Source organism: Lentzea roselyniae, from assembly GCF_039537795.1.
Lineage (GTDB): Bacteria > Actinomycetota > Actinomycetes > Mycobacteriales > Pseudonocardiaceae > Lentzea > Lentzea atacamensis.
Map to the genome: position 1 here is coordinate 109,968 of NZ_BAABBE010000012.1, position 57,135 is coordinate 167,102.

Consider the following 57,135-nt stretch of genomic DNA (forward strand, 5'->3'; position numbering starts at 1 on the left):
CCGCGGGGCGACTTCCTGGAGTCGTTTGAGCGCGACCATCAGCCGCATCACGACAGTGCTGGTGGTGCGGGCCAGGCCGTGCAACGCGGGGTTCACGTTGTTGGTCAGGTACACGACAGCCGCCAGCACCGCGCCGGTGGTCAGCTGCCCCGACGCGACGAGCGGGGGAGCGAACGCCACCAGCAGCACGACGGGTGTGAAACCGCCGAGCGCGATCACCGTGGCGCGCAACGAGTTCGCCCACGCGACGGTGACGGTCGCCTTGGCCTGCCGGTTCACCTCGGTCGCGATGTCGGCGAAAGCTTCCTCCGCGGCCTTGCACGCGGCGACGTCCCGCAGACCGGTCAGCACCGCACCGGAAGCCTCGGCGGTGCGTTCGTCGGCGATCACGGCGTCGCGCTGGCGTTTGGCCAGTGAGGGCAGCAGCAGGGCGAACAACACCAGTGAGGCCACGATCGGCAGCACCACCAGCCAGATCAGCGCGGCCGCCGTCGTGGCGAGACCGATGAGGGCGGCGACCGTGGTGACGAGGAGCGCGCGGGCCTGCACCAGGACTCCCGCGGTGGCGTCGCGGACCACCTCGACGTGCCGGGTGATCATGGCGACGGCGCTGGCGTCCGGGGTCCGCCGGTGCGTCGGGTCGTCGAGCACGCCCTGGACGATCCGGGTGACCAGCGCGTCGCGCATGGGCTCGACGACGGCGCCGAGCCGCGCGAACACCTGCCGCTGGCCGAGTGCGCCCGCGACCGCCAGTGCCGCGAAGGCCAGGAGCCAGAGGACGCCGCTTCGCGGGTCACCCGCGGCGAACCCCTTGTCGACGGCGGTGCCGACGAGCCGTCCGCCGAAGAACGCCGGGACGCCTTCGAGCACCGACCAGCCGAGCAGGATCAGGACGCCGCGGCGGTGCCCTGCCAGCGTGGAGAGGTAGAAACGCATCACTCGCCTCCGGTGAACACGGCTCGGTAGTCCTCGTTCTCCCACAGCTCCTGGTGGGTGCCGGTGCCGCGCACCCGGCCGTTCTCCAGCCACACCACGAGGTCCGCCCGAGCCGCTGTCGCCGCCCGGTGCGTCACCACCACACGTGTCCGGCCGGGCAGCGCTGTCGTGAGAGCCGCGTCCACTTTGGCCTCGGTGACGGTGTCGAGGCTCGCGGTCGCGTCGTCCAGGACGAGCAGAGCGGGATCGCGCACGATCGCACGCGCCAAGCCGATCCGCTGCACCTCACCACCGGACAGCGGGGCTTCGGCGACCGGTGTGTCGTAGCCCTGCGGCAGGCGGATCAGGACGTCGTGCACCTGGGCGGCGACGGCGGCATCGCGCACCTCGGCCTCGCCGGCGACGGTTCCATAGCCGATCGAACGGCCGATCGTCCTGCCCAGCAGCGCGGGACGTTCGAACGCGTACCCGACCTCGCCGTCGCGCAGGACCTCGCCGGAATCCACAGCGGACAGTCCGCCGAGGACCGCGGCCAGCGTCGACTTGCCCGCGCCGGAGCTGCCGACCACGGCGGTGAACGCACCGGCGGGGATCGTGAGGTTCACGTCGTGCAGTACGCCGGTGACGCCGGCACCGCGCAGTTCGATCGCGCCGGACTCCGGGGCCACGGGTGCAGCACGGCCGGGCGGTGGGGTGTCCAGCACCTCGGCGATCCTGCTGGCGGAGGCTCGCGTGCGCTCCAGGGCGGTGAGCTGCGGAATCTGGCCGACGATGCCCATGCCCAGCGCGGCGTAGCCGAGGGCGGCGAGCACGTCACCGGGGCTCAGCCTGCCCTCCATCACGCCGAAACCGGCGGTGATCAGAACGACGACCTCGACGGCCGGCAACAGCAGGCCCGCACGCCACATCATCTTCGCCTGAGTGCGCCACATGCCCGCACCGGCCGCCGCCAGCCGGGGCAGCGGCTGCAGCACCCGGTCGGCTTCGCGCCCGGCGATGCCCGCAGCGGCGATCGTGCGCTTGCCCGACACGGCGTCGAGCAGCCGCGCCGACACGTCGCCGGAAACCTCCTGGTAGGCCAGCACGTCGTCGGCGGTGAGCTGCATGTGCGTGCGGACCAGGAACATCGCCAGCGGCACGCTCACCACGAACACGGCGGCCAGTCGCCAGTCCATCAACGCCAGCGCCACGACGGAGCCCACCGAGGACGCCGCGGCGATGGCCAGCGAGATCAGCGTGACCACGATGCCGCCCGCGTTGCCGCAGTCGCCGGTCACGCGGCTGACCGCGTCACCGGCGGCGAACGGCGAGGGGTGCCCGAGCGCCAGCAGGTGGCGGGACAGGCGGTGCCGGAGCCAGGCCGTGGCCCGGCTGGTGATGCTCGCGGCCAGCACGATGCCGATCGCGTCACCGATGATCTCGGTTGCCGCCATTCCGAGCAGCCACAGCAGCGTGAACAGCACGAACGTGCCGCCGAGCGCCATGTCGACGGCATCGGCGAGAGCCGAGGGGATCAGCAGCCCGCCGGTCGTGGCGACAGCGGCGTTGAGCAGCAGCAGCCACGGACGGTGGTCGCGGCGCACCACGGAGAACAGCAGGGCGTCACCGGGTTTGGCCATCGGCTGTTCCTCCGGAAGTCATGAGGGCGCATCATGAGCGAGGGCCCGACAGCTGGCCGGCTGCCGGGCCCTGCAGAGGGTGGGTGAGCGGCATACTTCGCCTATGCCGCTCATCTACCGCGGTGTTTCAGTTGGAGCTCAGCTCAGCAGGCCAGCAGGCTGACGGTGCTGTGCGAGCAGGGGAGCAGCAGCGACGCGTTCGACGCGGTGGTGGAGCCACCGCCGCCGCCACCCGAGCCACCGGAGGCCATCACGCTCGTGGTCTCGGGCGTCTCGAGGTCCTGCATGTCAAGGATGAAACCCATGACAACTCTCCTTGTTCGAGGAATCTTTCGGGGGTTACTGCTACCGGTTCGCTAGAACCGGGGCCTGTGTCCTGCCCAGGAAGGGCAGTGGTGGACGTCCGTCCACTGTGGAGGCGATGGCGAGCAGGACGCCCGCACCGCCGGTGTTGAGATCCATGGAAAGCCGGCGCAGCTGCACGCCGGGGAACGCGAGCCCGCCGCCGTACCGCACGGCGTGCCAGCCGAGTGCCCGCAGGTGCTGCTGGATCGCGCGGTCGAGCCGTTCGTCCGGCTTGTGCGCGGCCGCTTGGGCGAGCGTGGCCATCAGTCCGGCCCTGCCGAGCGCGAACGCCGGCTGGATCACGAACTCGCCGGTGCAGCCGGTGAGCAGCTCGGGCAGCTTCTCCACGCACGGACGTTCCGGCGCCACCGCGGCGAACTCGGTGAGCACCAGCGCGATGCCCGCGCCGCCGATGCCCACGTACGGCAGCGACCGGAACGTGCCGTCCCGCACCTGCAGAGAGCCGTCCAGCGCGACCATCGTCTCGGCCAGGTCGCGTTCCAGCGCCTGTTCCGACAGTCTGAGCCAGCGCCGTTCGCCAGTGCGTTCGAACATCCGCAGGAAGAACAGCGCGGGACCCGACCAGCCGTGCAGCAGGCCGGCCTTCGCCTTGTCACCGGGTCCCGGTGCGCCGGCCAGCTGCTCCGCGAGTCGTTCGGCCAGCTCCTCGGCCCGCGCCGCGAAGCCGTGGTCCTCACGGACGTCCGCGAAGTGCAGCAAGTTGAGGCCGATGCCGGACAGTCCAGCGCTCAGCCCGTGGTCCCGTGTGGTGGCGACGAGCTGCGTGTAGCCCTCGACGAGCTCGGTCGCCAGGTCGTGGTGGCCGAAGTTCTCCAGCACGTGCGCGATGCCGTGCGCGCCGACGAAGAAGCCGGGCTGCTTCGGAGGATCCTTCCTGACCGCCTTGATCAGCCAGTCCTCGTGCTCGGGGTAGCGACCTTCGCCGCTGACGTCGAGCGCGTGCAGCACACCCGCCGCGCCGTAGCCGAAGCACGTGCCGCCGACCTCGAACTGCTCGATGTCGCCGGGGAACAGGCGGTCTTGGCGTTGCGGTGTCGCGCTGTGCAGGATCGCCGTCGCGATGGACTTCCTGACGACGGTCCAGTCCGGTTCCGGGTCGTCGAACGCGGTGAACGCGGGCTCCTCCGGCGGGTCCACGCGCGGCGTGAGCACGTCGACGATCGACCGGCAGTACTCGTCGCCGAGACCGAAGCGCTGCTGGATGACGTGCACGTGCTGCTTCAGCTTCGCCGGCGAGAGCTCCAGCACCGCGTTGAGCGGCAGGAAGATCCACAGCTTGAGCGCCGCGAGCGGGTACTCGTCGATCTCGAAGCCCTCGCGGTCGCTCGGGGCCTGGAACCCCGGTGCGCCGAGCGTCGGCCTCTTGACGTCCTCGATCGTCGACGACAGCTCGAAGTCGATCAGCGAGACCTCATCGTCGTCGTCCACCAGGATGTTGAGCGTGTGCAGGTCACCGAACACGACACCGCGTTCGTGCACCCGTGCCATCAGGTCTTCGACCTTGGTGACGAGTTTCAGCGCTCGTTCCCGGTACTCGGCGAGCTGCTCATCGGTGGTGTCCTTGTGCGTCAACGGGTAGTTGTGACCGAGCCACTGCCCGAGCGAGCGCCCCGGCATGAACTCCATGGCGACGAAGAGGTGCTCCCACTCGGTGAAGCGGTCGTACACCTCGGGCACGCCTGGGACTTTCTCCAGCTTCGTGAGGATCGTGTGCTCGAGCTCCAGCCGTGCCACGGCGTCGCGGCCCTCGCGGTCGAGCCCGGCGTGCGGCCGCGCCTCCTTGAGCACGACCTCCTTGCCGTCGCTCTTGCGCGTCGCCAGGTAGACACCGCCGCCGTTGGAGAAGTGCAGCGAACTCTTGATCTGGTACGGGAACTTCGCGGGATCACCCGCGTTGCGCTCGGCCAGGTGCGGCGCCAGGAACTCCGGCAGCTCGACCCACTCGGGCACGCTGAAGACGGGCTTGCGCTTGTCGGGGATGAGCGTGCCGTCCGGCCCCTCGATGGCGAGGACCTGCTGGCCGTCGACCTCCAGCCACTGCTCGGAGAACCCGCCGTAGCGCACGTAGAGCGGACCCTTGCCGTACCTCAGGTCGCTGAGGATGTAGGCGCCGTGCTCGCCCTGCAGCGTGGCTCCGAGCTCGGTGAGGATGCTCTGGAGCTGCTCGGTGCCGGCGGGGTAGATCGTGATCAGCTTGCCGCTGCCCTCACGGGGCGCGTACTTCGAGTTGCGGGCCAGCACGATCGAGATCGTCGGCAGGTACTTGAACGGAATTCGCCGTTCTACGCAGTAGTCGAAAGTGGCCTTCAGAACCCTGCTCGCGTTGTCGAGACCAGCGGAGACGTGGATCTTCCAGCCCTGCTTCGGCAGCGTGACCCCCTGCGGGTGCAGATGCCGCCACACGTTCCGCTCGGCCTGTACCCAGCCGACCGGCAGTTCGGGCAGGTCACGCGAAAAGCCGTCTCCTGGGAGGTCGCTTTCGGTGCTGCTCTGCAGATCGTAGAACCGCCGATCTGCGAAGCAGAACGCCTCGTATCTGAGGTCCACCGAATTCCCTCCCCGACGGTTTTTGCGATTTCGTTTACGCGGCATATTCCCGCACAATTCAGCGGCTATGGCCAATCCGCCATTAGGGGCGTATGGGTGGGCCGTTCGTGTCCGAAAGGTGATCGGTTACCGGTGCGTATGCCACGCTCTGTGATGAGGTTTGGGACCGTCTCACCCGCCTGCGAGGTTTGCTGATTGGCGAGTCAGCGCACGCGTCCTGGGGTTTTGCTAAACGGAACTGTATCGTTGCGGATGGGTGCAGCTCTCTGAGCTGCGGTATTCCACATGGATCTCCACGTATAGTTGGGGGTGTGCAACCGTCGTGCACGCGCTGTGTTCCGTACTCTTTTCGGGTGAAGCTGTAAGTGGGTTCCGATGCGTGTTTAGTGCGGCTGATCGGCGGCATCGGGTCGCCTGAAGGGACCCATTCGGAGGATTACATTGCTTTATCACGTTTTATGTAGCACTCATTGTCTCGCTACATGCAACTTGCATCTAGGGTGAATGTAATCTTTCGGGTGAAGTTTATGTTTTGATGTAACGGACCGGTGTTTTTGTGAGTGGCGCTCTGGTGGCTTGAAGCTGGGGCCGGCCGGGTACACGCGCGTGGGGTGTGTCCTCGCTGCTGGAGTCGGGTGGGGCCACCGGGTCGTGGGTGCCGACGGGTGGGCTGTGGGCGCGGACGGGGCGCCTGGCCACGGGTGTCGGCGAGGCCGGCGACGTGTCAGCGGGCAGTCGGGCCGCAGGTCGTGGGCGGGCGGCTACGCTGTTTGTGTGGGGAGCGTGGCTAGCCGCTGGCTGGTGCCGGCCGTGGTGGTGATCACCGGTGCCTCGGTGGCGGCCGGGATGGTGGGGCGGACGGTCTACTCGCGTCCTGCCGAGGCCAAGGGTGAGCCGGTGGTGCCGTCTTCTTCGGTGTCCGGGGCGGCGTTGCCCGGGGGCTCTGAGGTTCGCTTGAGTCCCGACTCGTTCACGCATCCTGATCGGACGTCTGTCCAGAAGGTGCTGCAGAAGTACTTCGACGCCATCAACGAGCGGGACTTCGCCGGGTGGCGTGGGGTGGTGTCTGCTCGGAGGGCCTCGCAGGCTGTTGAGAAGACCTGGCTGGCTGCTTATGAGACCACTCAGGATGGTGGAGTGGTGGTGCAGCGGGTCGAGTCCGATGTGGTGGCTCGGCGGTTGCGGGTGTTGATCAGCTTTGTGTCCACACAGGATGTTTCGAAGGCTCCGGTTGCCATGCCTGAGCCCTGCATCCGGTGGAGAGTTGTGTACGTGATGGTTTGGGAGGGTGGGGAGCTCAAGGTGGATGAGGCTCCTGAGAACCGGACCCCTCAGATGGAGAAGTGTTGATGGGGATCTTGGCTGGCGCGTCGGTCACGCAGGTGGTTGCGATGCGTGGGGCAGGCCCGTCACGAGCTGTCCCGGAGCGGCCAACGATCGGGCACGACTCGTGACCGGACCCACCCCACGGCGGCCCGCGCGTGGCTCAAAGCAGCTCGGCTTCGCCGTCGCCATTGCTCGGCTTCGCCTTCGCGAGATGCCTGTGTGCTGGCGGCTGGGTGTGCGTGTGGCGTCTGCAAGTACTGCCAACGCATGATCGAAACGCCTGTAACTACCGCCAACACGTCGAACGCCCCGGTCCGCTTGGCGAGCCGGGGCGTGTCGAGGTGTGCTCAGGCCGGGGTGAAGGCCAGCGCCACGTTGTGGCCGCCGAAGCCGAACGAGTCGTTCACCGCGGCGTCCAGCTTGATCTTGCGGGGCTCGCCTGCCACCACGTCCAGCGTGACGGCCGGGTCCAGGTTCTCCAGGTTCAGCGTTTGGGGAACCACGCCGTCGCGGATCGACAGGACGGTCACGATGGCCTCGACCGCGCCTGCTGCGCCCAGGAGGTGGCCCAGGGCGCCCTTCGGGGCGGTCAGGACCGGGTGGTCGCCGATCGCCTTGCGGATTGCCACGGTTTCTGCGACGTCGCCCACCGGGGTGGAGGTGGCGTGGCAGTTCACGTGGCCCACGTCGGACGGGTCGATGCCGCCGGACCGCAGGGACGCGGCGATGGCACGGGACTGGCCGACGCCCTCGGGGTCCGGGGCCGTGATGTGGTAGCCGTCGGCCGAGGTGCCGATGCCTGCCAGGCGGCCGTAGATCTTGGCGCCACGGGCCTCGGCGAACTCGCGGCGTTCCAGGACCATGACGCCCGCGCCCTCACCGAGGACGAAGCCGTCGCGGGCCGTGTCGAACGGGCGCGAGGCCTTTTCCGGCTCGTCGTTGCGGGTGCTCATGGTGCGGGCCTGCGAGAAGCCCGCTACCGGGATTGCCGTGATGCACGCTTCGGCGCCGCCTGCCACGACCACGTCGGCTTCGCCGGCCTTGATCATGCGGTAGGCCCACGCGATGGCCTCTGCGCCTGACGCGCAGGCGGAGACCGGGGCGTGGACGCCGGCCTGGGCCTTGAGTTCCAGGCCCACGTGGGCGGCCGGGCCGTTCGGCATCAGCATCGGGACGGTCAGCGGGGACACCTTGCGCAGGCCCTGCTGTTCCAGGAGGTCGTCCTGGGCCAGGAGGGTGATCGCGCCGCCGATGCCCGTGCCGATGATGACGGCGAGGCGCTGGCGGTCGACGGTGTCGTCGCTGTGGCCGGCGTCTTGCCACGCCTGGCGGGACGCCACGATGGCGACCTGCTCGGAGCGGTCCAGGCGCCTCGCCTCGACGCGGGGGAGCACCTCGGTGGGGTCGACGACCAGCTGCGAGGCGATTTTCACCGGCAGCTCGTACTTCTCCACCCAGTCGTGGGTGAGGGGGCGGACCCCGCTCTTGCCCGCGAGCAGTGCGTCCCAGGTGGACGTGACGTCACCACCGAGCGGGGTGGTGGCACCCAGCCCGGTGATGACGACGTCGATGTCCGAACTCACTTGTTGCTGGTGATGTAGTTCACCGCGTCACCAACGGTCTTGAGGTTCGCCAGCTCGTCGTCCGGGATCTTCACGCCGAACTTGTCCTCCGCCTGGACGGCGATCTCGACCATCGACAGCGAGTCGATGTCGAGGTCGTCCACGAAGGACTTCTCAGCGGTGACGTCGTCGGCGGCCACACCGGCGACCTCTTCGACGATCTCGGCAAGACCGGACAGGACGTTGTCGCTCACTGAAGTTCCCTTTCGATTGAAACGATGGAAAAACCGGGGGTACTCATGGGCACCGGACCACCTGTCCCGCGTAGGACAGACCAGCGCCGAAACCGACCATCAGCACCACGTCTCCGCTGGAGATCTCGCCCGCGGCCCGCATGTGGTCCAGTGCCATGGGGATCGAGGCCGACGAGGTGTTGCCGGATTCGACGATGTCACGAGCGACCTTCAAGTCCTCGCGCGCACCCTTGGCACGCAGGCGCTTGGCGATCGCTTCGATGATCCGCAAGTTTGCCTGGTGCGGGGCGAAGACGTCTACTTCGGACAGCTCGACGCCCGCGAGTTCGGCGGCGCGGATCGCCACGGGCGCGATCTGGGTCGTCGCCCAGCGGAAGACCGACTGGCCTTCCTGGTGGATGAAGGAGTCGCGGTCGGTGATGGTGATCGTCTCGGCGAGGTCACCGGCCGAGCCCCACGCCACGGGGCCGATCTGGTTCTCCTCGCTGGCACCGATGACGACGGCGCCCGCGCCGTCCGCGAAGATGATCGCGGTCGAGCGGTCGTCCTGGTCGGTCCAGTCGGTGAGCTTCTCCGCGCCGATCACCAGCACGTTGCGGGCCGTGCCCGCGCGGACGAGGTCCGCGCCGGTCGCGACGGCGTAGCAGAAGCCCGCGCACGCGGCGTTGAGGTCGAACGCCGGCGCCGCCTTCACGCCGAGGCGGTCGGCGATCTGCGCGGCGGCGTTCGGGATGGTCGACGGCATGGTGCACGTCGCCACGATGACGGCGCCGATGTCGGCCGGGTCGACTCCCGCGTCCTCGATCGCCTTCCCGCCCGCGATGACCGCCATGTCGACGACGCCCTCGTCCTTGGCGGCGAACCGGCGGTTCACGATGCCGACGCGGTCGCGGATCCACTCGTCCGAGGTGTCCATGCGCGCGGCGAAGTCGTGGTTGCTCACCACCGTCTCGGGCTGGTAGCTGCCGAGGCCGATGATGCGGCTACCCGCGGACGTCCGCGGGGCCTGGAAGGTCGTCACTGAGTTGCTCCAACGGTGTCGAAGAGCTCCGCCACCTTCTCCAGCTGGTCGGGCGTCTTCAGGGCGAGGGTGGCGGTGCCCTTCATCGCACGCTTGGCGAGGCCCGTGAGAGCGCCGGCGGGCGGCAGCTCGACCGAGCCGGACACGCCCTTCTCGACGAGCGTCGCCTGGCAGACGTCCCAGCGCACCGGGCTGGTGACCTGGGAGACCAGGCGGCGCAGCACCTCGGTGCCCTCGGTGACGGCCTGACCGTCCTTGTTGGACAGCAGCGGCATCAACGGGTCGTGCGTGGTGACTTCGGCGGCACGCGCGCGCACAGCGTCTTCTGCGGGCGCCATGTACTTCGTGTGGAACGCGCCCGCGACGGCCAGCTTGCGGACCTTCGCCATGCCCGGCGGGGTCTCCGCGAGCTCGTCGAGTGCGGGACGCGGACCGGCCGCGACGATCTGGCCGGCGCCGTTGCGGTTGGCCGGCACGAGGCCGAGCTCCTCGAGACGCGCGAGCACCTCCTGCTCGTCGCCGCCGAGCACCGCGGCCATGCCGGTCGGCTCGAGCGCGCAAGCCTCGGCCATCGCGGCACCGCGCACGGCGGCCAGTGCGACCGCGTCGTCGGCGCTGATGACGCCCGCGATCGACGCGGCGGCCAGCTCGCCGACCGAGTGGCCCGCGACGATCACGCCGGCGGGCAGCTCGACGCGGCGGCGCAGCTCACCGAACGCGAGCAGCGCGAGGGCCACGACCAGCGGCTGGGTGATGGCGGTGTCGACGATCTCCTCGGCCTCGGCGGTCGTGCCGAGGCGCACCAGGTCGAGGCCCGTGATCTCCGACCACGTGCGCACCTGCTTCTCGGTCCCCTCCAGTTCGAGCCAGGGGGCGAGCATGCCGGGCGTCTGGGACCCTTGTCCGGGCGCGAGGAGTGCGATCACGTGGATTACTAAAGCTGGTGAACCCGCCGGTACCCCATGCTGTAAAGAACGAAGTCCGGCGATGGTATTTGTAGAGACCCTACAAAGGTGTCGGCCAGGTGAACGCTGCGCGGCGTATGCCCAGCTCAGCACACCGGCAGGTCGTTTGGCCATCACCCTAACGGATGTGTGCGAAGTCGGTCACAGATCGTTCGCTACCACAGGCCCCGTGCGCGGGCAAGGCGTCCTACAGACAAAGCGACGCGAAGCACAAGTGCATCTCGAGCGTCATGTGCATTTCTTCCGGTCATTTCCTGAACGCGCCGAAGGCGATATCTGACCGTGTTCGGGTGCACGAACAGTCTTTTCGCGCACGTCTCCAGCACGCCGCCGACCTCCAGGAACGCGTCCACGGTCTCCAGCAGGGCGCCGCCGGCGTCCTCCAGAGGCCGGGCAACCCTGTCGACGAGCTGCCACTCGGCCTCCGGGTCGCCCGCGAGCGCCCGTTCCGGCAGCAGGTCGAGCGAGCGGACAGGCCTGGGCGCAGCGGGCCAGCCCACGACCGCGCGCAGCCCGCTCAACGCGTCGCTGGCGCTGCGATGGGCCTCCGCGAGCGAGGCGACCGTGGGCCCCGCCACCACGGGCCCCTCGCCGAAGCCCTCGGCGATGCGGCCCAGCACGTCCTCACCGGTCTCCGTCGGCCCGCCGAGCACGACGACCAGCCGTGAGCCCTGCACGGACAGCAGCACCGGCCGGCCGGCGCGGGCGGCCTTGCTGCGCACCGAGTAGATGATCGCCGGTGGATCCTCGCCGCCCGGATTGCCGACCAGCACCGTCGCCTCCAGCGCCGGATCCCAGCCGAGCGCGGCGGCCCTGCTCAGCAACGACTCCTCGGGGTCGCCACGCACGACGCCGTCCACGACCAGCGCTTCCAGCCTGGCGTCCCACGCACCGCGCGCCTCGGCGGCCGCGGCGTACGAGGTGGCGGCGGAGAAGGCGATCTCCCGCCCGTACCGCAGCACGCCCTCCATCAGCAGCGCGCGTTCGGCCTCCGTACCGGCCATCGCCGGCATCTGCTCCTCGAAGTGCTCCAGCGCTATCCGGACCAGCTCGACGGTCTGGCGCAGGCTCACCCAGCGGGAGATGTCCTTCGGCGCCGACCGGAACGCGTCCGCGGTGAGCCGGATCGCCTGCTGCCGGTCGTGCAGCCACTCGACGAAGCCCGCCACGCCGTTCTGGATCAGCAGCAGCACGCTGGCGCGCTGGTCCGCGGGCATCCGGGCGAACCACGGCAGCCGCTGCTCCATCTCGGCCACGCTCGCGGTGGCGAGCGCTCCGGACGCGCGTTCGATCTTGCGCATCGTGCGGGCGGAGAGGGTCGGCGGGTGCTCCTCCTTCGCCTCGGCTGCCTTGGTCATACCCGCAGCTTAAGGCCCTGGGGGTGACATCACCGGGACGGGTGACAGATCCCTCGCCTTCCTTTCAACGGCCATACCTTCGGATAGCAGAGGTCATTCGTTCGGCGCGGAGGTTTCGTCTTGCGTAGGTTCCCGGCTTTCGTCCTCGGCATGGTGGCACTCACCGCCACGGGCGTGACTGCCTCCGCCGATCCTCCCGATCCCCTCGCGGAGTACCACGCCCAGCCGGTCAAGTGGGCGGCGTGCAGCGGCAAGCTCAGCGGGCTGGAGTGCGCCACGCTCGTCGCGCCGCTCGACCACACCGAACCGGCCGGCGACCGGATCAACCTGACGATCAGCCGCAAGAAGGCGGCGGCGCAGGACCGCAGACGCGGTGTGCTGTTCACCAATCCGGGTGGTCCTGGTGGCTCGGGGCTCAGCCTGCCGCTGTTCCTCGCGAAGTCCAAGCTCTCCCAGGTCTACGACGTGATCGGCATCGACCCGCGCGGCGTCGGTGGTTCGACGGCGCTGAACTGCCGCGCGGCGCCCGCGATCGCCGCGCCGGACTCGCGGCCGGCGGACGGCGAGTTCGGCAAGTGGGCGGCCGAGGCGCGCGAGGCCGAGGAGTCCTGCCAGAGGTCGGCCGGCGGGATCCGGCAGTTCATCAGCACCGCGAACACCGCGCGGGACATGGACATCGTCCGTGCGGTGCTCGGCGAGGCGAAGATCAACTACCTGGGTTACTCCTACGGCACGTACCTGGGCGCGGTGTACGGGACGCTGTTCCCGAACCGCCTGGACCGCAGCGTGCTCGACTCGGCCGTGCACCCGGAGTGGATCTGGCACGAGCAGTTCCGCCAGCAGGCCGTGGCCTACCGGCGCAGTGTCGAGGCGTGGGCCGCGTGGGTGGGGGAGCGCAACCAGAAGTTCGCGCTGGGCAAGTCGCGGGACGAGGTCCTGGCCGAGGTGGAGAAGGTCGCGGCGAAGCTGCACACCGCGCCGATCGGTGAGCACGACCGGTCTTCCTTCGACGGCGCGGTCGGTGTGGGCTCCCGCTACCGTCCACTGTGGTCGGACCTGGCGTCGATCGTGATCAAGCTGCGGTCTGGCGAGAAACCGGAGAACACCGAGGGTGCCAAGGCGGGGCAGGTGCTCGCGAAGACCGGTCTGCAGGAGTTGCGGTCCGGCGTGTTCGACACGGTCACCTGCGAGTCGGACTGGCCGACCGACCTGCACGTCTACTACGAGGACATGCGGACGTTCCGCGAGCGCTACCCGTTCGGCTTCGGCATCGTCAGGGCCGCGCCGATGACGTGCACGTTCCGGTCGTTCACCCCGCCGGAGCAGCCGGTCAGGATCGGTCGCAGCGGCTACCCGGTCGGCGTGGTCGTGCAGTCCGAGGGCGACACGCAGACCCAGTACGCGAGCGGCCCGGCGATGGCGGCGCGGCTCAGGCACAACCTGATCACCGTCATCGACGAGGGCAGGCACGGCATCTACAACGGCGGCAACAAGTGCGTCGACGAGAAGGTCAACCGGTACCTGATCGACGGGGCGCTGCCGGGCAGCAGCTCCGAGTGCACGGGTGACCCGCGGCCGGACGTGCCGAAGGACGGTCAGGGAGGTGCCGCGCCGGCGTTGTCGCCGAACCGCATCCAGGGCTACCTGGAAGGGCGCGGACTCTCCGCCCGGCCGTAGAAATGTGGAAGCGCCCACCACGGAGCGTGGCGGGCGCTTCCCTCTCCCCGGTCCCCACCGGTAGCTCCACTCTGGACTGTGTTGAGACAAAAATCCACGTCAGCCACCCTTTCGTGTCACAGTGTCGAAGTTGCTGAGCGGTGTGATCCACGAAACGATCAACTGGTCGGATCTTCACTCACCGCAACTTCGTTCTAGGAGGGCCCGTGGGCTCGCAAATCACCGAGGGCCTGGGCCAGGCGTGGGCGATGATCGCCACGTTCGTGCCGAAGCTGCTCGGCTTCCTGCTCGTTCTGGTGATCGGCTGGTTCATCGCCAAGGCTCTCGCCAAGGGCGTCCAGTTCCTGCTCAAGCGCCTCGGCTTCGAGAAGCTCGTCGACAAGTCGGGCCTGAACAGCGCCATGAGGCAGTCGTCGATGGACGCGACCGGCCTGATCGCCAAGATCGTGTACTACTTCGTGCTGCTCATCGCGCTGCAGCTGGCGTTCGGCGTGTTCGGCGCGTCCAACCCGGTCAGCACGCTGCTGAACGAGGTGATCGCGTACCTGCCGCGCATCGTCGTGGCGATGGTGCTCGTGATCGTCGCGTCGGCCATCGGCACCGCGTTGAAGGGCCTCGTGACCGGTGCGCTGGGACAGCGTTCCTACACCCGGATCATGGGCAACATCACGTACGGCTTCGTGATGGCGCTGGGCGTCATCGCGGCGCTCAACCAGCTCGGCATCGCGATCTCGGTGACCATGCCGGTGCTGATCGCCGTCCTCGCCACGGTCGCCGGCGTGATCGTCATCGGTGTGGGTGGCGGCCTGGTCCGCCCGATGCAGCAGCGCTGGGAGGGCTGGCTGAACCGCATGCAGGACGAGGCGCAGGCCATGTCGCCGATGCCGCGTGCGTCGCAGGAGATGCCGGCCACGGTCGGCGTCCGTCCGGGTGACGCCCCGACGCCGCCCGCGGGCACGCCGATGCCTGAGAAGTAGTTCTCACCTCGGAGAAGGGGCCTCGCGCGGCGGGGCCCCCTTTTCGTTGTTTGGCGGTTCTCCAGCTTCCGTCCAGCGCGCGCACGGAGTCTCGTGTCCACCCGAACTGTCCGCTGTCGCGGTGGAGGACCCATGAAAGCCCTTGTGCTGTCCAGAGGAGCGGGAACACGACTGCGTCCGGCCGGGTACACCCTGCCGAGGCAGCTCGTCCCCGTCGCGAACAAGCCGGTGGTCGAGCACGTCGTGGAGAACCTGCGGGACATCGGGATCACCGAGATCGGCATCGTGGTCGGCGAGGGTGAGCACGAGGTGCCCGAACTGTTCGGCGACGGGTCGTACCTCGGTGTCTCGATCACCTACCTCCGGCAGGACGCGCCGCTCGGTCTCGCGCACTGCGTGCGGATCGCCCGGCCGTTCCTCGGTGCGGACGACTTCGTGATGTACCTGTGCGACAACGTGCTGGCCGAGGGGATCGGGCAGATCGCCGACGAGTTCGCGCGGCTGCGGCCGTCCGCGCACGTGCTCGTGGACAAGGTGGAGGACCCGCGCCTCTACGGCGTTGCCGAGGTGGACGAGAACTCGCGCGTGACGCGGTTGATCGAGCAGCCGCAAGAGCCGCGCAGCGACCTCGCGATGATCGGTGTCTACTTCTTCACGCCCGCGATCCACTCCGCCGTCGACGCGATCGAACCGTCGTGGCGCGGCGAGTTCGAGATCACCGACGCGTTGCAGTGGCTGGTGACGCACGAGCGCGATGTCCGGGCGCGGGTCTACTCCGGGTTCTGGAAGGACACCGGGACCGTCGAGGACGTGCTGGAGTGCAACCGCGAGCTGCTGATGGGGCTGCGGACGGACATCCAGGGGATCGTGGACTCGGAGTCGCGGCTGATCGGCGAGGTCGTGGTCGAGGAGGGCGCGCGCGTGGTGCGGTCGTGCATCGTCGGGCCCGCGATCATCGGCCCCGGCACGCTCGTCGAGGAGTCGATCGTCGGGCCGTACACGTCCATCGGCGCGGACTGCCGGATCACCGAGTCCGGGGTGGCCGACTCGATCGTGCTGAACGAGGCCTCGGTGCACAACGTGTCCGGCATCGAGACGTCGTTGATCGGCCGCAGGGCCCGCGTCGGCTCCGCGCGCCAGCACCGGTTGGTCGTCGGCGACGGCGCGCACGTCGAGGTCGCGGCCTAGCCGATCCAGTCCCGAAGGCGGTCGCACTCCTCGGCGACCGCCTTCTGCCTGCTCCTGGGCAGCTGGTCGATGTAGTCGACGGTGATGGTGCGCTCCTTGGTGATCGACCAGGTGGCGACGACGTAGCCGTCGACGAGGACGGTGGGCTTGCCGCCGATGACGACGCCGAGCCGGTCGTCTGAGATGACCCGCCGGCGGTCGGCGTGGGCGAGCAGGATGTTGTCGAACTCGGGCAGCAGCCGGACCGGGACGGGGGTTTCCGGGTCCGGGCGCGGGGCGTCCGGGAGGTCGAACAGCTCCTTGCCCGCCTCGGTGCGGAAGGTCACCAGCTCCGGCCGGAGTTTCTCGAAGACCTCGGTGAGCCTGGTGAGGCCGGACCACTGCTGGGCGTCCATCACGGTCGACGGGCCGAACGCCTTGAGGTAGCGCAGAACCAGCGTTTCGCGGCTCATGGGGTGTTGTTCCTGGTCGAGCCAGGCCTCCAGGGTCGTGCAGACCGCTCTTCCGCTCCTGTGCCACAGACCCCGCGGCGGGATCTGGACGAGCGCGAGCTTGTTGCGCAGCGCGTTGCCGAGCACGGTGTGCTCGCGGTCGGGCCACCGTTCGAGGAGCTGCCTGCCGGCGTCCGCGGTGCCCTGCGGTGCGTCCTCGAGGATCTTGCGGCCGGCTTCGGCGACGGCGTCGAGGTCGAGGCCCCGCAGCCTCTTCGCGAAGGGGCCGCTCTGCAGTTCGCGGTCGAGCTTGAGCTGGGTGTGGGGCCTGAGACCCAGGGCGTCCTGCGCGCTGACCAGGTGGATCGTGCCGCGCATCAGCAGGATGCGGACGGCCTGCCTGCTGACGAGGAGGTCTTCGAGCTCCTGCGGCTGGAAGTTCTTCAACCGTGTCCACAGGCCGATGTACGGCGACTTCGGTTCCTGCGCCTGGATGCCGAAGAGGTGGTTGATGGTGGCGAGCGCGCTCTTGTCGGCGCGCTCGCGCAGCATCTGGCGTTCGATCAGCGCCCGGTTGAGGGCGTCCTGGCTCAGCGTGGTCCCCATCGGGACAGGTTAGAACCTGATGAACGCGAATCCCGTGCCATTGGGGCGTTCGCCGTCGTGGACGACGAGCAGGTTGAGCGTGCCGAGGACGATGTCGGCGCCGTCGGAATGCTCAACGTCCTTGATGCGGAAGTCCTTCAACGGCTTCATGTCGGCCTTGCGGTAGGCGACGAACCGCGAGTCGCCCTGGCTGGACGCGAGCAGCACGTCGTCCGCGATCGTCAGACCCTCGGCGTCGGCTTCGAGCCACTTGCCGCCGAAGCCGGGGTTCGGGCCGTCGGGCTCGCACTCCTCGGTGTCCGGGTTGTACTTCTGCGGGGCGCCGAACGTGCGGACCTTGTCGACCAGTCGCGGCTTGCCGAAGTCGTTGGCGCGCAACGGGATGCGCCAGATACCGACGTCCTCCTGCGCCGCGTACAGGGTGTTCGTGCGTTCGTCGATCACCATGCCCTCGACCTGCGGGCCCTCGCCGGGTTCACCGCACACCGTCCAGCTCCGGCCGTCGGGCAGGGTGAAGGTGCGCGGAAGGTCCAGAGTGGACACCTTCTTGGTGTCGTAGGTGGTGCCCTTGTGGAGGTGGAGGAGCGCGATGCTGGTCTCGCTGCGCCGGCTCGTGACGACGACGTCCTTGCCGCTGATGCGCCCGGCGGCCAGGCCGTAGACGGTGTGCTGCTCGTCGACCTCCTGCTCGGTCGCCGAGAACACCGGCTTGGTGGCGGGGTTCGTGACGTCCTTCACGCCGCGTTCGTCCACTTGGAACACCCGGATGCGGTCACGGCCGCGGTCGCTGACGAACGCCAGGTCACCGAGGACGTCGACGTTGTTGTAGCGCCCCGGCTTGGCGTCCGGCGTGGGTGGCAGCGGCGCCGGGTGGACGCCGATCGTGCGGCCGTTCAGGTCGAACGCCGCCAGACCGCCTTCCTTGAGGGTGCCCAGGACCACACTGCGTTCGGCGTTGCGCGGGTTCACCCAGATGGCCGGGTCGTCGGCGTCCGCGGGCTCCTCGAACGTCTGCGTGATCACCGTCGGTGTGATGACGGGCGTCGCAGGTGCGGCGAGGAACAAAGGCACGAGCGTCAGCGCTAAGGAAGATGACATGGTGGGACCGTAGGAAACACCGGTATACGGCGACTGAACCCCGGGGGAACAAGCCGTGTGGTACGAGCTGGGACTGACGATCTTCGGGCAGAAGATCGCGTACACGGAGCTGGTCGGGCAGGTCCTGGCGCTGGCGGTGGTCTTCCTCGCGCAGCGCCGTTCACTCTTGACCTGGCCCGTTCAGCTGCTGTCGGTGGCTCTGCTGTTCACCGTCTACGTCTCCGCTCACCTCGGCGGTCTCGCGACCCGCCAGGTCGTGGTCGGGCTGATCGCCGTCTACGGCTGGTACGCGTGGGTGCGCCGCCGCGACCCGGTGTTCGGCGTGGTGGTGCGCGCGGGCTCCTGGCTGGAACGCGGTGTGGTGGCCGGGGTTTTCGTGGCGGGCACGGTGGCGTTCGCGCTGGTGCTCGACTGGTTCGACGCCTCCTGGGCGCCGTGGCCGGACGCCGCGATCTTCGTCGGCACCGTGCTGGCGTTCGCGCTGCAGGGCCTGGGCCTGGTCGAGTTCTGGCTGGTCTGGCTGGTGGTCGACGCCGTGGGCGTGCCGTTGCAGATCCAGTCCGGCCTGTACTTCAGCGCTCTGGTGTACCTCGTCTTCGCGGGCCTGGTGATCCACGGCTACATCGACTGGAACCGCACCGCCCGCCGGTTGACACAGGCGGCAAAGTCTCCCCTATGAGGGGACTGATCGCTTTACTGGCTGCTGCTTCGTTGCTGGTTCCCGCTCCGGCCCTGGCCGCCCCCGAGCCGCGAACGGGTTTCGAGAAGACCGGCAACTGGACCACCGAGGCCGAGGAACAGGCCTACCTGCGCGCCCTGAACCTTCCACTCACCCAGATCGGCACCACGGCCCAGGGCCGCCCGATCCAACTCGTCCGCGTGGGCTCTCGTTCCGCCCGCACGGTCGTCGTGTTCATCTGCTCCCAGCACGGTGACGAGCCCGCGGGCCGCGAGGCGTGCCTGATCCGCATGCGCTCGCTGCCGCGTTCGTCCGACGTGACCTACCTGTTCGTGCCGAACGCCAACCCCGACGGCCGCGCGGCGAACACCCGCGGCAACTCGTCCGGCATCGACATCAACCGCGACCACCTGCTGCTGCGCACCGCCGAGGCCCGCGCGATGGCCGCCGTCTTCCGCGACTGGAAGCCCGACGTCATCCACGACCTCCACGAGTTCGGGCCTTCCGCGCCCTACTACGTGAAGGACTTCCTGTGGCTGTGGCCGCGGAACCTGAACGTCGCCGACGGCGTTCATGATCTGTCGGAGACGTTGTCCCGCTCGTACATCCGGCCGTCCGTCGAGGCCGGTGGCCGGACCTCCGGCGTCTACGGCATCTATGTGGACCCGGTGACCGGTGAGCCGATCCGCCAGGTGGCCGGCGACCACCAGGAACGGATCCTCCGCAACACGAGCGGCCTCAAGCACTCCACGGGGCTGCTGGTGGAGACCAACGCCGACGGCACGTCCGCCTACCGCGTGGAGTCCCAGTTGCTCGGCCTCGACGGCACTCAGTCGTTCGTGCGCGACCGGCGTGCCGAGATCGAAGCCGCCACCGCCGCGTCGCGTGCGGTTCGTACCGGCCCCGTGTACTTCGGTGGTGCCGACAACCAGGCTCCGGCTCCCGAGGACGTGCTGTCGACGCCTCCGTGCGGCTACGTGCTGACCGGTGCCCAGTACGTCGAGGCGCGTGACGAGCTCGCTCTGCACGGCATCAAGTCGCAGTACCTGCGCGGCGGTGACCGCATCGTGCCGCTGAAGCAGGAGGCCCGGCCGTTGATCCCGCTGCTGCTCGACGCCCGCGCCGACGAGCCGCTGCTGAAGGCCCAGCCCGTCGCCCAGTGCTAGCCAACTAATATATCGGTAGCTCTGACCAGCGCCTTAGCAATGAAACTTTGGACTTCGTCCGCAAACGTCTCATTGCTAAGGTGTTTTCAACGGCCCGCAATCCAGGCTGGCTGAGTCGCCCTCAACTGATATATCGGTGCTGATATATCGGTGGCGGACGATCTCTGGGACGTGCTCCGATGGCCTGATGCGGGTCGAGCAGTACAGCTACTTCGTTCTCCTCAGCGAGACGACGTCCGCGGCCGACATGACACGCCGGCTCGGCGTGGAACCCGACGAGGTGCACGATCTGCCGCGCACGCATGCGTGGAAGGTCGTCCGGAGTGGCGACGAACGCCTCGACGAGCAGGTCCAGCACATCGTCGACAGGCTGAAGCCCGTCCGTGACGAACTCGTCTCGCTCACCGCCGACCCCGCGATCACCGCTCGTCTGGTCGTGGTGCGGTACTTCCGCGACAGCGACGACAAAGTGGGCCTCGGCTGGTGGATGACGGCCGAGTCGGTCGAGTTCCTCAGTGCGGTCGGCGCGTCGCTGGACGTCGACGAGTACGACCTGGTCGAGTTCCGCGACGAAAGCCTGCGCCAGATCAACACCGGCCTCCTGGCCGGCATTGAGCAGAACCTCGCCGAACACGCCTGTCATCTGCACCGGCACCTCCCGCACGCGACGGTGGTGCGGACGGACGACCTCCTGATCGCCGACAGCGGCCTGGCCGACGACACGTTCAACATCGTCGCCGCGGCCCGATTCACCGCAGACGACGTCAGTGCCCGTGTCGCGGAGACGGTGAGTGCGCTCAAGGCGACAGGCCGCCCGTTCTCCTGGTGGGTCGGGCCCGCCTCCGCTCCGGCCGACCTCGGCCCGGTGCTGCTGCAGGCCGGCATCGCGCCGGCCGGGACCGAGGCGGCGATGTGGCTGGACCTCGCCGATGCGGCCCTACCCGAACCGCACGCCGACGGCCTCGACATCCGCCGCGTCACGACCGAAGCAGAGCTCACGGACCACGCGGCGGTGCTGGCCGCGATCTGGGACCCGCCCGCCGCGACGGTTCGCCGCTTCTACGCCGACGCGGCGCCGCACGCGTTGGGCAGTCAGGCGCGTTACCTCGTGGGGTACGTGGACGGCCGTGCCGTGTGCACGGCGGAGGTGTTCCTGCACGCGGGTGTCGCCGGGATCTACAACATCGCGACCCTCGCCGAAGATCGGCGTCGCGGCTACGGCAGCGCGATGACGCTGGCCGCGTTGCGCACTGCACGGGCCGAGGGTTACCGCATCGCGGTCCTGCAGGCCTCTGAGGACGGCGAGAAGGTCTACCGGCGTCTCGGGTTCACCATCGCCGGTCAGTTCACGGAATACGCGCTCAGGCCGTGAAAAGGGCCGCCCCGCGTGTGCGGAGCGGCCCTTCTGGTCGAACGACTACGCGAGGCCCGCGTCCGACGTGGACGGACCGGCGGCCTGCACGTCGTCGATGCGGTACTTGCGAGCGGCCTCGATGACCTTGTCCTGGCCGACCTCACCGCGGCGGGCCAGCGCGGCCAGCGTGGCGACGACGACGGACTCCGCGTCCACCAGGAAGTGGCGGCGGGCGGCCGGGCGGGTGTCGGAGAAGCCGAAGCCGTCCGTGCCCAGGGTCGTCATGTCGGTCGGGACGTACGGGCGGATCAGGTCCGGGATCGCCGACATCCAGTCGGAGACCGCGACGACCGGGCCCTGGACGTCCTGCAGCACCTGCGTCACGTACGGCACGCGCGGCTCGGCGTCCGGGTGCAGCAGGTTGTGGCGGTCGGTGTCGACGGCGTCGCGGCGCAGCTCCGAGTACGACGTGGCGGACCACACGTCCGCGGAGACGCCCCACTCGTCGGCGAGCAGCCGCTGGGCCTTCAGCGCCCACGGCAGGCCCACGCCGGAGCCGAGGATCTGGGCACGCGGGCCACCGGTCTGCGGGCCGTCCTGGTACTTGTAGAGGCCCCGCAGGAGGCCTTCCACGTCCAGGTTCTCGGGCTCGGCCGGCTGCACGTACGGCTCGTTGTAGACCGTCATGTAGTAGAAGACGTTCTCGGCGTTCTCGCCGTACATCCTCCGCAGACCGTCCTTGACGATGTGCGCCACCTCGAACGACCACGCCGGGTCGTACGCGACCACGGCCGGGTTCGTGTGCGCCAGCAGCAGCGAGTGGCCGTCGGCGTGCTGCAGGCCCTCACCGGTCAGCGTCGTGCGGCCCGCGGTGGCACCGAGCACGAAGCCGCGCGCCATCTGGTCCGCCGCCGCCCACAGGCCGTCGCCCGTGCGCTGGAAGCCGAACATCGAGTAGAAGATGTAGATCGGGATCATCGGCTCGCCCTGCGTCGCGTAGGACGTGCCGACCGCCGTGAACGACGCCGTGGAACCCGCCTCGTTGATGCCCTCGTGCAGGATCTGGCCCTGCTCGCTCTCCTTGTAGGCGAGCATCAGGTTGGCGTCCACCGAGGTGTAGGCCTGGCCGTTCGGGTTGTAGATCTTCTGCGTCGGGAACATGGAGTCCATGCCGAACGTGCGCGCCTCGTCCGGGATGATCGGGACGATGCGCGGGCCGATCTCCGGGTCCTTCGCGAGGTCGCGGACGAGGCGGACGAACGCCATGGTCGTGGCGACCTCCTGCTTGCCCGAGCCGCGGCGGATGCCGTCGTAGACCTTGTCGCCCGGCAGCACGAGAGCCTTCGACTTCGTGCGGCGCTCCGGCACGAAACCACCCAGCTGACGGCGGCGCTCCAGCATGTACTGGATCTCCTGGCTGTCCTGGCCGGGGTGGTAGTACGGCGGCAGGTACGGGTCGGCCTCGAGCTGCGCGTCCGAGATCGGGATGCGCAGGCTGTCCCGGAAGCCCTTGAGGTCCTCCAGGGTCATCTTCTTCATCTGGTGCGTCGCGTTGCGGGCCGCGAAGTGCGGGCCGAGCGAGTAGCCCTTGATGGTCTTGGCGAGGATGACGGTCGGCTGGCCGACGGTCTCGGTCGCCGCCTTGTAGGCAGCGTAGACCTTGCGGTAGTCGTGGCCGCCGCGCTTGAGGTTCCACACCTCGTCGTCGCTCATGGCCTCGACGAGCGCCTTCGTCCGCGGGTCGCGGCCGAAGAAGTGCTCCTTGATGTACGCGCCGTCGTTCGCCTTGTAGGTCTGGTAGTCGCCGTCGGGCGTGGCGTTCATGAGGTTCACCAGCGCGCCGTCGCGGTCGGCGTGCAGCAGGGCGTCCCACTCACGGCCCCAGACGACCTTGATGACGTTCCAACCGGCACCCCGGAAGAACGACTCCAGCTCCTGGATGATCTTGCCGTTGCCGCGCACCGGGCCGTCGAGGCGCTGCAGGTTGCAGTTGACGACGAACGTCAGGTTGTCGAGGTGCTCGTTCGCGGCGAGCTGCAGCAGGCCGCGCGACTCCGGCTCGTCCATCTCGCCGTCGCCGAGGAACGCCCACACGTGCTGGTCGGACGTGTCCTTGAAGCCGCGGTCGTGCAGGTAGCGGTTGAACCGCGCCTGGTAGATCGCGTTCATCGGGCCGATGCCCATGGAGACCGTGGGGAACTCCCAGAAGTCCGGCATCAGGCGCGGGTGCGGGTACGACGGCAGGCCGCCACCCGGTCCGGCGTGCGAGTACTCCTGGCGGAAGCCGTCGAGCTGGTGCTCGCTCAACCGGCCCTCGAGGAACGCGCGCGCGTACACACCGGGGGAGGCGTGGCCCTGGATGAAGACCTGGTCGCCGCCGCCGGGGTGGTTCTTGCCGCGGAAGAAGTGGTTGAAGCCGACCTCGTAGAGCGACGCGCTGGACGCGTACGTCGAGATGTGGCCACCGACACCCACGCCGGGCCGCTGCGCGCGGTGCACCGTCATCGCGGCGTTCCACCGGATCCACGCGCGGTAACGGCGCTCCACCTCCTCGTCACCGGGGAACCACGGCTCCCGCTCGGTGGGGATGGTGTTGACGTAGTCCGTGCTGGTCAGCGCGGGCATGCCGACGTGGTTCTCACGCGCACGCTCCAGCAGACGCAGCATCAGGTAGCGGGCCCGCTGCTGACCGCCACCCTTGAGCACCTCGTCGAACGACTCGAGCCACTCGGACGTCTCTTCGGGGTCGATGTCCGGCAGGTGTGCGGCCAGACCGTCACGAATGACACGCACCCGCTCGGGGCCGGTGTTCTGCGGGCTCAAGGTGTCTCCTCGGCTTCGTTGGCGGTTCCTGCGTGGGCCCGGAAACCGTGCCACGCGGTCCTATCGTTGTCCTTGCGCGTCGACTTCGTCACCGCTACTGATCGGTAGTTCTGGATCGTGTTTCTCACGCGCGCGCGATAAGAGGTATGTAGAGCGTGCCTCATGCCAGTGTAGGGATCTCCACAGGGGTCCCTGTTACGGCGTGTCACGTGGTCAACAGTTGCGCCGGAGGTAGCCGACAGTGTTCGCTAGCGCGAGTAACGGACTCTGGCGGCAGTCTTAGGGCTGTCGCTCTTGCGTAGTTGGAGGAGTGAAAACCGTGGTCGCCGCGGAAGACGCCGGCAGGATCGGCGTCGCCGAGAAGCTCGGGATCGAATCGGGCATGGTCGTCCAGGAGCTCGGCTGGGACGAGGACGTCGACGACAACCTCCGTGCCGCCGTCGAAGAGCAGATCGGCGGCGACCTCCTCGACGAGGATGCCGACGAGACGGTGAGCGTGGTCCTGCTCTGGTGGCGGGAGGACGACGGCGACCTGGTGGATGCTCTCCTCGAGGCCACCGGCGTGCTCGCCGAAGACGGTGTGATCTGGGTTCTCACCCCGAAGACGGGCCGCCCCGGCCACGTCGAGCCGAGCGACATCGCCGAAGCAGTGCCGACCGCGGGCCTGTCGCAGACGTCGAACATCAGCGTCGCCGACGACTGGGCGGGCACCCGCCTGGTGTGGCCAAAATCCACCAAGGCCAAGCGCTGAGCCAAGTCCGGCTGACATAGGGTTGATCCACGCGCGCTGTGACGCCCGTGGTTCGTCTTCGTCAACCGGAGGGTTTTCATGGCGGTGGAAGTTGGTTCGGAAGCCCCGGACTTCACGCTCAACGACTACAACAAGCAGCCTGTGACGCTGTCGTCGTTCCGCGGCGCGAAGAACGTGCTCCTGGTCTTCTACCCGTTCGCGTTCAGCGGCATCTGCAATGGCGAGCTCTGCCAGCTGCGCGACGAACTGGCGACCTACGAGGACGAGAACGTCCAGGTGCTGGGCGTGTCCGTGGACTCCCCGTTCGCGCTGAAGGCGTGGGCGAACCAGGAGGGCTACCAGTTCCCCCTGCTGTCCGACTTCTGGCCGCACGGTGCCGTCGCCCAGTCCTACGGTGTGTTCAACGACACCGTGGGCATGGCGCTGCGGGGGACGTTCCTGATCGACGTGGATGGCGTCGTGCGCTTCGCCGAGGTCAACGCGCCTGGTGAAGCCCGGGATCAGGACGCCTGGAAGAAGGCCGTAGCCTCCCTCAAGGCATGATGTAGCTGTACCCCCAGTACTCTCGAGTGCTGGGGTTGGGGCGTGTAGCTCAGCGGAAGAGCACTCGGTTTACACCCGAGCGGTCGCAGGTTCGATCCCTGTCGCGCCCATTCCGCTCTGGGCGAGGTGTGTCGGCGGAAAGCGCCGACCGCCTCGCTCCATTGTGTTTCCGGGGTGCAACCCCCCGTGCGTGGTCAGTAGCCGCGAGCCGTGAGGAACCACAGGACGCCCGCGCCCAGCAACAGGACCAGCACGATCGAGCCCCAGATCCACCGCGTTCGCACGGTCTCTCGATGCAGTTGCTCGTACCACTGCCGCTGTGCCTCGCGGCCTTCTTCCGTGTTCCTGAGCCACTCGGGCCGCAGCACGGCCGTGTCGTCGGCGATCGCGTCGGCGACCCGCTGCACGTCGTCGGCGTGGTACTCGATCCAGGTGTTGGTGCCGTAGGTGCCCGTCGCAGATGCTTGCAGGGTACGGACGTCGTTCGCCTCGACGACCGCGCCGATGTGGCCGACGACCGGCCAGGCGGCCGCGACCTCGCCGTAGCTGAGGTAGCCGTCACGAGCGTAGTAGCGGCCACGGCGCCGTTGTGTGATCAACTCCGCCACCGGCACGGGAGCAGGGATGTCCGTCACGGCGAGGCACCTCCAACCACGCTGGAAGAAACCACCTTTCCGTGGGGCCGCCGCTGCCGCAAGGTCCGTGACGTTCATCGGCGATCACGACGAGTGGTCGTCCGGACACCGGTCACGATCTGGAACGGGACGCGGTGGTGCCGTATTTTGTACGGGTTGTCGGGGACGTTTGGGCCCGCCTCCCTCCTAAGGACGACTACCTGTGAAGCGCAAGGGCAAGGTCGCGAAGCCCGTCCCGGCCACCGTCACGCAGGAGCAGATCAAGCTGCTCGCGTTGGTGGAGCAAGGTGGCGTGCATCGCGGTGCCACCAGCTGGTACCTCGAGCACCGGCCGGCCAAGCACTGGGACGCCGAGGATCTGGAGATCCTGCAGCTGCGTCACTGGATCACGTGGGAGAGGCCGGACCGGGCCATGGACCACGGGATGGCGGCGCCCGTCGACATCACGCAGGAAGGCCGGGCGGCGCTGCAGCACCACCTGCCCGGATGGGTGCTGGGGCGCAAGGCCATCGCCGCGCCGCCGCCCCGCCTGCCCGCGGTGGAGACGATCAAGGTGCTCGACGCGCTCCAGTGATCGGAACGGGCGGTGGACATCTCGCTCCGGCACGGTAGAAACGGTGGCGAGACACTCTTCCGGGGGAGCGAAGCCGATCATGCCGAACCTGTTGACCGGTGGCGATTTGCGCGCACGCGAGCACCATCGGATCGAGGACGACGCACGGGCAGCAGGGCCGCTGCACGACGCGACACGGCCCGACGGCGTGCGGGTGAAGGTGGTGACGGTCGGGCTCGAGCTGACCCGCAAGCTGCTCACCGACAAGCGGCTGTCCAAGGACAGCGACGCGCTGCAGAACGAGTTCAAGCGCCAGCTGGCCGCGCTCGGCAGCACCCAGACCGAGCTCGCCGGCCTCTTCGGGCCGAGCATGCTCAACAGCGACAACCCGAAGCACGCCCGGCTGCGCGGGCTCGCGGTCAAGGCGTTCAACGCAGAGGCGGTGCAGCAGCTCGCACCCCGCATCGGCGAGATCACCGCGGAGCTGATCGACAGGTTGCCCGTCGGTGAGGAGATCGACCTCGTCGCCGCGCTGGCCGTGCCGATGCCGTTGCACATCATCGGCGAAGTGCTCGGCGTTCCGGAGAACGACCGCGCCCACGTCCGCACGTTGATCCAGACGATGATGTCGATGGACCCCGACGTCTCGCAGCCCGCGAGCGACGCGCTGGCCGGCTACTTCCACGGCCTGCTCACCGGCGACGAGCTCGACGAGAGCTCGCTGTTCGGAGCGTTGGTAGCAGCCGACGACGAAGGTGATCGCCTCACCCACGACGAGCTCATGGCGATGGCGTTCCTTCTCGTCGTGGCGGGCCACGAGACCACGGCCGGTCTCATCACGAACGTCGTGCACGACGCGTTGGACAACGGCCTGTGGGAGAAGATCGCCGCCGACCCCGGCCTGGTGCCGGTGCTCGTCGAGGAGACGCTGCGGCACAACTCCCCGGTCCGCAACGCCACGCACCGCATCACGACAGAGCCTGTCGAGATCGGCGGTGCCGAGGTGCCGGAGAACACCCTGCTGCTGATCAACCTCGGCTCCGCGGGACGCTGTCCTGCGGCGCACGAGGACGCCGCGCGGTACCGCGTCGACCGCTCCACGACGGGACACGTGGCGTTCGGCCACGGACCGCACTTCTGCCTCGGTTCAGGGCTTGCCCGCCTGGAGACCGAGATCGTCGTGCGTGAGCTCGCCACCCGGTTCCCGCGCACCACCTGCTCGGGCGACGAGCAGCCCGCGGTGACGGACAACGACATCATGGCCAGCTCGAAAACCCTTCCCGTCGTGCTGCGGCCCTGACCTACGCTGGCCCGCGTGGAGATCATCCAAGGGGGCCCTGAACACGTCGACACGGCCGCGCTCATCTGGGCGCACGCGGTGACCGTCCGGGACAACTACGACGAGATTCCGTCGCTCGAGGAGGCGCGTCCCGGCATCGAGAACGCGCTGGCGAACGAGCCGTCGCTGTTGCTGCTGGCGTTCGAAGGCGGTGAGGCGGTGGGCTTTCTGGCTGGCGGTCCACAGCAGACAGGCACACAGGGGACCGCGTACATCAACTACGTCGGCGTGCACCCCGACGCGTGGGGGAAGGGTGTCGGCGAGAGGTTGTTGCGCGCACTGCCCGATGCGTTGATCGAGCGCGGGTACACCGACGCGGAGCTGTTGGTCTACGTCGACAACCTGCGTGGCGTACGCCTCTACGAACGCCTCGGATGGACCAAGATCGGCGACCCGGCGCCGCATCCGCGCAACGGCCGGGTGGAGCAGCGGTACTCGTTCTCCGTGGCATCGCGCCCGACCGGGGTGTGAGAGCACTCAGCCGGGGATTAGGGGATCAACCCCAATGCGTCTGACCAGGGCTACCCCTGAGTCCATTTGAGACGTAACTTTTGTTTCATGTCAGTGCGCACGTTCGCCGTCGTGGTCGGTCTCGCCTTCTTGCTCGGCGGGGGTGCGATCCTGTTCGTGATGCTGGCCGTCGAGGCGCCCAGCGGGTCGCTCATCCCGTGCGGCAACGGCCTCGGCCTCGGTTTCGACCAGAACGCGGCCGCCGCGGTCAGTCCGGCCTATGTGGACATCTGCGCCGATTTGAGGCAACGCAGGCTGCTCTGGGCGTTGCCGGTGATCGGGGTGGGCGCACTACTGCTGATCGGCTCTTTGGTCGCTTCACGCAACGCTACTCGCCGGTAAGGTCGCGGCATGACGTGGATGGTCTACGGCGCCAACGGCTACACCGGACGTCTCATCGCGGAACTCGCGGTCAAGCGAGGGGAACGGCCGATCCTCGCGGGCCGCTCGAGCGAGAAGGTCGAGCCGATCGCCGGCGCGCTGGGACTCGAGCACCGCGCGTTCGACCTCAGCCAGGCGAGGGCTCATCTGGAGGACGTCGACGCCGTCGTGCACTGTGCGGGCCCGTTCGCCCACACCTCGGCCGGGATGGTCGAAGCCTGCCTGAAGACCGGCACGCACTACCTCGACATCACCGGTGAGATCGACGTCTTCGAGTCCATAGGGCGGAGGGACGTCGACGCGCGCAAGGCCAGCATCGTGCTGCTCCCCGGCGCCGGTTTCGACGTGGTCCCCACGGACTGCCTCGCCGCGGTCCTGAAGAACGCCCTGCCGACCGCCACCCACCTCGATCTGGCGTTCGTCGTCGGGGGAGGAGCGAGCGCGGGCACGACCAAGACCTCCGTCGAGGCCGCCGCCGTCGGCGGGCGCGTCCGCGAGAACGGCGAGCTGACGAGCGTGCGCATCGGACACCGCCGCCGCACCGCCTACTTCCGCTCCGGACCGCGCGAGGTCGGCAGCATCCCGTGGGGCGACGTCAGCACGGCCTACCGCTCGACCGGCATCCCGAACATCACGACGTTCACCACCGTGCCCAGCCTGCTCGGACAGCTTCAGCAGGTCTTCGCCCCCGTGCTGCAGACGTCGCTCGTGCAGAGCGTCGCGAAGACCGTCGCCGGCAAGGTCAAGGGCCCCGACGAGCGCAAGCGCGCCAACACCAGGGCCGAGGTGTTCGGCGAGGCGTGGGACGCCAAGACCAAGGTCGAGTGCGCCATCACCACCCCCAACGCCTACAGCCTCACCGCCGACTCCGTGCTCCGCGCCATCGGCAAGATCAACGGCGTCGCGCCCGGCTCGCACACTCCGTCGAGCGCGTTCGGCGCCGACTTCATCCGCGAGCTGGACGGCGTCGTCGTCGGCGAGGTCCGCTCCCGCTAGCCTCGCCGTTCCCGCAGGTCAGGCCCACTAATATATTGGTTGTGCAAAAGACGTTTGCGGACGTCCGCAAACGTCTTTTGCATGAGCACGAGAAACAGCAGCTCACCCGCGGTGGGTGAGCTGCTGATATATCGGTTGGCTCGCCGTCAGCGCGGGGCGAGCAGGCTGGTGATCTCCTGCGACGCGGAGACCGTCAGCAGGTGCTGGAGGTTCTCCGGCAGGGCCTCGCCGCGCTTCTGCTTCGCCTCGGCGTAGAGGCGGCCGGCGCGGTAGGAGGAGCGGACCAGGGGGCCCGCCATGACGCCGAGGAAGCCGATCTGCTCGGCCATCTCCTTGTGCTCGACGAACTCCTCGGGCTTAACCCAGCGCTCGACCGGGTGGTGCCGCGGCGACGGGCGCAGGTACTGGGTGATCGTGATGATGTCGCAGCCCGCGTCGTAGAGGTCGTTGAGCGCCTCGGTGACCTCCTCGGGGGTCTCGCCCATGCCGAGGATCAGGTTCGACTTGGTGACCAGGCCGAACTCGCGTGCCTTGGTGATCACCTCGAGGGAGCGCTCGTAGCGGAACGCCGGGCGGATGCGCTTGAAGATCCGCGGCACCGTCTCCAGGTTGTGCGCGAGCACCTCCGGGCGGGACTCGAAGACCTCGGCCAGCTGCTCGGGAACGGCGTTGAAGTCCGGGATCAGCAGCTCGACGCCGGTGCCCGGGTTCATCTCGTGGATCTGGCGGACGGTCTCGGCGTACAGCCACGCGCCGCCGTCGGCCAGGTCGTCGCGGGCGACGCCGGTGACCGTGGAGTAGCGCAGGCCCATCGCCTGGACCGACTCGGCGACGCGGCGGGGTTCGTCGCGGTCGAGGTCGGCGGGCTTGCCCGTGTCGATCTGGCAGAAGTCGCAGCGCCTGGTGCACTGCTCGCCGCCGATCAGGAACGTGGCCTCGCGGTCTTCCCAGCACTCGTAGATGTTGGGACAGCCGGCCTCTTCGCAGACCGTGTGGAGGCCCTCGCGTTTGACCAGGCCCTTGAGCTCCCGGTACTCGGGGCCCATCTTCGCCCGCGTCTTGATCCACGAGGGCTTCTTCTCGATCGGCGTCTGGCTGTTGCGGACCTCGAGCCGCAGCAGCTTCCGACCCTCTGGTACCACAGTCACCACCTCACCCTACGCTGCGGCCCCGCGTGTCCGGCGTCACGCACGGCCCACCAGAGGGTAAGTGCCAGAACCTGGGTTTCCGGTCGAGCGCTACGGCAGATCCGGGGTGATCCCGGTCAGCTTGATGGTGAGTTCCCACAGGCGGTTCGCGGCCAGGTCGTCACGGGCGGCGGCGGTCATCCGCGCGACGGTGGGGTGGCCGCGCATGCCGTTGAAGCCGTCCGGGCCGTAGTACTGGGCGCCGCGCGCCTCGGGTGACGTTGCCGCGTAGAGCTGCGGCAGCGCGCCCATCTCGACGGACTGCGAGAACAGGTGGCTGATCTTGCCGCCGATCCGCATGACCAACGACTTGTGCGCGTCGGCCATGTTGTTGGTCAGCTCGGTGGCCGTCATGCCGGGGTGCGCCGCAATCGACGTCACGTCCGGAGAGCGGCGATCCAGCTCCCGTGCGAAGAGGATGTTGGCCAGCTTGGACTGGCTGTAGGAGCCGCGAAGGCTGTACGAGCGGCGTTCCCAGTTCGGGTCGTCGAAGTCCATGTGGCCGTACTGGTGCATGAGCGATGACACGGTGACGACGCGCGCGCCTGGACGTTGCTTCAACGCCGGCAGCAGCAGCCACGTCAGGGCGGCGTGGCCCAGGTGGTTCGTGCCGAACTGGCGCTCGAAGCCGTCCGCGGTCCGGCCGTACGGCACGGCCATGATGCCCGCGTTGTTGATCAGAACGTCGAGCGACCCGACCTTCTCGGCGGCCGAACGAACGGAGCCGAGGTGGGCCAGGTCGAGCTCGAGGACCTCTGCGGAACCGCGCACCGTTCGCCGTGCCGCCTCACCTCGCTGGACGGAGCGACAGCCCATGATCACGTGGGCGCCCTTGGCCGCGAGCACCTGTGCGGTGCGCAGGCCGAGACCGGAGTTCGCACCGGTCACCAGGACGGTGCGGCCGGTCTGGTCGGGGATGTCGGCTTCGGTCCAACGACTCATGGAGTCATTCCTACCGCCCGGTAACTGCCGAGCGAAAGGTGTGCGTCGAGGACCGCTCGCAACACCGGCTCGTCCGCGGCCAGTTCGGCGGTGACGCGGTGCTCGTCGACCGGGCCGTCCAGCGCGGCCGCCTCCATGCGGGCGGTCAGCTTGTTCTGCCAGCGGTGGTCGAGCGCCAGCAGCAGTTCGTGCAGTGAGGAGAAGACGTCCGGATCCACGATCAGCGGTGCGGACGGGTCGCGCCGGGCGTCGCGCAGCACGGCGTCGAGTGCGTCACGGCGGCGGTAGTGGTCTGCCCAGCCCATGTCTCGTACCCCCGGTCTCTCGCATACTCCTGGTATGACCCGACCATACCATCGGTACGTACCGTCGGTATGTGAGATACGTTTCGCCCGTGCGAACACGACGGGCCGAGTACTCGGAGTCGACCAGGCAGGCGCTCGTCGACAGCGCTGTCGACCTGTTCACCAAGCGCGGGTACGCCGGTACGTCCCTCGACGAGGTCGTCAAACGCGCCCGCGTGACGAAAGGCGCGCTGTATCACCACTTCAGTGGCAAGCAGGCGTTGTTCGAGGCGGCTTTCGCGCAGGTCGAGACGCAGGCGATCGAATCGCTCACCGCGGTGGTCACGGCTGACGGTGACGCGTGGGAGACCGCGGTCGCCGGTCTGCGCGCGTACGTTCGCAAGTGCCTGGATCCCGAGTACCAGCGGATCATCATCCACGAGGCGCCGGTGGTGATGGGCTGGGAACGCTGGCGTGAGGCGGAAGAGCACTTCAGCTTCGGTTTGCTCCGCACGGCCGTGCAGTTGCTCGTCGACGCGGGGGAGATCGAGGAAGCACCCGTGGAGATCATGGCCCGGCTGCTGTTCGGCGCGTTGTCCGCGGGTGCCAGCACGATCGCGAGCTCGTCCGATCCCAAGCGCACCGGGCGCGAGGTCGAACGCGCGATCCTCCGCGTTCTCGAGGGTTTGCGCAAGAAGTAGTCGAGTTCGGCCCTAGTGGCCGGGCGCAACGTCGATCACCACGCGGACAACGAGGTGGTCAGCATCATGATCGAACCGGTCAACACGCGCCTGGGACTCGACGGAAAGATCGCTCTGGTCACGTCGGGAACGCACGGGCTCGGTCTCGCCATCGCGAGCAAGCTCTGCGACAACGGCGCGCACGTCATCCTCACGACAACAGACGACGACGTCGACATCGAGCGCGCCAAGATCGTGCTCGCGGGCAAACCCGGCTCGGTGGCGGTCACCCAGCTGAACATCCACGACGAGCATTCGGTGCGTCTCCTCTTCGACAGGGTCAAGGAGGAGCGCGGGCGGCTGGACATATTCGTGCACCACGCCGTGTCGCCGGACCTCACGCCGTTGCTCAACATCGTCGAGCCGCTCGCCAAAGTGTTCGTCGACGGTGGCCGTGTGGTCATCGCCGGCTACACCGTGACCCCGGTGCACGGCGTGATCCGCACGCTGGCGCTCGAGATGGCCTGGTACCGAGTGGCGGTCAACGCCGTTGTCACCACAGTCGTCGACAACGGCCCCATGAACATCGACCCGGACCTGGTCGACCGGCTCGCGATCAAGAGCCCGTCCGGGCGCGTCACCCTGCCCGGGGACATCGCCAACGCCGTCGCCCTGCTCTGCACCGACGAGGCCGCGTGGGTCCAGGGTCAGGTGATCACCGTCGACGGCGGGCTCGAACTGCTGGAGCGGTGGGGCGAGACCCGTTGAACCGCTATTCGGACCGAATCGCCGTCGGGCCCTGAAGTCGGGTCGTACTCGCATTTCGCTCGAGCCGTACCGGTTTTCGGTTCGGTTGCTGATGCAACTTGTGAGCATGCGGTCACTCGGCGTTACCTGCCGATTACCTTCATTAATTGGTCATAGCGCATTCGGAGTAACGCTCGGCGCGGTCGGCCTCAATGCTTGTCCTGACTGGTCACGAGTGTAAAACTCAAAATGGTGACCTGGGGGCAAGCAAGGGGGTCGGATGATCAGAGTGCTACTCGCCGAGGACGTGCAAATGGTCCGCGGTGCTTTGGTCGCCTTGTTGAATCTTGAACCTGATATTGAGGTCGTCGCCTCCGTGGCGTCGGGTGACGAAATCATCTCCGCGGTCGAGAAGAACAAGCCGGACGTAGCCGTCCTCGACATCGACCTGCCCGGGATGGATGGGCTTTCCGCCGCAACCGTGATCCACGGCACCGTCCCCGATACCCGGACGCTCATTCTCACCAGCCTGGGACGGCCGGGCACTCTCCGGCGCGCGTTGAACGCCCGCGTCAACGGCTTCATCCTCAAGGACGCCCCGGTCGGTGAGCTCGCCGACGCCATTCGTGGCGTTTCGGTCGGGCGGCGGGTGATCGACTCCCAGCTCGCCCTCTCGGCGTGGGACACCGACGAGTGCCCGCTGACGCCGCGTGAGCTGGAGGTGCTGCGGCTCGCCTCCGACGGCGCGGACGCGATGGAGATCGCCACAACGCTGTTCCTGTCGGTCGGCACCGTCCGCAACTACCTGACGGCGGCGACGGCCAAGCTCGACGCCCGCAACCGCGTCGACGCGGTCCGCATCGCCCGTAAGTCCGGCTGGTTCTAGGGCGCCGCCGGCACCTGCTTCACCGTCGCGCTCCAGATCTTTGCAATGGGACTTTTGACGACGCCGTCAAAAGTCCCATTGCTAAGGGGCTGGTGAGCGGGTTGCGGAGAGATCGTTTTGCGTGATGGCGGGCAATATATTGGTTGGCAAGGCCTGGGGGCGCGTCAGGCGGATGCTTGGTCGTCCTGCTGCGGGGAGTTGGCAGAGGTCACGGCCGGGATCGCGGCGTGGACGTGGAACGAGCCGTCGCCGATGTGCCTGGCGCTGAAGGTGCCACCCGCGGCTCTGACGCGTTCGGCCTGGTTGCGGACGCCGTTGCAGTCGGCGGAGGCGGCGCGGTCGGCGGCGCCGTCGTTGATCACGTCGAGGAGCACGGTGCTGCCGCGCTGGCGGACGCCGATGGTGCAGGTCTGGGCGTCACTGTGGCGCAGGACGTTGGTGACGGCCTCGCAGAGGACGGCGGCGAGGACGGTCTCCACCGGCTCGGGGAGCGGATCGTGGTCCAGTTCGACGCGGACGTCGATGTTGGAGGCGGTCAGCATCGTCTTCGCCGAGGCGGAGGTGTCGGCCAGCGAGACGGGCCGGTAGGCGCGGGCCATGGAGCGCACGTCGGCGAGGGCGTGGTGAGTGATATCCAATATATCGCTTAGGTGCTCCCGCATGTGTTCCCAGCCGTTGCCGGAGCGGTCGGCGACGATCCGGTGGGCGAGCTCGCTCTTGAGCTTGATGGCGCTGAGGCTGTAGCCGAGCAGGTCGTGCAGGTCGCGGGCGACACGGACGCGTTCGGCGGCCACCGCCGTGTCCACGCCGGCCACGTCGGCCGCGGGGCGGGGTTCGGCTTTGGCGGGTGCGAGCAGCGGGGTGGCGAAACCGGAGGCCAGACCGGCCAGGAGCAGCGCCATGGCGGCGGTGGCCGTCATGGCCTCGCCGTGCGTGGTCTGAGCCAGGGCGGTCGCCACCACGGTCGTCACGAAGACCACCCAGCCGAGCAGCGGGGGCAGGACCATCAGGGCGTTGCCCGCGACGAGGCCTGCGACGCCCGCCCAGGAATGTCCGAAGAGGACGTAAGGCAGCACCAGGAGGGCCGCCTGGGCGGCCAGGACGAGGCGGCGGGTGGCGGTCGACAGCTGGCGGAAATAGGTCACTTGCAGCAGGACAAGTAGAGCGAAATCAATCGCCGACACCGCCAATTCAGTGATCCCGTCGACGAGTAGTAGCGCGCGGGCCAGGTCGGTCAGGCAGACCGCGACGATGATCACGCGGTATCTCGGTATCGCAGCCGATGCATTCACCTTGTCCCCCCAACAGTCTGGGGGCAAACCGCTGGCCCCTCTGTACTTGCGGCGCGCGCCCGATCCGAATACTAAACAGGCGATGGCTGTTCGACTTGCTGATCTGTATCGGTTCAGAACAGTCGACCACATTGATCGGCGACTCAATTTCGTGCGAAGAGTCGAACATCTTTCGTGCAAGTAACCGTGCGTGGTTGAATGATTACCCAACGGATATGTTTGGGTTCGTTTGAACCTATGAATTTCTCATCTCCGGCGCAGTAGACCGCCATCTCGGAGTCATGCCTGGATACGTGGCGTTCGATAGCCCGGCTCAGGTGAACTTGATGGCACAAGCAAGTCAACCGCCGCCAATCAGGGGGAGGCTCCTATGGAGATCAAGGTTCTCGGACCGCTGGAGGCACGGGAGAACGGCATCTCGATCGCGCCGAGCGCGGTGAAGCCACGTCAGGTGCTGTCACTGCTGGGCCTGCAGGCCGGGCACGTCGTCACGGTCCCGACGCTGATCGAAGAACTGTGGGGGATGACACCGCCACGCAGCGCGCTCACCACCCTGCAGACCTACGTGCTGCAAGTGCGTCGCCGCATCGAGGCGGCCATGCCCGGCGATGGCCCGGGCATCGCCAAGAGCGTGCTGGTGACCCGCTACGGCGGCTACATGCTGGACGTGCCGCCGGAGAGCGTGGACGTGCGCAGTTACGAGCGGCTCGCGAGCGCGGGACAGCGCGCGTTCGAGGTCGGTGACCTCGAGTCCGCCTCACGCCTGCTCCGCAGTGCCGCCGAGGTGTGGCGCGGGCCGGCGCTGGTGGACGTGCAGATCGGTGTCCGGCTCGGCATGGAGGTCACCCGGCTGCAGGAGAGCAGGCTCGGCGTGCTGGAGACCCGCATCGAAGCCGACCTGCAGCTCGGCAAGCACCAGTCGCTGCTGAGCGAGCTGTCCGTGCTGACCGCGCAGCACCCGATGCACGAGAACCTGTGCGCCCAGTACATGCTCGCGCTCTACCGGGCGGGCCGGCAGTGGAAGTCGCTGGAGGCGTACAAGTCGCTGCGGGACACCTTGATCGAGGAGCTGGGGCTTGAGCCGTCCGAAAGGCTGCGTCAGTTGCAGCGGGCGATCCTGAGCTCCGAGCCGTCGCTCGACGAGCCGCTGTCCCCTCGCCAGCTGGAGCGCCAGCTCGCAGGCTGAACCCCTTCCGGGAGCTCACATCGTGGATACCACAGGCGCAGGTGCGTTGATCAGGGCGCTCGAGGACGTCGGCTGCGAGGTGATCTTCGGGATGCCCGGCGGGGCGATCCTGCCCGCCTACGACCCGCTGCTCGACTCGGTGAAGATCCGGCACGTGCTGGTGCGTCACGAGCAGGGTGCCGGGCACGCCGCGCAGGGGTACGCGCAGGCGACGGGACGGGTGGGCGTCTGCATGGCGACGTCGGGACCGGGGGCGACGAACCTCGTCACGCCGCTCGCGGACGCCTACATGGACTCGGTGCCGATCGTGGCGGTGACCGGCCAGGTCGCCCGCTCGGTGATCGGCACCGATGCCTTCCAGGAAGCGGACATCCGCAGCATCACGCTGCCGATCACGAAGCACAGCTTCCAGGTGACGGACCCCGCGGACATTCCCGCGGTGATCGCCGAGGCGTTCGCGATCGCGGCCTCCGGCAGGCCGGGGCCGGTGCTGGTCGACCTGCCCAAGGACGTGCAGTCGGCACCGGCGACCTACGTGCCGGCACCCTCTGCGACCCGCGGCCGTCCCGCCGTGTCACCGGTGCAGGTGCGCAAGGCCGCTCAGCTCATCGCGACCTCGCACCGGCCGGTGTTCTACGTCGGCGGCGGGGTGATCCGCTCGGGTGCGGCCCAGGCCTTGTTGCGGCTGGCCACCCGCACCGGGATTCCGGTGGTGACCACGCTCATGGCCCGCGGTGCCTTCCCCGACTCGCATCCGCAGCACCTGGGGATGCCCGGCATGCACGGCACCGTGCCCGCCGTCGCCGCGTTGCAGCGGGCCGACCTGCTGATCGCGCTGGGAACCCGGTTCGACGACCGCGTCACGGGGTCGCTGCCCCACTTCGCGCCGAGCGCCGCGGTGGTGCACGCCGACATCGACCCGGCGGAGATCTCCAAGAACCGCCGCGCCGACGTGCCGATCGTCGGCGACTGCCAGGACGTGATCGCCGCGTTGAACGCCGTGGTGAGCAGAACCCCCGATCTCGCCTCGTGGTGGGACTACCTCAACGGGCTGCGGACGACCTACCCGCTCGGTTACGACTGGCCCGCGGACGGCGCGCTCGCCCCGCAGTACGTGATCGAACGGCTGAGCACGCTCGCCGGCCCGGAGGCGATCTACACCTCGGGCGTCGGCCAGCACCAGATGTGGGCAGCGCAGTACGTGAAGTACGAACGCCCCGCCTCGTTCATCAACTCCGGTGGCCTGGGCACCATGGGTTTCGCGGTCCCGGCCGCGATGGGCGCGCAGGTCGGCGCACCGGACCGCACGGTGTGGGCGATCGACGGCGACGGTTGCTTCCAGATGACCAACCAGGAGCTGGCGACCTGTGCCATCGAGGGCATCCCGATCAAGGTCGCGATCATCAACAACGGCAACCTCGGCATGGTCCGGCAGTGGCAGACCCTGTTCTACGGCGGGCGCTACTCCAACACGCGGCTCAACACCCACAACCGCGTGCCTGATTTCGTGAAGCTCGCGGACGCGCTGGGCTGCGCCGGACTGAGGTGCTCGGAGAAGTCCGAAGTGGACGGCGTGATCACCGAGGCGATGGCGGTGCGCGACCGCCCGGTGGTGGTCGACTTCGTGGTGGGGCAGGACGCCCAGGTGTGGCCGATGGTGGCCGCGGGGACCGGCAACGACGAGATCATGGCCGCGAGGGGCATCAGGCCCCTGTTCGACGAGGAAGCTGAGTGATGACAAGACATTCGCTCTCCATGTTGCTGCGCAACGAGCAGGGCGTCCTCGCGCGCGTCGTGGTGCTGTTCTCGAGCCGTGGTGTCGACGTCGAACGGCTGAGCCTGCGCCCCGCCGGTGAGCTCTTCCGCCTCGACGTCGAGGTCGCGCTCCTGCCGGGGCGTTCGCCCGCCCAGCTGGTCGAACAGCTGCGCAGGCTCGTCGACGTCCGCGAGATCCGGCACGTGGACGAGGAGCTCGAACTCGGTGCCTGACCAGACGAAAAGGGCCGCCCCGACGTGCCGGGGCGGCCCTTTTCGCGGTGTGATCAGGCTGCTTTGGGGACGTGCTTGGCCACAACGGCCGCGTACTGCTCCAGCGTCTCGCCCGGCGAAGGACCGTCGAGCGCGGCGTGGATGCTCTCCGCGATGTCACCGTGGCGGTGCAGGTCGGCGTGCGTCAGAGTCATGGTGGTCGTGGTCGGACCGCTGGCCACGAAGTCCACCTTGATGAACGAGGCCTTCTCGTCGTCGAAGATCGGCCGCCACTGGGGGCCGACCCGCCACGTCATCACGAGCCGGTTCGGCGGGTCCCACTCGGTGATGGTGCCCCAGGCGATCTCCTCGCCGTCCGCACCGCGCTCGAAGTAGCGGCCGCCGACGAACGGCTCGATCGTGATCGCCTGCCGCTGCTTGACGAACACGTGCGATTCCGGCCACCACTCCAACGGCCGTTCCACGAAGATCGCGAACGCCTGCTCGATGGTCGCCTCGACCGTCACCGACTTGGCGACGTCGGGAACTGAGGCCATAGTGGCCCTCCTCGCGAGTTGGTAAGGATGCTGTCACCTCACCCTGGCGAGCACTTCTCGACGCCGGATGGAAGCGGGGTCGAACCAGGGCGGCTCAACCGGATGTCCAGCGGGGCGACGCATATTCGCCGTAGCGAAGCCGGCAGACGAGGAGTTGTCGTGTCCCGTGTCAGTGTTGAGGTCCACATCGAGGTCCAGACGTTCTACGCACAGCAGATGCGGCTGCTCGACGCGTTGGACATCGAGGGTTACGTCCAGACGTTCACCGAGGACGGCATCACCGACCACGCCCACCGCGGCGAGAAGGTCGAGGGCCGTGCCGCCATGATCGCCGGCGCCAACGCCGCCCTGCCCCGCTACCAGGGCGTGGCCGTGCGGCACTGGAACGACCACTACCTGATCGAAGAAGCCGGCGAGAACACGCTGAACGTCACCTACTGCTCGCTCGTGACGCGGACCGATGCCGAGGGCAAGGTCACGTTCGAGCCGACGTTCTTCATCGAGGACGTCCTGGTGCGCGTCGACGGCCGGCTCTACACCAAGTCGCGGACCGTTCATCGCGACGGACAGGCGAAGCCGGTCGCACGGGCTTCCTGACCTCGCGGAGCGCCTGGCTCCACCGCGGCTCTAGGGCGGTGTCCGAGGCTGTTCTCAAATCGATTCCGAGTACGGAGGTCCCCCTCATGGCTACCACGGCGATTCCCGCCAAGGCACGGGAAGTGCGTCTCGCCTCCCACGTGACGGACGTCGTGTCCGAGGCCAACTTCGACGTCGTCGAGGTCGATGTCCGCCAGCCCGGTGAGGGCGAGGTCGTCGTCCGCTACGACTACCTGCAGGTCACTGCGGTGATGCAGGATCTGATGCGCGAGGACGCGGACCTGCCGATGCCCACCTACAAGGTCGGCGAGACGCTGTGGGGCTTCGCCGTCGGCAAGGTCGTCGCGTCGAACAGCCCGGACCTCGCGGTCGGAGACAGCGTCGAGGGCATGAACGGCTGGCAGGAGTACGCGGTCGGCCCCGCCCAGTCGTTCTGGAAGCTCGACCCCGACCTGTACCCGACGCCCGAGCACTACCTGACGCAGGGCCCGACCGCCTACCACGGCATCGTGGACATCGCCCAGGTGCGCGAAGGAGACACGGTGTTCGTCTCCGGTGCGGCCGGTGGTGTCGGCTCGCTCGCCGGGCAGATCGCGAAGTGCCTCGGCGCCAAGCGCGTCATCGGGTCCGCGGGAAGCCAGAAGAAGATCGACTACCTGGTGAACGAGCTCGGCTTCGACGCCGCCTTCAACTACAAGAAGGGCAAGGTCGTCGACAACCTGCGCAAGCTGGCACCGGACGGCATCGACGTCTTCTTCGACGTCGTCGGTGGCGAGCAGTTCGAGGCGGCGGTCCAGGCGGCGGCGCAGGACGCGCGGTTCGCCCTGTGCGGTGCGCTGTCCGGCCAGGTCGGCGACAGCGAGGGCGCGTTTCCGCGCCTGGACATCATGACCGCGATCGTGCGGCAGATCCAGATCCGGCCGTTCGCGACCTACCACACCCCCGAGCAGATCTGGGCGTGGCAGCAGAACTTCAGCACGTGGCTGAAGGAGGGCAAGTTCGTCTTCCCGCACACGATTGTCGACGGTGGCCTGAAGAAGGCACCGAAAGCACTGCTCGATCTGTTGCGGGGCAAGCACTTCGGCAATGTTCTCGTGAAGCTCACCTGACAGGTCAAGGGGAACTCATCGTGACGACGTCCTTACCCGGATGGTCGGCGGCGGATGCGGACGGCGTGCAGCACGCCGTCGTCGAGGTGCCGCTCGACTACTCCGATCCGGCGGGTGAGCGGATCTCGTTGAAGCTCACCCGCATTCCGGCGACCGATCCGGAGCGGCGGCGCGGCGTGCTGCTGGCGATCAACGGCGGACCGGGGGGAGACGACGGTCTCGGTGCCCGGATGCCGGTCGAGCTGAAGCGCACCACCTCGTTGAACGAGGTGTACGACCTCGTCGGGTTCGACCCGCGCGGTACGGGCGACTCCACGTTCCTCGGCGCAGAGGCGAGTCCGACGACCGCGGTCTTCGACTCGAGGCCGCCGGACGAGCAGTTCCCGTTGATCGCAGCCGACATGAAGGAACGGGAGGAGGGCTGCAGCCGGGCGGGCGGCACCCTCCGCCCGCACGTCAGCACCCGCAATCTCGCGCGTGACATCGAGTTCATCCGCCGGCTGCTGGGTGAGGAGAAGATCAACTACCTGGGGTACGCGTACGGCACGATGGTCGGCGCGGTGTACGGCACGATGTTCCCGGATCATCTGGACCGCAGTGTGCTGGACTCGTGCAAGCACCCCGTGTGGGACTGGCGCACGCAGTTCAAGTCGCAGGGGGCCGCGATCCGGTACAGCGTCGACGCGTGGGCGCGGTGGACCGGCGAACGCGAGAGCCGGTACGGACTCGGCGCCGGCGCGAGCGACGTGGTCGGCTCGGTCGAGGACGTCGCGGCCGGACTCGCCGCGCTTGCGCCGAGCCCCCTGTTGCGCACCCTTTTCGACCAGCGGATCGGCGTGCTGGCGCCGCGGCGGCCGGACTGGGACCAGCTCGCCCGCCTGGTGGTCGATCTGCGCAAGGCGGTGTCGCACGGAGATTCGGCGGCGGCCGAGGCACTGCTCTCGGGCCAGAGCGTGTGGCGCCCCGGTTCCACGATGGGTGGCCTGCGCGAGGCGGTGCTCGAGGCGGTGACGCTGGAGACCGAGTGGCCCACGGACCTCGAGGTCTACTACGCGGACATGCGCGAGTTCCGGGAGAAGTACCCCTACGGGTTCGGCGTGATGCGCGCGCAGCCGTGGGTCGGGACGTTCGCGACGTTCAAGCACGCCGAGCCGCCTACGACGGTGGCCCGCATCGGATACCCGATGGGCCTTGTCGTGCAGACTGACAGCGACCCGTGGAGCTGTTACGAGGGCGGTGTCGCGATGGCGAAGCGCCTGGGACACCGCCTGATCACCGTGACGGACTCGGGCGGCCACGAGACGTTCGCCTTCGCCGGGAACACCGTGGTCGACCATCTCGTGACCCGCTATCTGGTCGATGGCGTGCTTCCGGAAGAGGACGTGACGTGCGCGGGTGACCCGCGTCCCGAGGTACCCGCAGACGATGCGGTGCGGTGAAGTCTTCCTTCCCCTGCGGGCGGGCCGTCGAGTGGACGGTCCGCCCGCAGACGTGTCCAGCTGAGAGCGAGGGACCGAAGTGGAGCCGATGTCGTGGCACGAGGCGTGCGCGCGCAGACTCGTCCGGCACTCGCTGACGAAGCCGAGCTCCGAGGGTGGCATCGCTGCCGTCGTGAGCGACGTGTGCGGGATTCACGCACAGGTGATGTCCGCGGCCGAGGTGTCGATCGGGCTGCGCGTTGCCAAGGTGTCCCGTGTGGACGTCCGCAACGCCTTGTGGGAGAGCCGTGAGCTGGTCAAGACGTTCGGTCCACGGGGGACGGTGCACCTGCTCGCGACCGCGGACCTGCCGATGTGGATCGGGGCGGTCAACGCGATTCCGCCGCAACCGCCGCGGCTCGCGGTGTCCGCCAGGATGACGCCGGACCAGCTGGACGAGGTGGTCGGCGTGATCGGCCACGCGGTGCGTGACGCCGAGCTGACCGTCGACGAGCTCGACGAGCGGGTGATCGCGGAAACCGGGCCGTGGGCTGGTGATCTCGTCGTGCCGGGGTTCACCGGGATGTGGCCGCGCTGGCGGACGGCACTGCAGGTGGCGGCGAACCGCGGTGTGTTGTGCTTCGGTCCGGACAACGCACGCAGGACGACGTACACCTCACCGGCGCGCTGGTTGCCGGGATTCACGCCGATGCCGGCCGAGGACGCCGTGGCGCGACTGGTGCTGAAGTACCTGCGCGCTTACGGACCCGCTACACCGCAGCAGTTCGCGCAGTGGCTGACGGCACCGAAGAAGTGGGCGAGCGAGGTGTTCGCGGCGCTGGGTGATCGGCTGCGTCCGGTCGAGCTCGACGGTGTGCGGGCCTGGCTGGCCGCGGACGACGACCTGGAGGTCGGGAAACGGCCACGCGGACTGCGGTTGTTGCCCTACTTCGACGTGTACGTCATCGGCAGTTACCCGCGCGAGGCGGTGTTTCCCGGCCGTGCCTTCGAACGGGCGTTGTCCCGGGGACAGGCCGGTCCGGTGCCGGTGGTGCTGATCGACGGCGTGGTGGCCGGCGTGTGGCATCAGAAGCGGTCCGGTAAGCGCATCGACGTGAAGGTGGAACCGTTCCGCGCGTTGAGCGTGAAGCACCGCACGGAACTCGACCGTCAGGTCACGCGCGCCGCGGACGTCCAGGAAGGTGTGGCGTCGCTGGAAATCGGGACGGTGGACGCTGGAAAGCACCTGTGAGAGACCCTGTTCCGCATGTTGTGCCCCGCCGCCGCGGAACAGGGTCCCCCTTGGTCACATCAGATGCGAGCCGCGGTGATCTTCGCCTGGGCGGTGGTGATGAAGTTGCCGTTGACGTCGTAGATCGTCGACACGCCCGAGCTGGACAGGGTCTTGCCCGAGATGGAGCCGGACTGGTTCACGTCGACCGAACCGGTCGGCGTGCCGGCGCTGTCGTAGAGGTACTCCCGCACGGTGAACTTGAAGGTGTTGGTGCCCGTGGACTTCCACGTGCCGGTGCCCTCGCCGTGGCCGCCACTGCCGCCACCGGAACGCAGGCACACGGAGCCGGAGGACGAGAAGTTGAGGCTGATGGGACCGCTGCCGCCCTGGTGCTGCACGGTTCCTTGCCAGGAACCGACCACGGGGTGGGCTTTGATGAACACCTGGCTGTCGGTCACCGTTTCCGCTCCGGCCGCTGTTGTGCTCGCCAGTGCGGCTCCGCTCAACGCGAGAGCCGTCGCCGAGGCGAACACGGCCAAGTTCCTGACAATACGGGGCATCTGAATCAGTCCTTTGCAGATCGATGGCGATCGAAGGCAGCGTGGCCGCCACACCTTCAAACGCAGTCGAGAACGACTACAGGGCGCGATCGCCTGCAGGCGTGGACTCAAGCGCGGTCCGATCGCGGGTGTACCGCGTGGCGGGACGCTGGGTCCCTTGGGCAGTGCGCACATCCACCCACGCGCGCACTCGGCGTTAACCAGCGAAGGAGCCAACCCATGTCGAATGCCAACCACGGGCGAACAGGCCTCGTGCTACTCGCCTGTTGCGTGGGGCAGCTGTTGGTGGTGCTCGACGGCACCATCATGAACGTCGCCCTGCCGTCCATCGAGTCCGCGCTGAGCTTTGACGCCAACAGCCTGCAGTGGGTCATCAACGCGTACCTGATTCCAACTGCCGGTCTGCTTCTCCTCGCGGGGCGGATGGCGGACCTGTTCTCCCGCCGCGGCTTCTTCCTCGCCGGCATCGCGCTGTTCACCGTCGCGAGCCTCGCCGGTGGTTTCGCCCAGGACGCGACACAGCTCATCATCGCCCGCGCGGGCCAGGGTGTCGGGGTGGCACTGATGTCACCTGCGACGCTGACGGTGCTGGGCACCACGTTCACCGAACCCGCCCAGCGCGCCAAGGCGTTCGGACTGTGGGGTGCCGCGGGCGGCAGCGGTGGCGCGATCGGCGTGCTGGCCGGCGGCGTCGTCACCGAATGGTTGTCGTGGCGCTGGGTGATGCTGCTGAACGTGCCGGTCGGCATCGCGCTGTTCATCGTCGCCGCGATCTCCATCACCCCGTCCGCCGTGCAGGCCGGGCCGCGCAAGCTCGACATCCTCGGTGCGGTGTCGGTGACGATCGGCATCGCCGCGTTGGTGTTCGGCATCGCGCAGGGTGAGCGCGAAGGCTGGGGTTCCCCGGTGAGCCTCATCTCGTTCGCGGTCGCCGTGGTGGGCATCGCCGTCTTCCTGTACGACCAGGCGAAGATCGCGAGTGCGCCACTCGTCCCGTTGAACGTGTTCCGCAACCGGTCGATCGTCGCCGCGAACATCTCGATGTTCTGCGTGGGTGCTGCGATGGCGTCGACGTTCTACTTCCTGACGCTGCTGATGCAGTTCGTTCTCGGGTACAGCCCGCTGGTCACCGGCCTGTCGTACCTGCCGCTGTCGGTCGCGATCTTCCTTGGTGCCGGCATGGTCGCACCGCAGACGAGCAAGCTGGGCGGCCGGTTCACGTTGCTGAGCGGCCTCGTCGCCGGTGTGATCGGCCTCGGCTGGCTGTCCTTCGTCGACAGCCGGGCGACGTTCGTCGCCGACCTGCTCGGTCCGAGCCTGCTGTTCGGTGTCGGCGTCGGCATGGTGCTCGGCACAGTGGCGAACCTCGCCACCGCGGCGCTGCCGTCGAGCCAGCAGGGACTCGCGTCCGGGCTGCTCACGACCGGCCAGGCCCTCGGTGGTGCGGCCGGTCTCGCCGTGCTCGTGGCGGTTGCCAACTTCAGCGGTGGCGAGTCGCGCGTCCCTGAGCAGATGGCATCCGGGTACGCGAACGCGTTCCTCGGCACCGCCGTCCTGCTCGTGATCGCGGCGCTCGCCGCGGCCGCGATGCCGAAGGTGTCGCGAGACGCGTCGGACGAGTCGGCGCCGGAGCCTGTCGTGGCGCACATCTGAGACACAGCTACGAGAGGGGGAGCTTCCACAGCGGAAGCTCCCCCTCTCGTCGCGGTTCAGCCGAGCACGCGCAGAAACGCACGGAGCTCGGCGGCGAGTTCCACCGGGCGTTCCAGAGCGGGGAAGTGGCCACCCTCCGGCAGGTCACGCCAGTACCGCAGATCGGTGAAGCGGGTGCGGGCCCACGCCCTCGGCAGCCATGCGTCGTTCGGGAACACCGACGCCCCGGTCGGCACGTTCGTGGGGTTCATCGGCTCGGTGTCGAAGCTCTCCCAGAACAACCGGGCCGACGAGACGCCGGTGCCGGTGAACCAGTAGGTGGACACGATGTCGAGCAGCTTGTCCCTCGGCACCGCCTGTTCGAGGTCGTTGTCGTGTCCCGCCCATTCCCAGAAGCGGTCGACGATCCAGGCCAGCAACGCCGCGGGGGAGTCGGTGAGGCCGTAGCCGAGTGCCTGGGGGCGGCTGGACTGGATCGCGGCGTAGCCGGAGCGGTTCTTGCCGAAGCCCCGCATCCGCGCCATGGCTCGCTGGTCGCGTTCGTCGAGCTCCACCTGTTCCTGCGGCGGCCGGGCGAGCGGCATCGTGAGGTGAATGCCCGCGAGGTGTTCGGGATCGACGGTGCCGAGCGCGGCCGAGACCCAGGACCCCCAGTCGCCGCCGTGTGCGACGTAGCGCTCGTAGCCCAGCCGCGACATGAGCTCGGCCCACGCCTCGGCGATGTGCTGCACCGTCCACCCGGTCGTCGCGGGCTTGTCGCTGAAACCGTGTCCTGGCAGCGAAGGACACACGACGTCGAACGCGTCGGCGGGGTCCTCCGGATCCGTCAGGAGATCGATGATGTCGAGGAACTCAACCGGCGCACTGGGCCAGCCGTGCGTCAGCAGCAGCGGTGTCGCCGACGGGTGCGGCGAACGCACGTGCAGGAAGTGGATGCCGACGTCGTCGATCGTGGTGCGGAACTGCGGCAGCGAGTTCAGCTTTCGTTCCACCACGCGCCAGTCGTACGCCTTCGCCCAGTGGCCGGCGAGTTCGGTGAGGTACGCCACCGGTGGTCCCTGGGACCAGTCGTCGACGGTCTCGGCGTCCGGCCAGCGCGTGCGCGCCAACCGTTCTCTCAGGTCGTCCAACGCGGACGGTGGGACGTCGATCGTGTAGGGCTCGATCTTCCGGCTCACCTGCTCACCTCCAGGTGGAGTGACTGGGTCGCGGGTCACGCTAGGGCGTCACGCTCGACACATCCTTGAGTCCACAATGGACCTTTGAGTGACGCTCCAGCCGACGGTGACACCCTCACGGCAGTCGACCAGGAGGACTCGTCATGACCACAAGTGCCGTCGAACCCGGCAGCGCCCAAGCTGAGGAGACGTTCCCGTACCAGAGGCAGTGCCCGTTCACGCCTCCGAAACAGTACGACGACATGATCGACGAAGACGTCGTCCAGGTCACGCTGACGGGCTCAGGGCTGCGGATCTGGACGATCAGCGGCTACCACACGATCAAGAAGATCCTGACCGACCCGAGGATCAGCGCTTCGCGCAAGCACGACAACTTCCCGTTCTACTTCGTCGCGCCGCCGGAGTTCCGCACCGAGACGTCGTTCATCGGCTACGACAACCCGGAGCACACCCGGACCCGGCGCAAGGCGGCCGTGACGTTCACCAACCGCCAGGTGAAGCGCCTTCGCCCGCGGATCCAGGAGATCGTCGACGAGTACATCGACAAGATCCTGACGATGACGCCGCCGATCGACTTCCACCGCGAGTTCTCGCTCGCCGTGCCGATGACGGTGATCTGCGAGCTGCTCGGCATCCCGCAGGACGAGCACGACTTCTTCATCAACCACGGCACGTGTCTGCTCGGCGGCCACTCGACGCCCGAGCAGCGTCAGGCCGCCATCGTCGAGGTGAACGCCTACGTCGACAAGCTGATCACGTTGAAGGAGAAGGAACCCGGCGACGATCTGCTCAGCCGCGCGATGGCCGAGTACGCCGCGTCCGGCGAGGAGTACACCCGCCGCGACCTGTTCAACATGATCCGCCTGCTGATGAACGGCGGCCACGAGACGACCGCCTCGATGCTCTCGCTCGGCACCGCCTGCCTGCTGGAGAACCCCGACCAGCTGCAGCTGCTGCTCGACGACCCGCAGGGCATGATCGAGCCGGCGGTAGAGGAGCTCGTCCGCATCGCCACCATCGGCGACACCGCGATCCCGCGCGTCGCCCTGGAGGACATCGAGATCGGCGGCAAGACGATCAAGGCGGGCGACGGCATCCTCTGCCTGGCGCTGGCAGGCAACCGCGATCCGGAGATCTTCCCGGAGCCGGAGAAGGTGATCCTCGCCCGCGGCACCCGCAAGCACCTCGGGTTCGGGCACGGGCTGCACCACTGCATCGGCGCCGACCTCGCGCGCCTTGAGATGGAACTGGTGTGGACGACGCTGTTCCAGCGGATCCCCTCGTTGCGGCTGGCCAAGCCGTTCCTGGAGATCCCGCGCAAGGAAGGCGCCGTGATCTACGGCCTGTGGGAGCTTCCGGTCACCTGGGACGCGTGACGTTCGGGCGAAGGGCCTCGATCCGGGGCCCTTTCCGCTCAAGGTGGCCTCCACCACACGAAAAGCACACCAGGGCAAGGTGGACAACGTCCGGCGAGCCGCAGATCCGTGGGAGAACTGCCATGCCAAAGATCACCTATGTAACGCACGACGGCATCGAGACCGTTGTCGACGTCGCCGTCAACGAGACCGTGATGCGCGGCGGAGTTCTCAACGGCATCAAGGGAATCGTGGCGCAGTGCGGCGGTGGCGCCTCCTGCGGCACGTGCCACGTGTACGTCGATCCCGAGAACACGAAGCCGCTCGCCGAGATGCACCAGGTCGAGGACGAGCTGTTGTACTTCACGGCCTGCGAGCGCAAGGAGAACAGCAGGCTGAGCTGCCAGCTGCCCGTGACCGAGGAGCTCGACGGGCTCGTCGTGCACCTTCCTGAGAAGCAACTCTGAGGAGAGAAGACGCATGAGCAAGCGACGGGTAGCCCTGGTCACGGGCGCCACGAGTGGTATCGGTCTCGAGGTCGCCCGCAGTCTCGGCAAGCAGGGGCACGCGGTGTTCGTCGTGGCCCGCACGGCCGAGAACGTGAACACCACGGTGAAGCAGCTGCGCGAAGAAGGGCACGAGGCGGACGGCGCTGCCGCCGACGTGACGTCCACAGAGGACATCCGCTCCGCCGTCCAGAAGGCGGTCGACACGTTCGGTCCCGTCGAGATCCTCGTGAACAACGCGGGTCGCGGTGGCGGTGGCATCACCGCCGAGCTGGACGAGAACCTCTGGCTGGACGTCATCGACACCAACCTCAACGGTGTTTTCCGCTTCACCAAAGAGGTTCTGAGCACCGGCAGGATGGTCGAGCAGTCCTGGGGCCGGATCGTCAACATCGCCTCCACCGGCGGCAAGCAGGGCGTGGTGTTCGCCGCGCCCTACTCGGCGTCCAAGCACGGCGTCGTCGGTTTCACCAAGGCCGTCGGCATCGAGCTCGCGAAGTCCGGCATCACCGTCAACGCGGTGTGCCCCGGCTACGTCGAGACGCCCATGGCCGGCCGCGTCCGCCAGGGCTACGCGAACCACTGGGGCATCAGCGAGGAAGAGGTCCTCGAGAAGTTCAACGCCAAGATCCCGCTGGGTCGGTACAGCACGCCGGAAGAGGTCGCCGGTCTCGTGACGTACCTGACCACGGACACCGCGTCCTCGATCACCGCGCAGGCGCTCAACGTCTGTGGCGGGCTGGGCAACTACTGACATGCGCGGCGAGTCGGTAGTCGTCGTCGGGGCCGGGCAGGCGGGCTGCCAGGTCGCGGTGTCCCTGCGAGAACAGGGACACCGCGGCTCCATCACCCTCGTGGGTGACGAGCAGGCCGCGCCGTACCAGCGGCCACCGCTCACGAAGGCCTACCTGGCGGGGGAGACCGACCTCGCCGGGCTGGTGCTGCGGCAGGACTCCTACTACGCGGACCACGGCATCCAGGTCGTGACCGGTGAACGGGTCATCGGTGTCGACCGGTCGGCGCGGGTCGTGGTGCTGGGCTGTGCCCGCACCATCGGCTACGACCACCTCGTGTTCGCGACCGGTGCACGGCCCAGGCCACTGCCCGTTCCCGGTGCCGAGCACGTGCTGAACCTGCGCACGGTGGCCGACGCGGACGTGATCAGACAGAAGCTCGAAGGCAGGACCGGACTGGACGTCGTCGTCATCGGCGGCGGGTTCATCGGCCTCGAGTTCGCCGCCGTGGTCCGGAAACTGCGCCACGAGGTGACTGTCGTCGAGACCCAGCCGCGGGTGATGCAGCGGGCCGTCTCCGAGGCGACCGCGCGGCACCTGACCAACCGCCACCGCCGTGAGGGCGTCCAGGTGCTGACCGGCACCGGCGTCGCCGCCGTCCGGGAGGGCTTCGTCGAGCTGACCGACGGCACGGTGCTGGTGGCGGACCTGGTGGTCGCGGGCATCGGCGTCATCCCGAACGCGGAGATCGCGCAACGGTCGGGGCTCGCGTGCGACGACGGCATCGTGGTCGACGCCCACCTGCGCACGGTCGACCCGCGGGTGCACGCGATCGGTGACTGCGCGCGGTTCGCCCGCCCGCTCTCCGGTGGCCTGGTCCGCCTGGAGTCGGTGCAGAACGCCGTGGACCAGGCCGGTTGCGTGGCCGCGGCCATCCTGGGAAGTGCCGAACCCTACACCGCGCTGCCGTGGTTCTGGAGCGACCAGTACGACGTGAAGCTGCAGATCGCCGGCCTCACCGACGGCCACGACCGCACGGTCACCGTCGGCGACCCAGCGGAGGGCAAGTTCTCGGTGTTCTGCTTCCGCGGTGACCGGCTGCTCGGTGTCGAGGCGTACAACCGCCCGGTCGACTTCCTCATGGCACGCCGCCTGATGGACTCCGGCGCCACGCTCACCCCGGAGATCGTCGGGAGGCCCGGCTTCGACCTCCGCCTGAGCCTGCAGCAAGCGGCCTAGCCCGATGCGCGCGCCAGCCGCGGAGCGGTCAGATCCAGCCCGCTTCCTCCGCGATGCGGATGGCGTCCACCTTGTTGCGCCCGTTGAGCTTGGTCATGATCGTCGTCAGGTAGTTGCGCACCGTGCCCGCCGACAGCGACAGCGCCGTCGCGATGTCGGCCGGGTCCGCGCCGTCGGCCGCCAGCCGGAGCACCTCGAGCTCGCGGTCGGTGAGCGGGCACTCGCCACGGTCCCATGCGGCCAGGGCGAGCTGGCTGTCCACGACCCGTTCGCCGGCGGCGACCCGGCGGATCGCGTCGGCGAGCTCGGTCGGCGGCGCGTCCTTCAGCAGGAACCCGTCCACGCGCGCGGCAAGCGCCTTCCGCAGCGTTCCCGGCCTGCCGAGCGACGTCAGCATCAACGTCCTGACGTTTGGCATCGTTTCGCGAATCGTCATGGCGGCGGTCAACCCGTCGAGGATCGGCAGATCGATGTCGATCACGCAGACATCGGGCTTGTGCAGACGCGCGCCCGGCACGATCTTGTCCCCGGTGCTGACCTCGGCGACCACCTCGATGTCCGGTTCGAGGTTGAGCAGCGCGATGAGAGCACCGCGCACCATGTGCATGTCCTCAGCCAGCAGAACCCTGATCATCGCGCTCCTCCGCGCGCCACCTTATCTCTCGCAGTTCATGTCGCGCTCCACGCCACATCGAGGCGTGCCCACAACGGTGATTTGCGTCGTGCGCGTCGACACGCGCGCTGAAGGAGGTTGGACCGCGGTGCGAGTTGAGGATGTTTTCGTCAGGGGCAACGGTGTGCGCCTGCCCGCGACACTGACGGTCGCGGACGCGATCTCGTCGGGGGAGTGCGAGCCGAAACTGGTGGCACGAACGGACGTCGTGTCGGTCGCCGTGTCCCCGGACGAGTCGGCCGCGGAGATGGCGGTGGCCGCGGCCAGGATCGCATTGGAACACGCGGGGTCCGCCCCGGACGACGTCGAGCTGATCCTGCACGCCACCACCTACCACCAGGGCCAGGACCTGTGGCCGGTCGGTTCGTACATCCAGCGCGAGACCGTGCGGAACTCCTGTCTGGCGCTGGAGATCCGGCAGATGTCCAACGGCGGCATGGCCGCGCTGGACCTCGCGGTGGCCTATCTGGCCTCCAGGCCCGGCAAGGACGCGTTGCTGACCACGGCCGACCGCTTCTGCCTGCCCGGCATCGACCGGTGGCGCACCGATCCCGGCACGCCCTACGGCGACGGGGCTTCCGCCATCGTGCTGTCCCGCCGTGGCGGGTACGCGAAACTGCTTTCATTGGCCATCAACGCGGATTCCGATCTGGAACCGCTGCACCGCGGTGACGTGCCGATGGGTCTTGCGCCGTTCTCGCACCGCATGCCGGTGGACTTCGAGGACGCCAAGCAGGCGTTCAGCCGCCAGTTCGGGCTGTCCTACGGCATCAACAAGGCCAACGCCGGTCAGGCCGCCGCCGTCGAGGAGGCACTCGCCGACGCGGACATGAAGATCGGTGACGCCGAGTGGGTGATCCTGCCGCACTTCGGCCGGCGTCGCCTGGACGTGAACTACCTGCGGCCGTACGACATCGAGCCGCGGCGCACCACGTGGGGGTGGAGCCGCACCGTCGGCCACCTCGGCGCGGGGGACCAGTTCGCGAGCCTCGGCCACCTGGTCGACGAGGGCCTGGCCCTCCCGGGGCAGCGGATCGTGATGTTCGGCGTCGGCGCCGGGTACAGCTGGGGCTGCGCCGTGCTGGAGATGGTCTGACAGAGCCACGAAGGCCGTGTGGGGGACTTCCCTCACACGGCCTTTTCGTTCAGCTCAACGGGATCTCGGCACGCAGGCGGAACGTGTGCTCCGGCGTGAGACCGGCGTGCAGGTCGCCGCCGAGCGCGCGGACGCGCGTGGTGAGGTTGCCGATTCCGCTGCCGTCCCTGGACTTTCGCTCCGACGTGGAAATCCCGTCGTTGACGATGTCCATCGTGACCCGTTCCGGCGAGCTGCACAGCACGATCTCACAGCGCTCGGCCTTGCTGTGCCGCAACAGGTTCGTCACGCCCTCGCGCAGCACGGTCGCGAGCGTCACCGTCACGTCCTTGGGCAGCTCGTCGCACGGGTCGATCCGCACGGTGACGTCGATGTCGGCCGCGGACAGCAGCGCCTGCGCCGACTGGGTCTCCTCGTCGAACGACAGCTCCCGGTAGCTCAACGCGACCGACCGCACGTCCGCCAGCGCCTGCCGGGAGATCTCCAGCACCTCGGTGAGCTCCTGCCGCGCCCGATCGGGGTCGATCGTGACCAGCCGGTGCGTGAGCTCGCTCTTCAGCGTGATCGCCGACAGGCTGTAGCCGAGCAGATCGTGCAGGTCACGCGCGAACCGCAGCCGTTCCTGCGTGACCGCCGCCGTCGCCAGCTCCTCGCGGGCCTCGTGCAGCTCGTTGACCATCGACTGCAACCGGGTCAACGCGTAAAGCACGAGGCCGTGGTTCATCGTGGCCATGAGGCCGTACGCGATGTCCACCGGTCCGTGGCCGAACACGTGGTAGAGAACGCCCTGGGCGGCCACCACGGTGAAGAAGCCGATCCAGCCGCCGGCGCGGGGCACCAGCAGCGCCACCGACCCGGCGAGGAAACCGGGCACGGCGAGGTACGGATCGCTGTAAAGCAGCTGGGGCGCGTACACGCAGACGGCCATGGCCGCGAGCACCCCGGCGGCACGCGGCGGCGGCAGCGAGACGTGCTGACGGCTCACCAGGCCCAGCACCAGCGCCGCGGTGCCGACGATGCCGGCCAGCGCGACCGCGACCCCGGTCGCGCCGACGCGGGTGTACTCGTATCCGGCGACCAGCATCGACATCGCGACGTAGCCGATCACCACGACCGTGAGCAGCACCTGCGCGAACCGTGTCGCCATCGCGGGACCGGCCGGGCGTTCCCGCGCCGCCGGCTCCTCCTCCGCCGGTTCGGCCGGCACCTCCGCGTGCAACCGGAAGGTGCCGTCGGGAGAGGTCTGGGCCAGCAGTGAGCCACCGATGGCCGTGGTGCGGATGTCGAGGTTGCTCAGGCCGCTGCCGCGGTCGGCGCCGGCTTCGACCGGCCCGCCGTCGTTGACCACGTCGAGCGACACGAGGCGGTCCATGCCCGAGATGCTGATCGTGCAGCGGGTGGCCTGGCTGTGGCGCAGCAGGTTCGTGACGCCCTCGCGCAGCACTGTCGCGAGCACCGTGCGGGACCGCGGGGAGAGGTCGGCGTGGTCGCCCGCCTCGATCGTGGTCTCGACGCCCGCCGCGGTCAGCACGGACCGCGCCGACTCGATCTCGTCGGTCAGCGACAGCTCCCGGTAGCTCGACGCCACCGCACGAACGTCGGTCAACGCCTCGCGTGCGATGCTGAGGATCTCGGCCAGCTCCTTCAGCGCGCGCTCGGTGTGCTCACCGACCAGCCTGCGCGCCAGCTCGACCTTCAGCGTGATCGCGGACAGGCTGAAGCCGAGCAGGTCGTGCAGGTCGCGGGCGAACCGCAGGCGTTCCTGCGACACCGCCAGCCCGGCGAGCTCGGAGCGGACCGTCTCCAGCTGCTTCACCAGCGGCGGCAACCGCGAGAGGCCGTACACGACCAGGCCGGAGGCCAGCGGCGACACCGTGTAGTAGACCAGTTGGGGGAGTGCGTCGACGTACGCGGACTTGATCACGCTGTTGCTCAGCGCCACCGCACCGAAGACCACCCATCTCACCCGGCCGGACAGCACCAGCAGCGCACTGCCGGCGAGGAAACCGGGCATCCCGGACCACGCGTTCGCGAAGAACGGGTACGGCACGTAGATCAACGCCGCCATCGCGCCCAGCGCCAGGTACGCCTTGGCCGATCGGAGGTTCGCGCTCGGTCTCGAGAAGACTCGCAGCTGCAGGTACCCGATGGCGAGCAGACAGGCGAGAGACGCGGCGATCCGCGTGGGCGTCGCCCCGGCCTGCAGCACGTAGAAGAAGGCGTTGCCGAGGTAGTTGGCGAACACCACGCTGATCACGACGTACGCCAGACGACGGGATACGGACGAGCGTTCCAGTCGTGACGTCACAGCAGCTCCCACGCGAGGATCCGGACGCGGCCATGATACGGGCGCTGCCCGTTTTCTCCCGTGCTTCGCGCTTCGCGATCGGGGCAACATGACGGCGGCTCAGCGCCTCGCCGGTACCACGAGCTGGGCGCCCGCGAGATAGGCGACGACGTCGGCGACGAGGGACTGCTCGACCTGCAGCGCTTCGGACACCTGCGCGATCGTGGTCTCGGCCGCCAGCAGCGTCTTCGCGATCTCCGTCGCGGGCGCGCTGTGCAGGATCACCTGGTACTGCGAGCCGGGGCTCGCCAGCGCCTGGTCGCCGTTGAGCCGCTCGATCTCGGTGCCCCGGCGCATCGTGACGGTCTCGTCGTCGCCGATGTGCGGCAGCGTGAACACCGCGTCACCGGTCACCGCCACGACCGACAGGATCGGGCCGGCGCCGTCGTTCAGCCCGAGCGACGGCACGACACAGCCGCCGAGCTGGTCGAGCGTGTTCTTGAGCTTGCGCCAGACCAGGCACGGCCCGCCGCCGTTCTTCCACCGCACGAAGTTCTCGTGCAGCACGGAGATGTTCTCCAGCGCGACGGGCCCGAGGGACATCCGGTGCAGAGCCTCGCGCACCAGCGGGCTGGTGTCGGCGAGCTCGATCGCACCCCAGCGCCCGTGCACGGTGAGGTGCTCGGCTCCCTCGTCGACGAAGGCGTCCTCGATCAACGACCACAGCGGGCGACCCGCGGGGACGTGCGACTGGGTGGGCACCACGGGCGCCTCCGCTCGGGTCACATGAACAGTGGGATCGGGTTGAGCTCGTCGTAGTGGCGGGGTCGTGGCAGTCGTCCCAGTTGTACGGGCACGTCGTAGAGGCGTCCTTGAGCGAACCTCGACCAGAAGTGCCGCAGTCCCGGCACCACGACCCGCACGACCGCAAGCCCGATGTCGGGACGGGTCTGGTCGAGCACGAGCAGCTCCATTCCCCGTTCCTCCAGGGTGGCCTCGATGACGCGGATGTCGTCGGCGAGGTCGGGATGGTGCGTGTAGCCGTGGTGCAACGCGTCGCGCACCGGCTCGGCCGGGTCGGGTGCCAGCCACGGCTGCTCGGAGAGCCGCGTGCGTTCGAACCACGTCCGCGTGTCGATGTCGAACGCGCCGAGATCGACGGGCTCGCACACCATCGGCATGCACTGGTTCAGCTCGGCGAGCGCGCGACGGGCGGCCAGCCGCGGGTCCAGGTGGGCACCACAGCCGAGCATGATGTCCTCGCGCGGGCCGTCGACCCGGCGGGACACCGCGACCATCACGGGTACGCCCAGGTCCGCCGTGACGTCGAGCAGCCACACCTCGCGGCCGAGGCTCGCGTGCACCTCGCGGCAGTCGTCGATCCAGCGGTCGTGGAACGAGTCCAGGTTCACGCCGGGCACGGGAGTGCGGTTGTACCACCAGATGGCGACCGCGTCGCGTTCGACGAGTTCCAGAAGCCCTTGCAGCACCGCGTCTTCCAGGCTGCTGCCGGCGGCGCAGCCGTTGGAGTTCGACATGACACTCGGCGGACAGGGGGCGCCGAAGTAGAGCATGCCGGTGGGCAGGAACTTGTGGCGTCGTTCGGTGAGGGACCACAACGGGGTCCAGTCCATCACCTCGTCGTCGTCGAACGGGGTGGTGACGTGCTGGAACCTGGAGTGACTCGCGTTCCACACGTCGCGGTTCTCGAACTGCCGCGGGTGGTAGTGCTGCACGGTGTCGGGGTGGACCGCCAGGTCGCCGAGCGACCGGTAGCTGCCGCTCACCCGTGCCTCGTCGCCGCAGAACGCGCCACTGCGCCGTTCCACGGCTTCGCAGAGCGCACCGACCTCGGCGTCGAGCGGCGTCACGCCCTTGCCGCCGGTGTCCGCGCGCAGCGACGAGCGCAGTGCCTCGATCCCGTCGCCCGCGGCCGCGATGTTCGCGCCGGACCAGAAGGAGTTGAAGAACGCGGGACCGGTGTTGTTGCGGCGGATCTCCCGCACGATCCCGGTGACCGGGCCGACGAGGTGCCGATAGGTGTCGAGCACCTCCTGCGGCGATGACGACCGGTGGCCACCGCCGTCGCAGGAACGCTTGAGCCTG

53 protein-coding genes, 1 tRNA gene and 1 pseudogene (2 of these 55 running past the window's edge) are annotated in these 57,135 nt (G+C 68.5%); 31 read left to right on the forward strand and 24 right to left on the reverse strand.

Features of this window, described 5'->3' with window-relative positions; all coding sequences use genetic code 11:
• The 4 genes from ABFX45_RS22500 to lanKC form a co-directional block, all read right to left on the reverse strand.
• Positions 1-936, reverse strand: the 5' portion of a protein-coding gene (locus ABFX45_RS22500) for an ABC transporter ATP-binding protein (protein WP_346131866.1). 783 nt of this gene lie to the left of the window's left edge; the window shows 936 of its 1,719 coding nt (coding positions 1-936); it begins with the start codon at positions 934-936; the stop codon falls past the left edge of the window.
• Positions 936-2,555, reverse strand: a complete 1,620-nt coding sequence (locus ABFX45_RS22505) for an ABC transporter ATP-binding protein (RefSeq protein WP_346131867.1) — start codon at positions 2,553-2,555, stop codon at positions 936-938. Before ABFX45_RS22505 ends, ABFX45_RS22500 begins: the two co-directional genes overlap by 1 nt.
• Positions 2,556-2,698: 143 nt before the next feature.
• Positions 2,699-2,860, reverse strand: coding sequence for a SapB/AmfS family lanthipeptide (locus ABFX45_RS22510; protein ID WP_109641268.1), 162 nt, complete (start codon positions 2,858-2,860; stop codon positions 2,699-2,701).
• 40 nt (positions 2,861-2,900) lie between these two features.
• Positions 2,901-5,468, reverse strand: a complete 2,568-nt coding sequence (lanKC, locus tag ABFX45_RS22515) for a class III lanthionine synthetase LanKC (RefSeq protein WP_346131868.1) — start codon at positions 5,466-5,468, stop codon at positions 2,901-2,903.
• A gap of 810 nt (positions 5,469-6,278) precedes the next feature.
• Here lanKC and ABFX45_RS22520 point away from each other — a divergent pair.
• Positions 6,279-6,818: a hypothetical protein gene (locus ABFX45_RS22520; RefSeq protein WP_170155291.1), complete on the forward strand. Its 540-nt coding sequence runs from the start codon at positions 6,279-6,281 to the stop codon at positions 6,816-6,818.
• 323 nt (positions 6,819-7,141) lie between these two features.
• Here the strand turns inward: ABFX45_RS22520 and fabF are convergent, their stop codons facing one another.
• The 5 genes from fabF to ABFX45_RS22545 form a co-directional block, all read right to left on the reverse strand.
• Positions 7,142-8,377 carry a beta-ketoacyl-ACP synthase II gene (gene fabF / locus ABFX45_RS22525; RefSeq protein WP_109641271.1) on the reverse strand — a complete coding sequence of 412 codons (1,236 nt, stop codon included), beginning with the start codon at positions 8,375-8,377 and terminating at the stop codon, positions 7,142-7,144.
• Entirely contained in the window at positions 8,374-8,610 is a 237-nt protein-coding gene (locus ABFX45_RS22530) for an acyl carrier protein (protein WP_030465146.1), read from the reverse strand. Before ABFX45_RS22530 ends, fabF begins: the two co-directional genes overlap by 4 nt.
• Positions 8,611-8,653: 43 nt before the next feature.
• Entirely contained in the window at positions 8,654-9,631 is a 978-nt protein-coding gene (locus tag ABFX45_RS22535; RefSeq protein WP_346131869.1) for a beta-ketoacyl-ACP synthase III, read from the reverse strand.
• On the reverse strand, positions 9,628-10,557 hold the full coding sequence (locus ABFX45_RS22540) for an ACP S-malonyltransferase (RefSeq protein WP_170155292.1): 930 nt from the start codon (positions 10,555-10,557) through the stop codon (positions 9,628-9,630). Before ABFX45_RS22540 ends, ABFX45_RS22535 begins: the two co-directional genes overlap by 4 nt.
• Before the next feature lie 194 nt (positions 10,558-10,751).
• Positions 10,752-11,954, reverse strand: coding sequence for a PucR family transcriptional regulator (locus ABFX45_RS22545; RefSeq protein ID WP_109641274.1), 1,203 nt, complete (start codon positions 11,952-11,954; stop codon positions 10,752-10,754).
• A gap of 120 nt (positions 11,955-12,074) precedes the next feature.
• Between ABFX45_RS22545 and ABFX45_RS22550 the strand changes: the two genes are divergently transcribed.
• The 3 genes from ABFX45_RS22550 to ABFX45_RS22560 all read left to right on the forward strand — a co-directional run bounded on the left by ABFX45_RS22550 (position 12,075) and on the right by ABFX45_RS22560 (position 15,796).
• Positions 12,075-13,631 (forward strand): alpha/beta fold hydrolase, encoded by a 1,557-nt coding sequence (locus ABFX45_RS22550; protein ID WP_346131870.1) that lies wholly within the window; start codon positions 12,075-12,077, stop codon positions 13,629-13,631.
• A gap of 206 nt (positions 13,632-13,837) precedes the next feature.
• Positions 13,838-14,608: a mechanosensitive ion channel family protein gene (locus ABFX45_RS22555; protein WP_109641276.1), complete on the forward strand. Its 771-nt coding sequence runs from the start codon at positions 13,838-13,840 to the stop codon at positions 14,606-14,608.
• A 132-nt stretch (positions 14,609-14,740) separates the two neighbouring features.
• A complete protein-coding gene (locus tag ABFX45_RS22560) occupies positions 14,741-15,796 on the forward strand; it encodes a glucose-1-phosphate thymidylyltransferase (protein WP_109641277.1) in 1,056 nt (351 codons plus the stop codon).
• Here the strand turns inward: ABFX45_RS22560 and ABFX45_RS22565 are convergent.
• A complete protein-coding gene (locus ABFX45_RS22565; RefSeq protein ID WP_346131871.1) occupies positions 15,793-16,833 on the reverse strand; it encodes a winged helix DNA-binding domain-containing protein in 1,041 nt (346 codons plus the stop codon). The genes ABFX45_RS22560 and ABFX45_RS22565 overlap by 4 nt on opposite strands.
• A 9-nt stretch (positions 16,834-16,842) precedes the next feature.
• On the reverse strand, positions 16,843-17,931 hold the full coding sequence (locus ABFX45_RS22570; RefSeq protein WP_346131872.1) for a phytase: 1,089 nt from the start codon (positions 17,929-17,931) through the stop codon (positions 16,843-16,845).
• 55 nt (positions 17,932-17,986) lie between these two features.
• Here ABFX45_RS22570 and ABFX45_RS22575 point away from each other — a divergent pair, with 55 nt between their 5' ends.
• The 3 genes from ABFX45_RS22575 (at position 17,987) to ABFX45_RS22585 (ending at position 21,148) form a co-directional block, all read left to right on the forward strand.
• Complete coding sequence (locus ABFX45_RS22575) at positions 17,987-18,610, forward strand: nicotinamide mononucleotide transporter family protein (protein ID WP_109640633.1); 624 nt, start codon at positions 17,987-17,989, stop codon at positions 18,608-18,610.
• Positions 18,607-19,776: a M14 family metallopeptidase gene (locus tag ABFX45_RS22580; RefSeq protein ID WP_109640632.1), complete on the forward strand. Its 1,170-nt coding sequence runs from the start codon at positions 18,607-18,609 to the stop codon at positions 19,774-19,776. The genes ABFX45_RS22575 and ABFX45_RS22580 overlap by 4 nt, the downstream gene beginning before the upstream one ends.
• Positions 19,777-19,963: 187 nt before the next feature.
• Positions 19,964-21,148: a GNAT family N-acetyltransferase gene (locus ABFX45_RS22585; RefSeq protein WP_346131873.1), complete on the forward strand. Its 1,185-nt coding sequence runs from the start codon at positions 19,964-19,966 to the stop codon at positions 21,146-21,148.
• Between the two features lie 45 nt (positions 21,149-21,193).
• On the opposite strand, the gene aceE is transcribed toward ABFX45_RS22585, so the two are convergent.
• Positions 21,194-23,953 (reverse strand): pyruvate dehydrogenase (acetyl-transferring), homodimeric type, encoded by a 2,760-nt coding sequence (aceE, locus tag ABFX45_RS22590; protein WP_109640631.1) that lies wholly within the window; start codon positions 23,951-23,953, stop codon positions 21,194-21,196.
• 319 nt (positions 23,954-24,272) lie between these two features.
• On the opposite strand from aceE, the gene ABFX45_RS22595 reads away from it, so the two are divergent.
• From ABFX45_RS22595 to ABFX45_RS22605, 3 genes are all read left to right on the forward strand, one after another.
• Complete coding sequence (locus ABFX45_RS22595; RefSeq protein WP_109640675.1) at positions 24,273-24,704, forward strand: DUF3052 domain-containing protein; 432 nt, start codon at positions 24,273-24,275, stop codon at positions 24,702-24,704.
• Between the two features lie 78 nt (positions 24,705-24,782).
• On the forward strand, positions 24,783-25,247 hold the full coding sequence (locus ABFX45_RS22600) for a peroxiredoxin (RefSeq protein WP_109640630.1): 465 nt from the start codon (positions 24,783-24,785) through the stop codon (positions 25,245-25,247).
• A gap of 38 nt (positions 25,248-25,285) precedes the next feature.
• A tRNA-Val gene (locus tag ABFX45_RS22605) sits at positions 25,286-25,357 on the forward strand.
• 84 nt (positions 25,358-25,441) lie between these two features.
• Here the strand turns inward: ABFX45_RS22605 and ABFX45_RS22610 are convergent.
• The gene (locus tag ABFX45_RS22610) at positions 25,442-25,882 is read right to left on the reverse strand and encodes a hypothetical protein (protein WP_170155240.1); all 441 of its coding nucleotides are present in this window, start codon (positions 25,880-25,882) and stop codon (positions 25,442-25,444) included.
• Positions 25,883-26,084: 202 nt separating this feature from the next.
• Here ABFX45_RS22610 and ABFX45_RS22615 point away from each other — a divergent pair, with 202 nt between their 5' ends.
• From ABFX45_RS22615 to ABFX45_RS22635, 5 genes are all read left to right on the forward strand, one after another.
• Positions 26,085-26,456 (forward strand): hypothetical protein, encoded by a 372-nt coding sequence (locus ABFX45_RS22615; RefSeq protein ID WP_346131874.1) that lies wholly within the window; start codon positions 26,085-26,087, stop codon positions 26,454-26,456.
• A 79-nt stretch (positions 26,457-26,535) separates the two neighbouring features.
• Positions 26,536-27,735 carry a cytochrome P450 gene (locus ABFX45_RS22620; RefSeq protein ID WP_346131875.1) on the forward strand — a complete coding sequence of 400 codons (1,200 nt, stop codon included), beginning with the start codon at positions 26,536-26,538 and terminating at the stop codon, positions 27,733-27,735.
• 15 nt (positions 27,736-27,750) lie between these two features.
• Complete coding sequence (locus ABFX45_RS22625) at positions 27,751-28,245, forward strand: GNAT family N-acetyltransferase (protein ID WP_170155239.1); 495 nt, start codon at positions 27,751-27,753, stop codon at positions 28,243-28,245.
• Positions 28,246-28,332: 87 nt separating this feature from the next.
• The gene (locus ABFX45_RS22630) at positions 28,333-28,626 is read left to right on the forward strand and encodes a hypothetical protein (RefSeq protein ID WP_109640625.1); all 294 of its coding nucleotides are present in this window, start codon (positions 28,333-28,335) and stop codon (positions 28,624-28,626) included.
• A gap of 9 nt (positions 28,627-28,635) precedes the next feature.
• Positions 28,636-29,661 (forward strand): saccharopine dehydrogenase family protein, encoded by a 1,026-nt coding sequence (locus ABFX45_RS22635; protein WP_346131876.1) that lies wholly within the window; start codon positions 28,636-28,638, stop codon positions 29,659-29,661.
• 146 nt (positions 29,662-29,807) lie between these two features.
• Here the strand turns inward: ABFX45_RS22635 and lipA are convergent, their stop codons facing one another.
• From lipA to ABFX45_RS22650, 3 genes are all read right to left on the reverse strand, one after another.
• The gene (gene lipA / locus ABFX45_RS22640; protein WP_346131877.1) at positions 29,808-30,809 is read right to left on the reverse strand and encodes a lipoyl synthase; all 1,002 of its coding nucleotides are present in this window, start codon (positions 30,807-30,809) and stop codon (positions 29,808-29,810) included.
• Between the two features lie 90 nt (positions 30,810-30,899).
• A complete protein-coding gene (locus ABFX45_RS22645) occupies positions 30,900-31,790 on the reverse strand; it encodes an oxidoreductase (RefSeq protein WP_346131878.1) in 891 nt (296 codons plus the stop codon).
• A complete protein-coding gene (locus ABFX45_RS22650; protein ID WP_109640622.1) occupies positions 31,787-32,095 on the reverse strand; it encodes a hypothetical protein in 309 nt (102 codons plus the stop codon). Before ABFX45_RS22650 ends, ABFX45_RS22645 begins: the two co-directional genes overlap by 4 nt.
• Before the next feature lie 89 nt (positions 32,096-32,184).
• Between ABFX45_RS22650 and ABFX45_RS22655 the strand changes: the two genes are divergently transcribed.
• The 3 genes from ABFX45_RS22655 to ABFX45_RS22665 all read left to right on the forward strand — a co-directional run bounded on the left by ABFX45_RS22655 (position 32,185) and on the right by ABFX45_RS22665 (position 34,387).
• The gene (locus ABFX45_RS22655) at positions 32,185-32,775 is read left to right on the forward strand and encodes a TetR/AcrR family transcriptional regulator (protein ID WP_109640621.1); all 591 of its coding nucleotides are present in this window, start codon (positions 32,185-32,187) and stop codon (positions 32,773-32,775) included.
• A 66-nt stretch (positions 32,776-32,841) separates the two neighbouring features.
• Positions 32,842-33,522, forward strand: coding sequence for an SDR family NAD(P)-dependent oxidoreductase (locus ABFX45_RS22660; protein ID WP_146231796.1), 681 nt, complete (start codon positions 32,842-32,844; stop codon positions 33,520-33,522).
• A 259-nt stretch (positions 33,523-33,781) separates the two neighbouring features.
• Entirely contained in the window at positions 33,782-34,387 is a 606-nt protein-coding gene (locus ABFX45_RS22665) for a response regulator transcription factor (protein ID WP_109640619.1), read from the forward strand.
• Between the two features lie 164 nt (positions 34,388-34,551).
• Here ABFX45_RS22665 and ABFX45_RS22670 read toward each other — a convergent pair whose 3' ends face one another.
• Entirely contained in the window at positions 34,552-35,646 is a 1,095-nt protein-coding gene (locus ABFX45_RS22670; protein WP_109640618.1) for a sensor histidine kinase, read from the reverse strand.
• Positions 35,647-36,049: 403 nt separating this feature from the next.
• Here ABFX45_RS22670 and ABFX45_RS22675 point away from each other — a divergent pair, with 403 nt between their 5' ends.
• The 3 genes and pseudogenes from ABFX45_RS22675 to ABFX45_RS22685 all read left to right on the forward strand — a co-directional run bounded on the left by ABFX45_RS22675 (position 36,050) and on the right by ABFX45_RS22685 (position 38,854).
• Positions 36,050-36,865, forward strand: coding sequence for an AfsR/SARP family transcriptional regulator (locus ABFX45_RS22675; protein WP_109640617.1), 816 nt, complete (start codon positions 36,050-36,052; stop codon positions 36,863-36,865).
• Positions 36,866-36,884: 19 nt separating this feature from the next.
• Positions 36,885-38,600: pseudogene (locus ABFX45_RS22680) on the forward strand (acetolactate synthase large subunit); the annotation flags it as partial.
• A complete protein-coding gene (locus ABFX45_RS22685) occupies positions 38,600-38,854 on the forward strand; it encodes an ACT domain-containing protein (RefSeq protein ID WP_346131880.1) in 255 nt (84 codons plus the stop codon). The pseudogene ABFX45_RS22680 and the gene ABFX45_RS22685, both read left to right, overlap by 1 nt.
• A gap of 53 nt (positions 38,855-38,907) precedes the next feature.
• Here the strand turns inward: ABFX45_RS22685 and ABFX45_RS22690 are convergent, their stop codons facing one another.
• Positions 38,908-39,390, reverse strand: coding sequence for an SRPBCC domain-containing protein (locus ABFX45_RS22690; RefSeq protein ID WP_109640614.1), 483 nt, complete (start codon positions 39,388-39,390; stop codon positions 38,908-38,910).
• 159 nt (positions 39,391-39,549) lie between these two features.
• Here ABFX45_RS22690 and ABFX45_RS22695 point away from each other — a divergent pair, with 159 nt between their 5' ends.
• From ABFX45_RS22695 to ABFX45_RS22710, 4 genes are all read left to right on the forward strand, one after another.
• On the forward strand, positions 39,550-39,987 hold the full coding sequence (locus tag ABFX45_RS22695; RefSeq protein WP_211337644.1) for a nuclear transport factor 2 family protein: 438 nt from the start codon (positions 39,550-39,552) through the stop codon (positions 39,985-39,987).
• 86 nt (positions 39,988-40,073) lie between these two features.
• Entirely contained in the window at positions 40,074-41,096 is a 1,023-nt protein-coding gene (locus ABFX45_RS22700; protein WP_109640612.1) for an MDR family NADP-dependent oxidoreductase, read from the forward strand.
• A gap of 20 nt (positions 41,097-41,116) precedes the next feature.
• Positions 41,117-42,535: an alpha/beta fold hydrolase gene (locus tag ABFX45_RS22705; RefSeq protein WP_346131881.1), complete on the forward strand. Its 1,419-nt coding sequence runs from the start codon at positions 41,117-41,119 to the stop codon at positions 42,533-42,535.
• 88 nt (positions 42,536-42,623) lie between these two features.
• Entirely contained in the window at positions 42,624-43,766 is a 1,143-nt protein-coding gene (locus ABFX45_RS22710) for a winged helix DNA-binding domain-containing protein (RefSeq protein WP_109640672.1), read from the forward strand.
• Between the two features lie 59 nt (positions 43,767-43,825).
• On the opposite strand, the gene ABFX45_RS22715 is transcribed toward ABFX45_RS22710, so the two are convergent.
• Entirely contained in the window at positions 43,826-44,287 is a 462-nt protein-coding gene (locus ABFX45_RS22715; protein ID WP_346131882.1) for a hypothetical protein, read from the reverse strand.
• A 291-nt stretch (positions 44,288-44,578) separates the two neighbouring features.
• On the opposite strand from ABFX45_RS22715, the gene ABFX45_RS22720 reads away from it, so the two are divergent.
• Positions 44,579-45,961, forward strand: a complete 1,383-nt coding sequence (locus tag ABFX45_RS22720; protein WP_170155237.1) for an MFS transporter — start codon at positions 44,579-44,581, stop codon at positions 45,959-45,961.
• Positions 45,962-46,017: 56 nt separating this feature from the next.
• On the opposite strand, the gene ABFX45_RS22725 is transcribed toward ABFX45_RS22720, so the two are convergent.
• Positions 46,018-47,139 carry an epoxide hydrolase family protein gene (locus ABFX45_RS22725; protein WP_109640609.1) on the reverse strand — a complete coding sequence of 374 codons (1,122 nt, stop codon included), beginning with the start codon at positions 47,137-47,139 and terminating at the stop codon, positions 46,018-46,020.
• Positions 47,140-47,282: 143 nt separating this feature from the next.
• Here ABFX45_RS22725 and ABFX45_RS22730 point away from each other — a divergent pair, with 143 nt between their 5' ends.
• The 4 genes from ABFX45_RS22730 (at position 47,283) to ABFX45_RS22745 (ending at position 50,973) form a co-directional block, all read left to right on the forward strand.
• Positions 47,283-48,515, forward strand: coding sequence for a cytochrome P450 (locus ABFX45_RS22730; RefSeq protein ID WP_346131883.1), 1,233 nt, complete (start codon positions 47,283-47,285; stop codon positions 48,513-48,515).
• Positions 48,516-48,637: 122 nt separating this feature from the next.
• Entirely contained in the window at positions 48,638-48,961 is a 324-nt protein-coding gene (locus ABFX45_RS22735; RefSeq protein WP_109640607.1) for a 2Fe-2S iron-sulfur cluster-binding protein, read from the forward strand.
• A gap of 13 nt (positions 48,962-48,974) precedes the next feature.
• A complete protein-coding gene (locus ABFX45_RS22740; protein ID WP_109640606.1) occupies positions 48,975-49,754 on the forward strand; it encodes an SDR family NAD(P)-dependent oxidoreductase in 780 nt (259 codons plus the stop codon).
• Between the two features lies 1 nt (position 49,755).
• The gene (locus ABFX45_RS22745; RefSeq protein ID WP_109640605.1) at positions 49,756-50,973 is read left to right on the forward strand and encodes an NAD(P)/FAD-dependent oxidoreductase; all 1,218 of its coding nucleotides are present in this window, start codon (positions 49,756-49,758) and stop codon (positions 50,971-50,973) included.
• 28 nt (positions 50,974-51,001) lie between these two features.
• On the opposite strand, the gene ABFX45_RS22750 is transcribed toward ABFX45_RS22745, so the two are convergent.
• Entirely contained in the window at positions 51,002-51,607 is a 606-nt protein-coding gene (locus ABFX45_RS22750) for a response regulator transcription factor (RefSeq protein ID WP_109640604.1), read from the reverse strand.
• 127 nt (positions 51,608-51,734) lie between these two features.
• On the opposite strand from ABFX45_RS22750, the gene ABFX45_RS22755 reads away from it, so the two are divergent.
• Entirely contained in the window at positions 51,735-52,742 is a 1,008-nt protein-coding gene (locus ABFX45_RS22755; RefSeq protein WP_211337642.1) for a ketoacyl-ACP synthase III family protein, read from the forward strand.
• Between the two features lie 49 nt (positions 52,743-52,791).
• Here the strand turns inward: ABFX45_RS22755 and ABFX45_RS22760 are convergent, their stop codons facing one another.
• The 3 genes from ABFX45_RS22760 to ABFX45_RS22770 all read right to left on the reverse strand — a co-directional run.
• Positions 52,792-55,050 (reverse strand): sensor histidine kinase, encoded by a 2,259-nt coding sequence (locus ABFX45_RS22760; protein ID WP_170155236.1) that lies wholly within the window; start codon positions 55,048-55,050, stop codon positions 52,792-52,794.
• Between the two features lie 99 nt (positions 55,051-55,149).
• The gene (locus tag ABFX45_RS22765; protein WP_346131884.1) at positions 55,150-55,794 is read right to left on the reverse strand and encodes a hypothetical protein; all 645 of its coding nucleotides are present in this window, start codon (positions 55,792-55,794) and stop codon (positions 55,150-55,152) included.
• 17 nt (positions 55,795-55,811) lie between these two features.
• On the reverse strand, positions 55,812-57,135 hold the 3' portion of the coding sequence (locus ABFX45_RS22770) for a TOMM precursor leader peptide-binding protein (protein WP_109640600.1). It continues 938 nt past the right edge of the window; the window shows 1,324 of its 2,262 coding nt (coding positions 939-2,262); the start codon falls outside the window, past its right edge; it ends in the stop codon at positions 55,812-55,814.

Coding starts and splice junctions, on each gene's coding strand:
- ABFX45_RS22505 (WP_346131867.1), bottom strand. CDS start 2,555: ATGGCCAAACCCGGTGACGCCCTGCTGTTCTCCGTGGTGCGCCGCGAC.
- ABFX45_RS22510 (WP_109641268.1), bottom strand. CDS start 2,860: ATGGGTTTCATCCTTGACATGCAGGACCTCGAGACGCCCGAGACCACG.
- ABFX45_RS22545 (WP_109641274.1), bottom strand. CDS start 11,954: ATGACCAAGGCAGCCGAGGCGAAGGAGGAGCACCCGCCGACCCTCTCC.
- ABFX45_RS22560 (WP_109641277.1), top strand. CDS start 14,741: ATGAAAGCCCTTGTGCTGTCCAGAGGAGCGGGAACACGACTGCGTCCG.
- ABFX45_RS22565 (WP_346131871.1), bottom strand. CDS start 16,833: ATGGGGACCACGCTGAGCCAGGACGCCCTCAACCGGGCGCTGATCGAA.
- ABFX45_RS22570 (WP_346131872.1), bottom strand. CDS start 17,931: ATGTCATCTTCCTTAGCGCTGACGCTCGTGCCTTTGTTCCTCGCCGCA.
- ABFX45_RS22580 (WP_109640632.1), top strand. CDS start 18,607: ATGAGGGGACTGATCGCTTTACTGGCTGCTGCTTCGTTGCTGGTTCCC.
- ABFX45_RS22585 (WP_346131873.1), top strand. CDS start 19,964: ATGCGGGTCGAGCAGTACAGCTACTTCGTTCTCCTCAGCGAGACGACG.
- ABFX45_RS22600 (WP_109640630.1), top strand. CDS start 24,783: ATGGCGGTGGAAGTTGGTTCGGAAGCCCCGGACTTCACGCTCAACGAC.
- ABFX45_RS22620 (WP_346131875.1), top strand. CDS start 26,536: ATGCCGAACCTGTTGACCGGTGGCGATTTGCGCGCACGCGAGCACCAT.
- ABFX45_RS22630 (WP_109640625.1), top strand. CDS start 28,333: ATGTCAGTGCGCACGTTCGCCGTCGTGGTCGGTCTCGCCTTCTTGCTC.
- ABFX45_RS22635 (WP_346131876.1), top strand. CDS start 28,636: ATGACGTGGATGGTCTACGGCGCCAACGGCTACACCGGACGTCTCATC.
- ABFX45_RS22645 (WP_346131878.1), bottom strand. CDS start 31,790: ATGAGTCGTTGGACCGAAGCCGACATCCCCGACCAGACCGGCCGCACC.
- ABFX45_RS22650 (WP_109640622.1), bottom strand. CDS start 32,095: ATGGGCTGGGCAGACCACTACCGCCGCCGTGACGCACTCGACGCCGTG.
- ABFX45_RS22660 (WP_146231796.1), top strand. CDS start 32,842: ATGATCGAACCGGTCAACACGCGCCTGGGACTCGACGGAAAGATCGCT.
- ABFX45_RS22665 (WP_109640619.1), top strand. CDS start 33,782: ATGATCAGAGTGCTACTCGCCGAGGACGTGCAAATGGTCCGCGGTGCT.
- ABFX45_RS22675 (WP_109640617.1), top strand. CDS start 36,050: ATGGAGATCAAGGTTCTCGGACCGCTGGAGGCACGGGAGAACGGCATC.
- ABFX45_RS22685 (WP_346131880.1), top strand. CDS start 38,600: ATGACAAGACATTCGCTCTCCATGTTGCTGCGCAACGAGCAGGGCGTC.
- ABFX45_RS22690 (WP_109640614.1), bottom strand. CDS start 39,390: ATGGCCTCAGTTCCCGACGTCGCCAAGTCGGTGACGGTCGAGGCGACC.
- ABFX45_RS22700 (WP_109640612.1), top strand. CDS start 40,074: ATGGCTACCACGGCGATTCCCGCCAAGGCACGGGAAGTGCGTCTCGCC.
- ABFX45_RS22710 (WP_109640672.1), top strand. CDS start 42,624: ATGTCGTGGCACGAGGCGTGCGCGCGCAGACTCGTCCGGCACTCGCTG.
- ABFX45_RS22730 (WP_346131883.1), top strand. CDS start 47,283: ATGACCACAAGTGCCGTCGAACCCGGCAGCGCCCAAGCTGAGGAGACG.
- ABFX45_RS22735 (WP_109640607.1), top strand. CDS start 48,638: ATGCCAAAGATCACCTATGTAACGCACGACGGCATCGAGACCGTTGTC.
- ABFX45_RS22740 (WP_109640606.1), top strand. CDS start 48,975: ATGAGCAAGCGACGGGTAGCCCTGGTCACGGGCGCCACGAGTGGTATC.
- ABFX45_RS22745 (WP_109640605.1), top strand. CDS start 49,756: ATGCGCGGCGAGTCGGTAGTCGTCGTCGGGGCCGGGCAGGCGGGCTGC.
- ABFX45_RS22750 (WP_109640604.1), bottom strand. CDS start 51,607: ATGATCAGGGTTCTGCTGGCTGAGGACATGCACATGGTGCGCGGTGCT.